Raw genomic sequence first — 56614 nt, 5'->3', positions numbered from 1 at the left:
TGTCCAACCGGCATATCGACTATGTGCAGGAGGTGCTGGCGGATGTGCAGCTGGAAGCGCAGCGCCTGGCGCGGGCACAGCGGCGGGTGGGGGCGGCGGCCAAGCCTTAGGCGAGTTACGTGGGGGCGCCCCGCGAACCCCTGCGGGCGTTCAGCTGCGCGTGGCGCACCCTACGGAGAGTTACTCGTCCTTGCCCTTGGTGCGCATGGCGCGCTGCACTTCGCGGTCGGCGTCACGCTCTTTCTCGGTGTGGCGCTTGTCGAAGTCCTTCTTGCCCTTGGCCAGGGCGATCTCGCACTTGACCAGGTGCTGCTTCCAGTACAGCGACAGGGCCACGCAGGTGTAGCCCTTCTGCTGCACCGAGCCGAACAGCTTGTCCAGCTCGCGCTTGTTCAGCAGCAGCTTGCGCGTGCGGATCGGGTCGGCGATGACGTGGGTGCTGGCGGTCTTCAGCGGGGTGATGTGACAGCCCATCAGCCAGGCTTCGTCGTCCTTGAGCAGCACGTAGCTGTCGACCAGCTGCGCCTTGCCGGCGCGCAGGCTCTTCACTTCCCAGCCGGACAGGACCAGGCCGGCCTCGAACTTGTGTTCGATGAAATAGTCGTGCAGCGCTTTCTTGTTCTGCGCGATGGTGCCTGTGGGGTGTTTCTTTTGCTTAGCCATAGGCGCGGCATTATAGGGAGTCGGCGCGCGGCTGGCGACAGCCTGTGCTTGAGGGGGGCGGGTGAATTACGCACAATGCGCGCTTCTTGGCGCTCGCGCGGGCGGTTTGGCCCGGGTGGCCGCAATGCAGTCCTGGAAGTGAGAGCCGATGAGCACGCGAATCCTACGCTCGGCGCTGCTGCCGTATCCGGCACAGGCCTTGTACGATCTGGTCAATGATGTGGCGAGCTATCCGCAGTTCCTGCCCTGGTGCTCGGCCTCCGAGGTGCTGGCGGTCAGCGAGGTGGAAATGCGCGCCAGCCTGACGGTGGCCAAGGGCTCGCTGAGCCAGCGCTTCATGACCCGCAACCGCCTGGTGCCGGGCCAGTCCATCGAGATGCAGCTGGAGGAGGGGCCCTTCTCGCAGCTGCAGGGCGTCTGGGAGTTCAAGGCGCTGGGCGACAAGGCCTGCAAGATCAGCCTGGACCTGACCTTCGATTACGCCGGGCCGCTGGTCAAGGCGACCCTCGGGCCGCTGTTCAACCAGGCGGCCAACACCCTGGTCGATGCCTTTTGCCAGAGGGCCAAGCAGCTCCATGGATAAGCCGAACATCTTCGTCGAGGTGGTGTACGCCCTGGCCGACAAGCAGAAGCTGCTGCGTCTGAGCGTGCCAGCGGGCAGCAGCGTGCGCGACGTGGCCCTGCGCTCGGGGCTGGAGGCGCACTTTCCCGGCCTGGATCTGGCGAACAGCCCGCTGGGCATCTTCGGCAAGGCGGTGGCCAGGCCCGAGGAGCGGATCATCGAGGAGGGCGAGCGGGTGGAAATCTACCGGCCGCTGATCGCCGACCCGAAAGAGGTGCGCAAGCAGCGCGCGGCCAAGGCGGCACTGGCGCGGGCCGGCGAGCAGGGCGAGCAGGGCGAGTAGCTTTCGCCCAGGCACAAAAAAGCCCGGTGAAAACCGGGCTTTTTGCTTTGCGCCGCTTACTGCGGGGTGGCTTCCAGCGGCTCCGGAATCGGTACGGCGACCGGTTCGGCGGCGTCCACTTCGCGCTGGATCTGCTCCAGCAGCGAGCCCGGCTTGGTCGGTTCTTCGGTGGTTTGCTGCGGCTGGCTGACCACACTGCTCTGGCCGTCTTCGCCGAGGATTTCCTGGTCGCGGCTGACGCCCGGCATGAAGTCGCCGGCCAGGCCGATCAGTTGGTCGTCGCTGCCGAACATCAGGCTGACTCGTTCCTGGTAGCGCTGCCGGCCACCCGGCTGGATGCTGTACAGGTAGTCCCAGCGGCTGGCATGGAAGGTGTCGGTGATCAGCGGGTTGCCCATGATAAACCGCACTTGTCGGCGGGTCATTCCAGGCTTCAACTGGTCTATCATGTCCTGCGTTACGACATTGCCCTGCTGGATGTCGATTTTATAAACCCCGGGAAATGAACAACCGGCGAGTGCGAGCAGACCCACGAGCGTGAGGCTGGACAGCAGGAGCTTGGTGTTTTGCATCGGTGGGTGACTTCCACTATCTTGGCTGGGCAAAGTAAACCCCGATCATACCCGCATAAACGGAAGCTGCGAAGCAGCAACCTAGAGAAAGCCGACCATGGTTGAAAATAGCGAACTGCGCAAAGCTGGCCTGAAAGTAACCCTGCCGCGCGTGAAGATCCTGCAGATGCTCGACTCGGCCACTTCCGGCCAGCGCCACATGAGTGCGGAAGATGTGTACAAGGCGCTGATGGAGGCGGGCGAGGACGTCGGTCTGGCCACCGTGTACCGGGTACTGACCCAGTTCGAAGCGGCCGGCCTGGTCGAGCGCCACAACTTCGATGGCGGCCATGCCGTGTTCGAGCTGGCCGACGGCGGGCACCACGACCACATGGTCTGTGTCGACAGCGGCGAAGTCATCGAGTTCTTCGATCCGGATATCGAGAAACTGCAGAAAGAGATCGTCAAGAAACACGGCTTCGAGCTGGTCGATCACAACCTGGTGTTGTACGTGCGCAAGAAGAAATAAGTGCGACGAGTCGAATGAAAAAGGCGCCCCGCGGGGCGCCTTTTTCATGTCTGCACCTTAGTGCTGGGCGCTGCTGACCATCTTGCGCGCGTGCTGCAGGGATTCCTCGGTGAGGTCGACCCCGCCGAGCATGCGCGCCACTTCCTCGACCCGCTGCGCGGTATCCAGGCTGGCCACGGCGGTGCGGGTCTCCTCGCTGCCGCGCTGCTTGTGCACGAACAGGTGGTTGTGGCCCTGGGCGGCGACTTGCGGCAGGTGGGTGACGGTAAGGACCTGGCCGCGCTCGCCGAGGCGCCGTAGCAGCTGGCCGACCACTTCGGCGGTGGGGCCGCCGATGCCGACGTCGACTTCGTCGAACACCAGGGTCGGTACCCGCGACGTCTGTGCGGTGATCACCTGGATCGCCAGGCTGATGCGCGACAGCTCGCCGCCGGAGGCGACCTTGGCCAGGGATTTCAGCGGCAGGCCGGGGTTGGTGCTGACCAGGAATTCGACCTGCTCCAGGCCATGAGGCTGCGGCTCCTCGGCGCTGCCGGCCTGCAGCTGGATGCTAAAGCGCCCACCGGGCATGCCCAGGCCCTGCATCTCGATCTGCACTGCATCGGCCAGGCGCTCGGCGGCCTGCTGGCGCAGCTGGCTCAGTTCGGCCGCTTTTTCCTGGTAATGACGGGCATAGGCCGCCAGTTCCTCGGCCAGGCGTTCGCTGGCCTGGTCATCGGCGTTCAGGTCTTCCAGTTCTTCCAGCAGGCGCTGCTGCAGTTCGCCCAGTTCGGTGGGCTGGATGCGGTGCTTGCGCGCCAGGGTATAGATGGTGTCCAGGCGTTCTTCGAGCAGTTGCTGGCGCTGCGGGTCGGCATCGAAGTGGTCGATGAAGCGGTTCAGCTCGCCGACCGCTTCCTCGACTTGGATCTGCGCGCTGGCCAGCAGGTTGCTGGCTTCGCCGAGGGCGCCGGGCTGACTGCTGAACGCACCCAGGCGGTTGAGGCTGGCGGTCAGGGCCGACAGCACGTTGCCGGCATCGCTCTCGCTGCACAGGTCGAGCACCTGGCGACAGGCGCCGAGCAGCTGTTCGGCATTGCTCAGGCTCTTGTGTTCCTGCTCCAGCTGCTCCAGCTCGTTGTCGCCGAGGGCGAGGTTTTCCAGTTCCTCCAGCTGGTAGCTGAGCAGCTGGTGGCGGGCGCGCTGCTCGTCGCTGGTCGAGGTCAGGCGCTGCAGCTCCTGGCGGGTCTGGCGCCAGCGCTGGGCGGCCAGCTGCACCTGGCGGGCCAGTTCCTGGCTGCCGGCATACTCGTCGAGCAGGCGGCGGTGGGTGTCGGGCTTGAGCAGCGACTGGTGCTCGTGCTGGCTGTGGATATCGATCAGCAGTTCGCCGAGCGCCTTGAGGTCGCCCAGTGGGCAGGGGCTGCCGTTGATGTAGCCGCGCGAGCGGCCTTCGCTGGTGATCACCCGGCGCAGGATGCACGGGCCGTCGTGGTCCAGGTCGCGCTCGCTGAGCCAGGCGCGGGCTTCGGGGATGTCGTCCAAGTCGAAGCTGGCGAGGATGTCCGCCTTGTCCGCGCCGGGGCGCACCACGCCGCTGTCGGCGCGGTCGCCGAGGGCCAGGCCGAGGGCGTCGAGCATGATCGACTTGCCGGCGCCGGTCTCGCCGGTGATCACCGACATGCCGCGGGCCAGCTCCAGATCCAGGTGTTCGACGATGGCGTAGTTGTGAACGGACAGGTGCACCAGCATGGAATGCGCTCCCGAAAAATTAGGCTGTGTATTTATACAGTGTTTTGTTTTGTCCTGACAATAACCCTTGAAACCTTGTGATCGGGCCCCATATAGGCGACAGAAGCAGCAGGCCTTGACCTGCCCACGCATTGAACAGGAGGACCTAATGGCTGACGAACAGACCCTGGATACGCAGAACCCGCAGGACGCCCAGAACGCCGAGGCGGGGTCTGGCGAGGATCTGGCGGCACGTGTGCACGCCCTCGAAGAGCAGCTGGCGCAGGCGCAGGATAATGCCCTGCGGGTTGCCGCCGATCTGCAGAACGTGCGCCGCCGCGCCGAGCAGGATGTCGAGAAGGCGCACAAGTTCGCCCTGGAGAAGTTTGCCAATGACCTGCTGCCGGTGGTCGACAGCCTGGAGCGCGGCCTGGAGCTGTCCGACCCGAACGACGAGTCGATCCGCCCGGTGCGCGAAGGCATGGAGCTGACCCTCAAGCTGTTCCACGACACCCTCAAGCGTTACCAGCTGGAAGCGGTCGACCCGCATGGCGCACCGTTCAATCCGGAGCACCATCAGGCGATGGCCCTGGAAGAAAGCACCCATGTCGAGCCGAACTCGGTGCTCAAGGTGTTCCAGAAGGGCTACCTGCTCAGTGGTCGCCTGCTGCGCCCGGCCATGGTCGTGGTGAGCAAGGCGCCGAGCGTCGCGCCGCCGTCGATCGACGAGCAGGCTTGAAATCGGCGAGTCCGACCCCATCTGTTAGAACAAGCGATTTAGTGCTGGTGCGGCCAATTCATTCAACGGGCCGCGCAACCAAGGTTAAAGATCAAGTTTCGGGAGAGTGAATATGGGCAAGATTATCGGTATCGACCTGGGGACCACCAACTCCTGCGTCGCCATTCTGGAAAACGGTAACGTCAAGGTCATCGAGAACGCCGAAGGCGCGCGCACCACGCCTTCCATCATCGCCTACACCAACGACGGCGAGATCCTGGTCGGCCAGTCCGCCAAGCGTCAGGCGGTGACCAACCCGCACAACACCCTGTACGCGGTGAAGCGTCTGATCGGTCGTCGCTTCGAAGAAGAAGTGGTACAGAAAGACATCAAGATGGTTCCCTACAAGATCGCCAAGGCCGACAACGGTGATGCCTGGGTCGACGTGAAGGGCCAGAAGATGGCGCCGCCGCAGATTTCCGCGGAAGTGCTGAAGAAGATGAAGAAGACCGCCGAAGACTACCTCGGCGAAGCCGTGACCGAGGCGGTGATCACCGTCCCGGCCTACTTCAACGACAGCCAGCGCCAGGCCACCAAGGATGCCGGTCGCATCGCCGGCCTGGACGTCAAGCGCATCATCAACGAGCCGACCGCGGCCGCGCTGGCCTACGGCATGGACAAGGGCAAAGGCGACCACACCGTGATCGTCTATGACCTGGGTGGCGGTACCTTCGACGTGTCGGTGATCGAGATCGCCGAAGTCGACGGCGAGCACCAGTTCGAGGTGCTGGCCACCAACGGCGACACCTTCCTCGGTGGCGAGGACTTCGACATCCGCCTGATCGACTACCTCGTCGACGAGTTCAAGAAAGAGTCCGGCATCGACCTGAAGGGCGATCCGCTGGCCATGCAGCGCCTGAAGGAATCCGCCGAGAAGGCCAAGATCGAGCTGTCGTCCGCGCAGCAGACCGACGTCAACCTGCCGTACATCACCGCAGACGCCACCGGTCCGAAGCACCTCAACGTGAAGATTTCCCGCGCCAAGCTGGAAGCCCTGGTCGAAGACCTGGTCACCCGTACCATCGAGCCGTGCCGCATCGCCCTGAAAGACTCCGGTCTGGACGTCGGCAGCATCGACGAAGTGATCCTGGTCGGTGGTCAGACCCGCATGCCGCTGGTGCAGCAGAAGGTTGCCGAGTTCTTCGGCAAGGAAGCACGCAAGGACGTCAACCCGGACGAAGCCGTGGCCATCGGTGCCGCCATCCAGGGCGCGGTGCTGGCCGGCGACGTCAAGGACGTGCTGCTGCTCGACGTCTCCCCGCTGACCCTGGGTATCGAGACCATGGGCGGCGTGATGACCGCGCTGATCGAGAAGAACACCACCATCCCGACCAAGAAATCGCAGGTGTTCTCCACTGCCGACGACAACCAGGGCGCGGTGACCATCCACGTGCTGCAGGGCGAGCGCAAGCAGGCCTCGCAGAACAAGTCGCTGGGCAAGTTCGACCTAGCCGAGATCCCGCCGGCGCCGCGTGGCGTGCCGCAGATCGAAGTGACCTTCGACATCGACGCCAACGGCATCCTGCACGTCGGCGCCAAAGACAAGGCCACCGGCAAGCAGCAGTCCATCGTGATCAAGGCCAACTCCGGCCTGTCCGAGGAAGAGATCGAGCAGATGGTGCGTGACGCCGAGGCCAACGCCGAGGAAGACCGCAAGTTCGAGGAGCTGGTTACCGCGCGCAACCAGGGTGACGGTCTGGTGCATGCGACCCGCAAGATGGTCACCGAGGCGGGCGACAAGGCCACTGCCGACGAGAAGGCTGCCATCGAGAAGGCCCTGGGCGAGCTGGAAGTCGCGGTGAAGGGCGACGACAAGGCGGCCATCGAAGCCAAGATGAATGCCCTGTCCGAAGTCACCACGCCGCTGGCGCAGAAGATGTACGCCGAGCAGCCGCAGCCGGGCGCTGCCGGCCAGGGGGCTGACGAAGCCAAGGACGCGGCCGACGACGTGGTCGACGCCGAGTTCGAAGAAGTCAAGGACAACAAGTAAGCCACGGCTTACCTCAGTTCCCGCCCGCCGAAGCCTGGCTTCGGCAGGTGCGATCCGCCGCGCGGGAGCTTGCTCCCGCGTTGGCGTGTCTGGGGCAGACGAATTTAAAGGTGTTGATGTATGTCCAAGCGTGACTATTACGAAGTGCTCGGTGTCGAGCGCGGCGCCAGCGAAGCCGAGCTGAAAAAGGCTTACCGGCGCCTGGCGATGAAGCACCACCCGGACCGCAATCCGGACGACAAGGCTTCGGAAGAGAAATTCAAGGAGGCCAACGAGGCCTACGAAGTGCTGTCCGATGCGGGCAAGCGTTCGGCCTACGACCAGTACGGCCATGCCGGCGTCGACCCGCAGATGGGTGGCGGCGGCTTCGGCGGTGGCGGGGCGAACTTCTCCGACATCTTCGGCGACGTGTTCAGCGATTTCTTCGGTGGCGGCCGCGGCGGTTCGCGCGGCGGCGCCCAGCGTGGCAGCGACCTGCGCTACACCCTGGAGCTGGATCTGGAAGAGGCCGTGCGCGGCACCACCGTGACCATTCGCGTGCCGACCCTGGTCAACTGCAAGCCGTGCGATGGCAGCGGGGCGAAGAAGGGCACCAGTCCGGTGACCTGCACCACCTGCGGCGGCATCGGTCAGGTGCGCATGCAACAGGGCTTCTTCTCGGTGCAGCAGACCTGCCCGCGCTGCCATGGCAGCGGCAAGATGATCACCGACCCCTGTGGCTCCTGCCATGGCCAGGGCCGGGTGGAAGAGAGCAAGACCCTGTCGGTCAAGGTGCCGCCGGGCGTCGACACCGGCGATCGCATCCGTCTGTCCGGCGAGGGCGAGGCGGGCAGCATGGGTGGCCCGGCGGGCGACCTGTACGTGGTGGTCAATGTGCGCGAGCATGCGATCTTCCAGCGCGACGGCAAGCACCTGTACTGCGAAGTACCGATCAGCTTCGCCGACGCGGCGCTGGGCGGCGAGCTGGAAGTGCCGACCCTGGATGGCCGGGTCAAGCTGAAGATCCCGGAGGGCACCCAGACCGGCAAGCTGTTCCGTCTGCGCGGCAAGGGCGTGGCCCCGGTGCGTGGCGGCGGTGCCGGCGACCTGCTGTGCAAGGTGGCGGTGGAGACCCCGGTGCATCTGGACAAGCGCCAGCGCGAGCTGCTGGAAGAGTTCCGCAAGTCGCTGGAAGGCGACAGCTCCCATTCGCCCAAGGCCAGTGGCTGGTTCGAAGGCGTGAAGCGCTTCTTCGGCGATCTCTAAGGAATCGACTATGCGACGTATTGCAGTGATGGGCGCCGCCGGGCGCATGGGCAAGATCCTCATCGAGGCGGTCGGCCAGGCCGAAGGCGCCAGGCTGACCGCGGCCGTGGATCGCCCGGACAGCAGTCTGATCGGCGCCGATGCCGGCGAGCTGGCGGCGCTGGGCAAGATCGGCGTGGTCCTGGCGGGTGACCTGAATGCGGTGCTCGATCAGTTCGATGTGCTGATCGACTTCACGCACCCCTCGGTGACCCTGAAGAACCTGGAAGTCTGCCGTAAGGCCGGCAAGGCCATGGTCATCGGTACCACCGGTTTCAGTGTGGAAGAGAAGCAGTTGCTGGCCGATGCCGCCAAGCAGATTCCGATCGTCTTCGCCGCCAACTACAGCGTCGGCGTCAACCTGTGCCTTAAGCTGCTGGATACCGCTGCCCGGGTGCTGGGTGACGAAGTCGATATAGAAATCATCGAGGCGCACCACCGGCACAAGGTCGATGCGCCGTCCGGTACCGCGCTGCGCATGGGCGAAGTGGTGGCCAATGCCCTGGGGCGCGATCTGCAGAAGGTCGCGGTGTACGGGCGCGAAGGCCAGACCGGCGCGCGCGAGCGCGAAACCATAGGTTTCGCCACCGTGCGGGCCGGCGACGTGGTCGGCGACCATACCGTGCTGTTCGCCGCCGACGGCGAGCGGGTGGAGATCACCCACAAGGCCTCCAGTCGGATGACCTTCGCCAAGGGGGCGGTGCGTGCGGCGCTGTGGCTGCAAAGCCAGCCGGCCGGGCTGTATGACATGCAGGATGTGCTGGGGCTGAGCTGACATAGCGTTTCGGTCCACTCAGATGGTGGACCGAAAAGGCACTTTCCTGTAAGCTTTCTGCTTTAGTGTGTCCACTAAAAGTAACGCAGAATGAATCAGATAAAAAAGCGGGGTGACGGTCAATACGTCATCCCGCTTTTTTACAACCTGCGTTTGTGTAAGTTTCAGATCTAAGGGAGGTCTTCTTGACTAAGCCAGCCATACTCGCCCTTGCCGACGGCAGCATTTTCCGCGGTGAAGCAATCGGGGCCGACGGCCATACCATCGGTGAAGTGGTGTTCAACACCGCCATGACCGGCTATCAGGAAATCCTTACCGATCCTTCCTATGCCCAGCAAATCGTCACGCTGACCTACCCGCACATCGGCAACACCGGTACCACGCCGGAAGATGCCGAATCCAACCGGGTGTGGGCGGCCGGCCTGATCATTCGCGACCTGCCGCTGATCTCCAGCAACTGGCGCAACAAGCAGCCGCTGGACGAGTACCTCAAGGAAAACGGTACCGTCGCCATTGCCGGCATCGATACCCGTCGCCTGACCCGCATCCTGCGCGAGAAAGGCTCGCAGAATGGCTGCATCCTGGCGGGTGAAGACGCCACCGAGGAAAAAGCCCTGGAACTGGCGCGCAGCTTCCCTGGCCTGAAAGGCATGGACCTGGCCAAAGTGGTCAGCTGCACCGAGCGCTACGAATGGCGCTCCAGCGTGTGGAACCTGAAGAGCGACAGCCACCCGGAAATCGCTGCCAGCGAGCTGCCTTACCACGTCGTTGCCTATGACTACGGGGTCAAGGTCAACATCCTGCGCATGCTGGTCGAGCGCGGTTGCCGCCTCACCGTGGTGCCGGCCCAGACCCCGGCCAGCGACGTGCTGGCGCTGAACCCGGATGGCGTGTTCCTCTCCAACGGCCCTGGCGACCCCGAGCCGTGCGACTACGCCATCCAGGCGATCAAGGACGTGCTGCAGACCGAGATCCCGGTCTTCGGCATCTGTCTCGGTCACCAGCTGCTGGCCCTGGCCTCCGGTGCCAAGACCCTGAAGATGGGCCACGGTCACCACGGCGCCAACCACCCGGTGCAGGACCTCGACAGCGGCGTGGTGATGATCACCAGCCAGAACCACGGCTTCGCCGTGGACGAGACCAGCCTGCCGGCCAACCTGCGCGCCACCCACAAGTCGCTGTTCGACGGCACCCTGCAGGGCATCGAGCGCACCGACAAGGTGGCTTTCAGCTTCCAGGGCCACCCGGAAGCCAGCCCGGGCCCGCATGACGTGGCCCCGCTGTTCGACCGCTTCATCGAAGCCATGGCCAAGCGCCGTTAAGCCAGCCGACTGACCCAAGGATTCGAGTAAGAAACATGCCAAAACGTACAGACATCAAAAGCATCCTGATCCTCGGCGCCGGCCCCATCGTCATCGGCCAGGCCTGCGAGTTCGACTATTCCGGCGCCCAGGCCTGCAAGGCCCTGAAGGAAGAGGGCTACCGCGTCATCCTGGTGAACTCCAACCCGGCCACCATCATGACCGACCCGGCCATGGCCGATGCCACCTACATCGAGCCGATCAAGTGGTCCACCGTGGCCAAGATCATCGAGAAGGAGCGCCCGGACGCCCTGCTGCCGACCATGGGTGGCCAGACCGCGCTGAACTGCGCCCTGGACCTGGAAAAGCACGGCATCCTGGAAAAGTTCGGCGTGGAAATGATCGGTGCCAACGCCGACACCATCGACAAGGCCGAAGACCGTTCGCGCTTCGACAAGGCGATGAAGGACATCGGCCTGGCCTGCCCGGTTTCCGGCATCGCGCACAACATGGAAGAAGCCTACGGCGTGCTGGAGAAGGTCGGCTTCCCGTGCATCATCCGTCCGTCCTTCACCATGGGCGGCACCGGCGGCGGTATCGCCTACAACCGTGAAGAGTTCGAAGAAATCTGCGCCCGTGGCCTGGATCTGTCGCCGACCAGCGAGCTGCTGATCGACGAATCGCTGATCGGCTGGAAGGAATACGAGATGGAGGTGGTCCGCGACAAGAAGGACAACTGCATCATCGTCTGCGCCATCGAGAACTTCGACCCGATGGGCGTGCACACCGGTGACTCGATCACCGTGGCCCCGGCTCAGACTCTGACCGACAAGGAATACCAGATCCTGCGTAACGCCTCTCTGGCGGTGCTGCGCGAGATCGGCGTGGAAACCGGCGGCTCCAACGTGCAGTTCGGCATCTGCCCGAACACCGGGCGCATGGTGGTGATCGAGATGAACCCGCGCGTGTCGCGTTCCTCGGCACTGGCCTCCAAGGCCACCGGCTTCCCGATCGCCAAGATCGCCGCCAAGCTGGCCGTGGGTTACACCCTCGACGAGCTGAGCAACGACATCACCGGCGGCCGCACTCCAGCCTCGTTCGAGCCGGCCATCGACTACGTCGTCACCAAGATCCCGCGTTTCGCCTTCGAGAAGTTCCCCAAGGCCGACGCGCGCCTGACCACCCAGATGAAATCCGTGGGTGAGGTCATGGCCATCGGTCGGACCTTCCAGGAATCCCTGCAGAAGGCCCTGCGCGGTCTGGAAGTGGGGGTCTCCGGTTTCGATCCGAAGCTCGACCTGAACGACCCGGAAGCCGAGAGCACCTTGCGCCGCGAGCTGACCGTGCCGAGTGCCGATCGCATCTGGTACGTGGCCGATGCCTTCCGCGCCGGCAAGAGCGTCGCGGAAATCTTCGAGCTGACCAACATTGACGAATGGTTCCTGGTGCAGATCGAGGACCTGATCAAGGACGAGGAGCGGGTCAAGACCCTCGGCCTGTCCAGTATCGATCGCGACGCCATGTACAAGCTCAAGCGCAAGGGCTTCTCCGATGCGCGCCTGGCCAAGCTGCTCGGCGTCACCGAGAAGAACCTGCGCAGCCACCGCCACAAGCTGAAAGTGCTGCCGGTGTACAAGCGCGTCGACACCTGCGCCGCCGAGTTCGCTACCGACACCGCCTACATGTACTCGACCTACGAGGAAGAGTGCGAGGCCAATCCGTCGAGCCGCGACAAGATCATGATCCTCGGTGGCGGCCCCAACCGCATCGGCCAGGGCATCGAGTTCGACTATTGCTGCGTACACGCGGCGCTGGCCATGCGTGAAGACGGTTACGAGACCATCATGGTCAACTGCAACCCGGAAACCGTTTCCACCGACTACGACACCTCCGATCGCCTGTACTTCGAGCCGGTGACCCTGGAAGACGTGCTGGAGATCGTTCGCGTCGAGCAGCCCAAGGGCGTGATCGTGCAGTACGGCGGCCAGACCCCGCTGAAGATCTGCCGCGCCCTGGAAGAGGCCGGGGTACCGATCATCGGTACCTCGCCGGACGCCATCGACCGTGCCGAAGACCGTGAGCGCTTCCAGCAGATGGTCCAGCGCCTGGGTCTGCGCCAGCCGGCCAACGCCACCGCGCGCAGTGAAGACGAGGCCCTGGCTCATTCCAAGGTCATCGGCTACCCGCTGGTGGTGCGCCCGTCCTATGTGCTGGGCGGCCGCGCCATGGAGATCGTCTACCAGGAAGACGAGCTCAAGCGTTACATGCGCGAAGCGGTGAAGGTCTCCAACGACAGCCCGGTGCTGCTCGACCACTTCCTCAACTGCGCCATCGAAGTCGATATCGATGCGGTCTGCGACGGCGAGAGCGTGGTGATCGGCGCGATCATGCAGCACATCGAGCAGGCCGGCGTGCACTCCGGCGACTCGGCCTGTTCGCTGCCGCCTTACTCGCTGCCGATGCACATCCAGGACGAGATTCGCGAGCAGGTCAAGAAGATGGCTCTGGAGCTCGGCGTGGTCGGTCTGATGAACGTGCAGATGGCCGTGCAGGGCGAGGATATCTTCGTCATCGAAGTGAACCCGCGCGCCTCGCGTACCGTGCCGTTCGTCTCCAAGTGCGTCGGTGTTTCGCTGGCCAAGGTGGCTGCCCGCGTCATGGCTGGCAAGTCGCTGGCTGATGCCGGCTACACCAAGGAAATCATCCCGCCGTACTTCAGCGTCAAGGAGGCGGTGTTCCCGTTCGCCAAGTTCCCAGGCGTCGACCCGATCCTCGGCCCAGAGATGAAGTCCACCGGTGAAGTGATGGGCGTTGGCAATACCTTCGGTGAGGCCTTCGCCAAGGCCCAGCTGGGTGCCAGCGAGATTCTGCCGAACTCCGGCTGCGCCTTCATCAGTGTGCGCGAAGACGACAAGCCGTTCGTCGAGCAGGTCGCTCGCGATCTTATCGCTCTCGGTTTCGAAGTGGTCGCCACCGCGGGTACCGCCCGCGTGATCGAGGCCGCCGGCCTGCCGGTACGCCGGGTGAACAAGGTGACCGAAGGCCGCCCGCACGTGGTCGACATGATCAAGAACGACGAAGTCACCTTGATCATCAACACCACTGAAGGCCGTCAGTCGATTGCTGACTCCTACTCCATTCGTCGTAACGCTCTGCAGCACAAGATCTACTGCACCACCACTATCGCGGCGGGGCAGGCGATCTGCGAGGCGCTCAAATTCGGTCCCGAGAAGACCGTGCGCCGGCTGCAGGATCTGCATGCAGGAATCAAGGCATGACCAAATACCCCATGACCGTCCAGGGCGCTCGCGCCCTGGAAGAAGAACTGGCGCATCTGACCAAGGTGGTGCGGCCCAAGCTCAGTCAGGATATCGGCACTGCGCGCGAGCTGGGTGACCTCAAGGAAAACGCCGAATACCACGCCGCGCGCGAGCAGCAGGGCATGGTCGAGGCGCGCATCCGCGATATCGAGGGTCGCCTGCAGAATGCGGTGATCATCGATGTCACTACCATCGCCCACACCGGCAAGGTGATCTTCGGCACCACCGTCGAGATCGCCAACTGCGAGACCGACGAAAGCGTGACCTATCAGATCGTCGGTGAGGACGAGGCCGATATCAAACTGAGCAAGATCTCGGTCGGCTCGCCCATCGCCCGCGCTCTGGTCGGCAAGGAAGAAGGCGACGTGGTCACGGTGAAGACGCCGAGCGGTCTGGTCGAGTACGAGATTGTCGAAGTCCGCCATCTTTAAGCGTCAACCGCTGCGGGCGGGAGTGATCAGCTGGCAGCTGGCCCAGACCTTCTGGGTCGGCGGCCTGTGGTTGCTGTACTTCGTCATGTTGCCGGCGCTGGAGAAGATCGGCCTGGCGCCACTGCTGATCGAGACGGTCAGTGCGACGCTGACGCCGCTGCTGGTCGGCTTCGCTGCATTCTGTGCGCTGTTGCAGATGCTGGTGTTGCTGCTGGCCGAAGGCGGGCGCAGTCTCTGGCGCGACATGCGCGGTCAGCTGCTGCTGAGTGTGCTGGGGATGGCGCTGGCGTACTTTGCCGTGCGCGAGTGGCAGCCGGATGCAGCGCGCTGGCTGCTGTTCAACTACCAGGTGTTGGCGTTGTGCGGTTTGCTGCTGGTGTTGCAGCCGCTGCCGGGGCAGCGGGGCGAGGGCTGACTGCCGCTATCAGGCCTGATAACGGTGGATGTTGGAGAGGTTCTTGTTGGCCTTGGGGTTCTTGCGGTAGACCAGCGCCATTTTGCCGATGATCTGTACCACTTCGCAGCGGCTGACCTTGCTCAGTTCGTCGATCAGGGCGCGGCGATCATCGCGTTCGGTGATGCGGAACTGCACCTTGATCAATTCGTGATCATTCAGGGCGCGCTCCAGTTCGGCCTGTACGCCTTCGGTCAGGCCGTTCTCGGCGACGATCAATACCGGCTTCAAGTGGTGGCCGATAGATTTGAAGTGTTTCTTCTGCTCGTTGGTAAGCGCCATAATCTGATCCTGCGACGGGGAAACTGCCGGAAATGGAATGCGCTTGCGCTGCTTTGGCGAAAGCTGGAGGGCCGCATCACGCAGTTTCTCCAAGCCTTTTTGCCAAGTCTGGCTACGCGTGCCGTGGTTCCGGACGGCTTCTGAACTGTAAAAACGGCGTAGTTTACCCGAGCGTGCTGGGGCGCGCCCAGCTAATCACTATCCGTTGCAGATGAGTTGCCTTATGGCTGGCTCCAGGGCTGCTTAGCTTCGGCTGAAGGAGCACTTCGTTGGTCTTCGCGTCAAGATGGCGCAAAAGAACGGTTAACGTTCGCGGGCCAGTTGCAAACTGCTGGGTATCCAGGGGGCGGTCGCATCCCAGATGTAGTCTGCTTCACCGAGGATGAAGTGTTTGCACGGCTTCTCGAGGTCGTCCGCGGGCGTCCGCTAGACCTTGTGATTTCCGAGATGGCCCCAATATGGGCAATGTGAGGCTGGCCGATCAGGCCTTGGTTGAGTGCCTGTGTGAATTGGTGCTGGACCTGGTGGGGCGGGTGCTATGTCTCGGTGGCGACTGCCTGGTCAAGATCATTCGGGGCGAGGATTTCGATGCGCACCGCAATCTGGTGCGTGGGCGGGGCGACAGGGTGCGGGTGCGCAAGCCCCCTCTCGTCGCGCGACCGCTCCCGCGTGCAATACCTGCTCGCACGGGTTTTTCGTGGGGGCTAGACTGGGCGTCAACTGCCGGCATGGTGCGCTGCGCCACGCCACAGTGCTCATAAAGGGTTACAGACGACGCCTGCCATGGGCAGGGTTGTGTAGTAAGTTAGGCGGGTATATCTCAAGCCGTTATGCGGAGCGCGTTTCAGGACGGGGCTCGCTTCAGAGGGTAGCTAATTGAACGACATGGCAAAGAACCTGATCCTGTGGCTGATCATCGCGGCCGTTCTGGTCACTGTGATGAACAACTTCTCCAGCCCCAGTGAGTCCGGCAAGCTGAACTACTCCGAGTTCATCCAGCAGGTGCAGGAAGGTCGGGTCAAGCAGGTCACCGTGGATGGTTACATCATCAGCGGCAAGAACGCCGATGGCACCACCTTCGAGACCGTGCGTCCGGCCATCGAAGACCGCGGGTTGATCAAGGATCTGATCGACAACAACGTCGAGATCGTCGGCAAGCAGCCGGAGCGCCAGAGCATCTGGACCCAGCTGCTGGTGGCCAGCTTCCCGATCCTGGTGATCATCGCCGTGTTCATGTTCTTCATGCGCCAGATGCAGGGTGGTGGCGGTGGCAAGGGTGGGCCGATGAGCTTCGGCAAGTCCAAGGCGCGCCTGCTCTCGGAAGACCAGGTGAAAACCACCCTGGCTGACGTCGCCGGTTGCGACGAGGCCAAGGAAGAGGTTGGCGAGCTGGTCGAGTTTCTCCGTGATCCGGGCAAGTTCCAGCGCCTGGGTGGGCGTATCCCGCGTGGCGTGCTGATGGTCGGTCCGCCCGGTACCGGCAAGACCTTGTTGGCCAAAGCCATTGCCGGCGAGGCCAAGGTGCCGTTCTTCACCATTTCCGGTTCCGACTTCGTCGAAATGTTCGTCGGCGTCGGCGCCAGCCGCGTACGCGACATGTTCGAACAAGCCAAGAAGCACGCGCCCTGCATCATCTTCATTGACGAGATCGATGCCGTCGGTCGTCACCGCGGTGCCGGTCTCGGTGGTGGCCACGACGAGCGCGAGCAAACCCTCAACCAGTTGCTGGTGGAGATGGATGGTTTCGAGATGAACGATGGCATCATCGTCATCGCCGCCACCAACCGTCCGGATGTGCTGGACCCTGCGTTGCTGCGTCCGGGCCGCTTCGACCGCCAGGTGGTGGTCGGTCTGCCGGATATCCGCGGTCGCGAGCAGATCCTCAAGGTGCACATGCGCAAGGTGCCGATCGGCGACAACGTCGAGCCGGCGGTGATCGCCCGAGGCACTCCGGGCTTCTCCGGCGCCGACCTGGCCAATCTGGTCAACGAGGCTTCGCTGTTTGCCGCACGTGCGGGCAAGCGGGTGGTGGAGATGAAGGAATTCGAACTGGCCAAGGACAAGATCATGATGGGCGCCGAGCGCAAATCCATGGTCATGTCCGAGAAGGAGAAGCTCAACACGGCCTTCCATGAAGCCGGCCATGCCATAGTCGGGCGCCTGGTGCCCGAGCACGACCCGGTCTACAAGGTGTCGATCATTCCCCGTGGCCGCGCCCTGGGCGTGACCATGTTCCTGCCGGAAGAGGATCGCTACAGCCTGTCCAAGCGCGCGCTGACCAGTCAAATCTGCTCGCTGTTTGGTGGTCGTATTGCCGAGGAAATGACCCTGGGCTTCGATGGCGTGACCACGGGTGCATCCAACGACATCATGCGTGCCACGCGTCTGGCGCGGAATATGGTGACCAAGTGGGGCTTGTCCGAGAAGCTGGGGCCGCTGATGTACGCCGAAGAAGAGGGTGAAGTCTTCCTCGGGCGCAGCGCCGGCAGCCAGCATGCCAATGTTTCCGGGGAGACCGCCAAGCTCATCGATGATGAGGTGCGTAGCCTGATCGATGGCTGCTACGCCACCGCCAAGCGTCTGCTGGAGGAGAATCGCGACAAGCTGGATGCCATGGCCGATGCGCTGATGAAGTACGAAACCATCGATGCCGACCAGATCGACGACATCATGGCTGGCCGTACACCACGCGAGCCGCGCGATTGGCAGGATGGCTCGGGTACTCCGAGCGCTCCCAAGGAGCAGGCTAATCGCCCGGAAACCCCGATCGGCGGCCCGGCCGGCGAGCACTAAGGCGACCCATGACTGCTGCGCAATACCCAACCCGACTGCCTTGCGGCAGTCGGGTCCTTGATTTGGCCCATCCGCAAGTGATGGGGATTCTCAATGTCACCCCCGATTCCTTTTCCGATGGCGGTCGTTTTGCAGCGCGCGACGCGGCATTGCGCCATGCAGCCGAGATGGTTGCGGCTGGAGCGACGCTGATCGATGTCGGCGGTGAGTCGACCCGTCCGGGCGCGCGTCCGGTCTCGCCGCTGGAGGAGCTGGAGCGGGTGGCGCCGGTGGTCGAGGCCATCGCTGCCGAGCTGGATGTGATCATCTCCCTGGATACCTCGACGCCGGAGGTCATGCGCGAGGGGGCTCGTCTGGGGGCGGGACTGATCAATGACGTGCGCTCGCTGCGTCGTGATGGCGCGCTGGAGGCGGCTGCCGATACCGGTCTGCCGGTTTGCCTGATGCATATGCTGGGCGAGCCCGGCAGCATGCAGCAGAATCCGCAGTACCGTGACGTGCTCGCCGAGGTGGCCGATTTTCTCGCGCAGCGCATGGTCGCCTGTGATACGGCCGGAATCCCGCGTGAACGAATCGTGCTGGACCCAGGCTTCGGCTTCGCCAAGACACTGTCGCACAATCTGAGCCTGTTCAGACATATGGAAGGGCTGCATGTCTTGGGGCGGCCCCTGCTGGTCGGGGTGTCGCGTAAAAGCATGATCGGTCAGGCGCTGGGGCGCGAAGTCGGCGAGCGCCTGTACGGCGGTCTGGCCTTGGCTGCATTGGCGGTCAGCAAGGGTGCATGCATTCTGCGTGTGCACGATGTCGCTGAGACGGTCGACGTGGTGCGCATGGTCGCGGCCGTGCAGATGGCGGAATAAGAACAAGCGGAGTGAATATGAGCAGAAAGTATTTCGGCACCGACGGTATTCGTGGTCATGTCGGGCAATTCCCCATTACGCCTGACTTCATGCTCAAGCTTGGCTGGGCGGCCGGCATGGCCTTTCGCAAGCAGGGCAAGTGCCGCATTCTGATCGGCAAGGACACACGCATTTCCGGCTATATGTTCGAGTCGGCGTTGGAGGCCGGGCTGTCCGCGGCGGGGGCCGATGTCATGCTGCTCGGTCCCATGCCGACGCCGGCCATTGCCTACCTGACCCGTACCTTCCAGGCAGAAGCGGGCATCGTCATCAGTGCCTCGCACAATCCGCATTACGACAACGGCATCAAGTTCTTCTCGGGTAGTGGTACCAAGCTGCCGGACGAGGTCGAGCTGATGATCGAGGAGTTGCTCGATCAGCCGATGACCGTGGTCGAGTCGGCGCAGCTGGGCAAGGTGTCGCGGATCAATGATGCGGCCGGACGCTATATCGAGTTCTGCAAGAGCAGTGTGCCGACCAGCACCAGTTTTGCCGGGCTCAAGCTGGTCATCGATTGCGCCCATGGTGCGACCTACAAGGTGGCGCCGAGCGTGTTCCGCGAGCTCGGGGCGCAGGTTTCAACCCTGGCCGTTCAGCCCAATGGTCTCAATATCAATGACAATTGCGGCTCGACCCATGTCGAGGCGCTGCAGGCGGAGGTGCTGGCACAGCAGGCCGACCTGGGAATCGCCTTCGATGGTGATGGCGATCGCGTATTGATGGTCGATCATGCCGGTGTGGTGGTCGATGGCGATGAGCTGCTGTTCATCATCGCGCGCGATCTGCAGGCGCGCGGCAAGCTGCAGGGTGGGGTGGTCGGTACGCTGATGAGTAACCTGGGCCTGGAGCTGGCATTGGCCGAGCTGGGCATCCCGTTCTCCCGGGCCAAGGTAGGTGATCGCTATGTGATGGCCGATCTGCAGGAGCGTGACTGGCAGCTGGGTGGCGAGAACTCCGGGCATGTCGTGTGTTTCCAGCACACCACCACCGGCGATGCCATCATTGCCGCGTTGCAGGTGCTGCTGGCGCTGCGGCGCAATGGTCAGAGCCTGGCCGAGGCGCGTCAGGCCTTGCGCAAGTGCCCGCAGGTGCTGATCAATGTGCGCTTTGCCGGTGGTGCAGACCCTCTCGAGCATCCGGCGGTCAAGGACGCCTGCGCGCGGGTGACCGAGCGGATGGCGGGGCGCGGTCGCGTGCTGCTGCGCAAGTCCGGTACCGAGCCGCTGGTGCGGGTGATGGTGGAGGGCGAGGATGAGGCTCAGGTGCGCGGCTATGCCGAGGAATTGGCGAAAGTCGTCACGGAAGTCTGCACCTGATTGGCTTGCCAGTGCGGAAGCTCTTGGGTAACATCTGCGCCCACTTTGATCGACGAGGTATGGCATGCGTCGCCCCCTGGTAGCTGGTAACTGGAAAATGCACGGTACCCGCGCCAGCGTCGCAGAGCTGATCAAGGGCCTTCGTCAGTTGGCCCTGCCTACCGGTGTAGAAGTGGCGGTACTGCCGCCCTGTCTCTACATCAGTCAGGTGATTGCCGGGTTGGAGGGTAAGTCGATCGCCGTCGGTGCGCAGAATTGCGCGGTTGAGCCGATGCAGGGTGCGCTTACGGGTGAGGTGGCGCCGAGTCAGTTGGCGGATGCTGGATGCTCGCTGGTATTGGTTGGGCACTCGGAGCGTCGTCAGATCCTGGGTGAGCGCGACGATGTCCTCAGTCGCAAGTTTGCTGCGGCGCAGTCCTGTGGTTTGGTGCCGGTGCTGTGTGTGGGCGAGACGCTGGAGCAGCGGCAGGCGGGCAGGACCCTTGAGGTGGTTGCCGCTCAGCTGGGCAGCGTGATTGAAGAATTGGGTGTGGGTGCATTTGCCCGTGCCGTTGTGGCGTATGAGCCGGTCTGGGCCATTGGTACCGGGCTGACGGCTTCGCCGCAGCAGGCGCAGGAAGTGCACGCAGCCATACGTGCGCAGCTGGAGGCTGAAAATGCCGAGGTGGCGCGCGGGGTGCGGATTATTTACGGCGGCAGCGTGAAAGCGGTCAATGCAGCTGAACTGTTCGGCATGCCGGATATCGATGGGGGGCTCGTTGGTGGGGCCTCTCTGAACGCGGACGAGTTTGGCGCGATCTGTCGCGCGGCAGGAAACTGAAAAATGCTGGAAACAGTCGTAATTGTTGTGCATCTGCTGGTTGCCATTGGCGTGGTTGCGCTGGTTCTGCTGCAGCAGGGCAAGGGTGCCGACGCTGGTGCATCCTTTGGTGCGGGGGCTTCGGCAACCGTATTCGGCAGTCAGGGTTCGGCTACCTTTCTGAGTCGCTTTACTGGTATACTCGCTGCAACTTTTTTCATTACCAGCTTGGGTTTAGCGTTTTTTGCTAAAGAAAAGTCTGATATGCTGACGCAAGCAGGTTTGCCGGATCCGGCAGTGCTTGAAGTGCAACAGGAAAAGCCGGCCGTCGAAGACGTTCCGGTGCTCGAAGGCAAGGCTCCGGCAGTTGAAGCAACTGACGTGCCGAAAACTGAAGAGCAGAAGTAATACCCGTTTTTGCCGAGGTGGTGGAATTGGTAGACACGCTACCTTGAGGTGGTAGTGGCCATAGGCTGTAGGGGTTCGAGTCCCCTCCTCGGTACCAAATCAAGAAGGCCCGCTATATGCGGGCCTTCTTGTTGCTGGGAGTTCGGTTGACCCTGGAGGGGGAACAGCCGTATACTTCCGCCCCAGCTTTGGCGCGGGGTGGAGCAGTCTGGTAGCTCGTCGGGCTCATAACCCGAAGGTCGTTGGTTCAAATCCAGCCCCCGCAACCAGTATTCGAGAAGCCCCTTTTCAGGGGCTTTTTGCTAGCTGGACAGTCCGCCGCCAGTGTTTCTGAGTGGCTTGATGATGGGCGTTTCGCCCATTTTTTATTTGTACGACATGCACGGAGGGGTTCAGGTGTCGAGCAAGCTAGAGCAGTTGCAGGCCTTGTTGGCCCCGGTAGTGGAGTCGCTTGGCTACGAGTGCTGGGGTGTCGAGTTCCTGTCTCAGGGTCGGCATTCTCTGCTTCGGGTCTATATCGATCAGCCCGATGGTGTGCTGGTCGAGGATTGCGAAAAGGTCAGTCGACAGATCAGTGGTGTGCTGGATGTGGAAGACCCGATCGCCAGTGAATACACCCTCGAGGTTTCATCGCCCGGCATGGACCGGCCGCTGTTTACCCTCGAGCAGTTCGCCAAGCACGTTGGCGAGCAGGTGAAAATCAAGTTGCGTTCGCCATTCGATGGTCGGCGCAACTTCCAAGGCCTTCTCCGCGGTGTGGAAGAGCAGGACGTGGTGGTGCTGGTGGATGACCACGAATACCTGTTGCCGATCGACCTGATCGACAAGGCCAACATTATCCCCCGTTTTGACTGAGGCGCGGATCCCGCGGAGTACGCGGATTGCGTGGATCCAATGGATTGCGAAAGGCGAGGCGTACGATGAGTAAAGAAGTACTGCTGGTTGTAGAGTCGGTATCCAACGAAAAAGGCGTACCGGCCAGTGTGATTTTCGAAGCGCTGGAGCTGGCTCTGGCGACGGCGACCAAGAAGCGTTTTGACGACGAGGTCGAGCTGCGTGTGGAGATCAATCGCCACACCGGTAATTATGAAACCTTCCGCTGCTGGAATGTGGTCGAAGAAGACGATCTGGAAAATCCGGCAGCCGAGCTGACTGTCGAACAGGCCCAAGAGCAGAAGCCGGGCGCCAAGGTCGGCGACATCGTTGAAGAGCCGGTCGAGTCGATCGAGTTCGGCCGTATCGCCGCGCAAACCGCCAAGCAGGTCATCGTGCAGAAAGTGCGCGAGGCCGAGCGTGCCCAGGTGGTGGATGCGTACCGCGAGCGCGTGGGCGAAATCATCTCTGGGACCGTGAAGAAGGTCACCCGCGACAGCGTGATCGTCGACCTGGGCAACAATGCCGAGGCGCTGCTGGCCCGCGAAGACATCATCCCGCGCGAAACCTTCCGCGTCGGCGCGCGTCTGCGTGCCCTGCTCAAGGAAATCCGCACCGAGAACCGCGGCCCGCAACTGATCCTGTCGCGCACCGCGCCGCAGATGCTGATCGAGCTGTTCCGCATCGAAGTGCCGGAGATCGCCGAAGAGCTGATCGAGGTGATGGCAGCCTCCCGTGACCCGGGTTCGCGCGCCAAGATCGCCGTGCGCTCCAAGGACAAGCGCATCGACCCGCAAGGCGCCTGTATCGGCATGCGCGGTTCGCGCGTGCAGGCCGTTTCCGGCGAGCTGGGTGGTGAGCGTGTGGACATCGTGCTGTGGGACGAGAACGTCGCCCAGTTCGTGATCAACGCCATGGCTCCGGCCGAAGTGGCGGCGATCATCGTCGACGAAGATGCCCATGCCATGGACATCGCCGTCGGCGAAGACAACCTCGCTCAGGCCATCGGTCGTGGCGGTCAGAACGTGCGCCTGGCCAGTCAGTTGACCGGCTGGACCCTCAACGTGATGACCGAAGCGGACATCCAGGCCAAGCAGCAGGCCGAGACCGGCGACATCCTGCAGGACTTCATCAACGAGCTGGAAGTCGATGAGGAACTGGCTCAGGTGCTGGTCGAGGAAGGCTTCACCAGCCTGGAAGAAATCGCCTACGTACCGATGGAAGAGATGCTCAGCATCGATGGCTTCGACGAGGACATCGTCAACGAGCTGCGCGCTCGCGCCAAAGATCGCCTGCTGACCAAGGCCATCGCCAACGAAGAGAAGTTGGCCGACGCCCAGCCTGCCGAGGACCTGCTGTCCCTGGAGGGCATGGACAAGGGCCTGGCGCAAGAACTGGCAGTACGTGGCGTAGTTACCCGCGAAGACCTGGCCGAGCAGTCGATCGACGACTTGCTCGACATCGACGGCATCGACGAAGAGCGTGCCGGCAAGCTGATCATGGCCGCCCGAGCCCATTGGTTCGAGTAAGTTTTACGGCCTGAGGAGAGAAGTGCATGACGCAAGTCACGGTGAAAGAACTGGCCCAAGTGGTCGACACACCGGTAGAGCGCCTGCTGCTGCAGATGCGTGAGGCGGGTCTGCCGCACACCAGTGCCGAGCAAGTTGTGACCGACAACGAGAAGCAAGCCCTGCTTGCCCATCTCAAGAGCAGCCACGGCGAGAAACTGGAAGAGCCGCGCAAGATTACTTTGCAGCGCAAGACCACCACTACCCTGAAGGTTGCCGGTAGCAAGACCATCAGTGTGGAAGTGCGCAAGAAGAAAACCTACGTCAAGCGCAGCCCTGACGAGATCGAGGCGGAGAAGCAGCGCGAGCTGGCAGAGCAGCGCGCGGCCGAAGAGGCTGCCCGCCTGAAGGCCGAGCAGGAAGCCGCTCGTCGCGCCGAAGAAGAGGCGCGCAAGCAGCCGAGCGCCAGCGCCAAGCCGGCCGAAGCCGCCAGCGAAGCTGCTGTCGCGTCGGTTGCCGCTCCGCTTGACGTGGCGCCGGTGCTGGATGCCGCCGCTGCCGAGCGCAAGAAAGAAGAACAGCGTCGCCCGGAAAAGGCGCGCAGCGACGATGCCGAGCGTCGTGGTGGTGACCGCAAGACCACCCAGCACCGCCCTTCCGTCAAGGAAAAGGCTCCTGCCCCGCGTGTTGCACCGCGCACCGTCGACGAGGAAACCGATGGCTTCCGTCGTGGCGGTCGTGGCAAGGGCAAGCTGAAGAAGCGTAATCAGCACGGGTTCCAGAGCCCGACAGGACCGGTAGTGCGCGAAGTATCGATTGGCGAGACCATCACGGTGGGCGAACTGTCCCAGCAGATGTCGGTCAAGGCTGCCGAAGTCATCAAGTTCATGTTCAAGATGGGCACTCCGGTGACCATCAACCAGGTGCTGGATCAGGAAACTGCCCAGCTGATCGCCGAAGAGCTGGGCCACAAGGTCAAGCTGGTCAGCGACAACGCCCTGGAAGATCAGCTGGCCGAATCGCTGCGCTTCGAAGGTGAGTCCTTCCACCGCGCACCGGTAGTGACCGTCATGGGTCACGTCGACCACGGCAAGACCTCGCTGCTCGACTACATTCGTCGCGCCAAGGTCGCCGCTGGCGAAGCCGGTGGCATCACCCAGCACATCGGCGCCTATCACGTGGAAACCGACCGCGGCATGGTTACTTTCCTCGACACCCCCGGTCACGCCGCGTTTACCCAGATGCGTGCCCGTGGTGCCAAGGCGACCGACATCGTCATCCTGGTGGTGGCGGCGGACGACGGCGTGATGCCGCAGACCCAGGAAGCCGTGCAGCATGCGAAAGCTGCTGGCGTGCCGATCGTGGTCGCGGTGAACAAGATCGACAAGCCCGATGCCAACCCGGACAACATCAAGAACGGCCTGGCCGCGCTGGACGTGATTCCGGAAGAGTGGGGCGGTGATGCGCCGTTCGTGCATGTCTCGGCGAAAATGGGTACCGGTGTCGACGAGTTGCTCGAAGCCGTACTGCTGCAGGCCGAAGTTCTCGAACTGAAAGCCACCCCGTCGGCCCCGGGCCGCGGTGTGGTGGTCGAGTCCCGTCTGGACAAGGGCCGTGGCCCGGTGGCGACCGTGCTGGTCCAGGACGGTACCCTGCGCCAGGGCGACATGGTCCTGGTCGGCGTCAACTATGGCCGCGTGCGCGCCATGCTCGACGAGAACGGCAAGTCGATCAAGGAAGCCGGTCCGTCGATTCCGGTCGAGATTCTCGGCCTGGATGGCACGCCGGATGCCGGTGACGAGATGATGGTGGTGGCCGACGAGAAGAAGGCCCGCGAAGTCGCCCTGTTCCGCCAAGGCAAGTTCCGCGAGGTCAAACTGGCTCGCGCGCATGCCGGCAAGCTGGAAAACATCTTCGAGAACATGGGCCAGGAAGAGAAGAAGACGCTCAACATCGTCCTCAAGTCCGACGTCCGTGGCTCGCTGGAAGCGCTGCAGGGTTCGCTCAGCAGCCTGGGCAACGACGAAGTGCAAGTGCGTGTGGTCGGTGGCGGCGTCGGTGGTATCACCGAGTCCGATGCCAACCTGGCGCTGGCATCGAATGCGGTGATTTTCGGCTTCAACGTGCGTGCCGATGCCGGCGCGCGCAAGATCGTCGAGGCCGAAGGCCTGGATATGCGTTACTACAACGTGATCTACGACATCATTGATGACGTCAAGAAGGCCCTGACCGGCATGCTCGGCAGCGATGTTCGCGAGAACATCCTGGGTATCGCCGAAGTGCGTGACGTGTTCCGTTCGCCGAAGTTCGGCGCGGTCGCCGGTTGCATGGTGGTCGAGGGTGTCGTGCACCGTAACCGTCCGATCCGCGTACTGCGTGAAGACGTGGTGATCTTCGAAGGTGAGCTGGAATCCCTGCGCCGCTTCAAGGACGACATGTCCGAAGTGCGGGCCGGCATGGAGTGCGGTATCGCGGTGAAGAGCTACAACGACGTCAAGGTCGGCGACAAGATCGAAGTGTTCGAGAAGGTCCAGGTGGCTCGTACGCTGTAACGCAGCGAGCTGCAACACGCAACGCCCGGCCCCGCATTGACGCGGCCGGGCGTTTGCCGCTTTTGTACCCGCTGGCGCTGCCTGCGGGAGAGGTAAGGTAAATGGCAAAGATATACAGCCGTACCCAACGTATCGGCGACCAGATCCAGCGCGAGCTGGCGCAGATGATCCCGCGCGAGGTCAAGGACCCGCGCCTGGGCTTCGTCACCGTTACTGCCGTGGACGTCAGCCGCGATGTCGGTCACGCCAAGATATTCATCACCGTGATGGGCGAGAACGACGCCGACAAGATCAAGCAGAACGTGCGCGTACTGAATGACGCCGCCGGCTACCTGCGCATGCTGCTGGGCAAGGCGATGAAGCTGCGCAGCGTGCCGCAGCTGCATTTCCACTATGACGAAAGCATCTCTCGCGGTGTGCACCTGTCCACGTTGATCGAACGTGCCGTCGCCGAAGACAGCAAGCATCAGGACGATTGAGCGTGGCCCAGGTCAAACGTATTCGCCGCAAGGTTGACGGCATCATCCTGCTCGACAAGCCCTATGGCTTCAGCTCCAACGCCGCGCTGCAGAAAGTGCGCTGGCTGCTCAATGCCGAAAAGGCCGGGCACACCGGCAGCCTCGATCCGCTGGCCACCGGCGTGCTGCCGCTGTGCTTTGGCGAGGCGACCAAGTTCTCCCAGTATCTGCTGGATGCCGACAAGGGCTATGAGACCCTGGCCCAACTGGGCGTGACCACCACCACCGGCGATGCCGAGGGTGAGGTGCTCGAACGTCGTGAAGTGACCGTTGGTCGGGATGATGTCGAGGCCCTGCTGCCGCGTTTCCGCGGGGAAATCAGCCAGGTGCCGCCGATGTACTCGGCCCTGAAGAAAGATGGGCAGCCCTTGTACAAGCTGGCGCGGGCCGGTGAAGTAGTGGAGCGCGAGGCGCGTTCTGTTACTATTGCGCGCCTGGAACTGCTCAGCCTCGAAGAGTCGAAGCTGAGACTGAGCGTGGCCTGCAGCAAGGGTACCTATATCCGTACCCTGGTCGAGGACCTCGGCCAGCTGCTCGGTTGTGGCGCCCATGTCGCCGAATTGCGCCGGACCCAGGCCGGGCCGTTCAATCTGGCGCAGACGGTCACCCTGGAAGAGCTGGAAGCAGCCCATGCCGAAGGCGGCAACGAGGCGCTGGATCGCTTCCTGCTTCCGGCGGACAGCGGGTTGCAGCATTGGCCGCTGGTGCATTTTTCCGAGCACAGCGCCTATTACTGGCTACATGGCCAGCCGGTACGCGCGCCGGATGCACCGAAGTTCGGCATGGTGCGGGTGCAAGATCACAATGGTCGCTTCATCGGCATCGGTGAAGTGAGCGAAGACGGGCGCATCGCGCCGCGTCGACTGATTCGGTCGGAGTGACCGAAATCGCTGGCGGATTAGTTCGCTGGCGGTGAAACACAGGCGGATTTATCCGCATGCAAGCGTTAGCGGGTTTGTTGCCCGCTGGCGTACGAGGATGGCTGTCAACAGGCATGGTCACCCCTCACTTTATTAATACAGGGAATAGTCCCTGGCCTGTTCACTCTAGGAGCCCATTACCATGGCACTGAGCGTTGAAGAAAAAGCCCAAATCGTAACCGACTACAAGCAAGCTGAAGGCGATACCGGTAGCCCGGAAGTGCAGGTTGCCCTGCTGACCGCCAACATCAACAAGCTGCAAGGCCACTTCAAGGCCAACGGCAAAGACCACCACTCCCGTCGTGGCCTGATCCGTATGGTTAACCAGCGTCGCAAGCTGCTGGACTACCTGAAGGGTAAAGACGTATCGCGTTACAGCGCCCTGATCGGTCGCCTGGGTCTGCGTCGTTAAGACGTACCCCTGAAGTGAGAAGCTGGAAGTCAAAAGTCGCAGTCGGTTCAACCGACCGGGGCTTGGGGCTTCCAGCTTCTGGCTTTCTGCAGGCGGGTATTTAAAGCCCGTTCACAAACCGGTTCCGCCGAGCCGAGTTGCGAACAGACTTTCAGAGGGGTAAGCCCTCGCTCCACAGTTTCCCCAAGGCAACAATAGAGAAGGAAAACACCGTGAACCCGGTAATCAAGAAGTTCCAGTTCGGTCAGTCGACCGTTACCCTCGAGACTGGCCGTATCGCCCGTCAGGCCTCCGGCGCCGTGCTGGTCACCGTTGACGATGACGTCACCGTACTGGTCGCCGTAACCGGCGCCAAGACCGCCGACCCGAGCAAAGGCTTCTTCCCGCTGTCCGTGCACTACCAGGAAAAAACCTACGCCGCGGGCAAGATCCCCGGTGGTTTCTTCAAGCGTGAAGCGCGTCCTTCGGAAAAAGAAACCCTGACCTCGCGCCTGATCGACCGTCCGATCCGTCCGCTGTTCCCGGAAGGCTTCCAGAACGAAGTGCAGGTCATCTGCACCGTGGTTTCCACCAGCAAGAAGACCGATCCGGACATCGCCGCGATGATCGGTACCTCGGCTGCCCTGGCCATCTCCGGTATCCCGTTCAATGGCCCGATCGGTGCCGCGCGCGTCGCCTTCCACCCGGAAACCGGCTACCTGCTGAACCCGACCTACGAGCAGCTCAAGGCTTCCAGCCTGGACATGGTCGTGGCCGGTACCAAGGACGCCGTGCTGATGGTTGAATCGGAAGCCAAAGAGCTGACCGAAGACCAGATGCTGGGTGCCGTGCTGTTCGCCCACGACGAATTCCAGGCCGTGATCCAGGCCGTTACCGAGCTGGCCGCCGAAGCCGCCAAGCCGACCTGGGACTGGCAGCCGAAAGCCGAAAACACCGCCCTGCTCAATGCCATCCGCAGCGAGTTCGGTGAAGCGATCTCCCAGGCCTACACCATCATCATCAAGCAGGACCGCTACGCGCGTCTGGGCGAGCTGAAAGATCAGGTGGTGGCCAAGTTCTCCGGCGCCGAAGGTCAGCCGACCGCTGGCGAAGTCAAAGACGCCTTCGGCGAAATCGAATACCGCACCGTGCGCGAGAACATCGTCAACGGCAAACCGCGTATCGATGGTCGTGACACCCGTACCGTGCGTGGCCTGAACATCGAAGTCGGCGTTCTGGACAAGACCCACGGTTCGGCCCTGTTCACCCGTGGTGAAACCCAGGCCCTGGTGGTTGCCACCCTCGGTACCGCGCGCGACGCGCAGCTGCTCGACACCCTGGAAGGCGAGAAGAAAGACCCCTTCATGCTGCACTACAACTTCCCGCCGTACTCGGTCGGTGAGTGTGGTCGCATGGGCGCCACCGGCCGCCGCGAAATCGGTCACGGTCGTCTGGCCCGTCGTTCGGTGCAGGCCATGCTGCCGGCCGCCGACGCCTTCCCGTACACCATCCGCGTAGTCTCGGAAATCACCGAGTCCAACGGTTCGTCCTCGATGGCTTCCGTCTGCGGCGCTTCCCTGGCCCTGATGGACGCCGGTGTACCGATGAAGGCACCGGTTGCCGGTATCGCCATGGGTCTGGTCAAGGAAGGCGAGAAATTCGCCGTTCTGACCGACATCCTCGGTGACGAAGACCACCTGGGCGACATGGACTTCAAGGTTGCCGGTACCGCCAATGGCGTCACCGCACTGCAGATGGACATCAAGATTCAGGGCATCACCGAAGAGATCATGGAAATCGCTCTGGGCCAGGCCCTGGAAGCGCGCCTGAACATCCTCGGCCAGATGAACCAGGTCATTGCCCAGTCGCGCAGCGAGCTGTCGGCCAACGCGCCGACCATGATCGCCATGAAGATCGACCAGGACAAGATCCGCGACGTCATCGGCAAGGGCGGCGCGACCATCCGTGGTATCTGCGAAGAGACCAAGGCCTCGATCGACATCGAAGACGACGGCTCGATCAAGATCTTCGGCGAGACCAAGGAAGCGGCCGAGGCCGCGCGTCAGCGCGTACTGGGCATCACCGCGGAAGCCGAGATCGGCAAGATCTACGTCGGCAAGGTCGAGCGCATCGTCGACTTCGGCGCCTTCGTCAACATCCTGCCGGGCAAGGATGGCCTGGTGCACATCTCCATGCTCAGCGATGCGCGTGTCGAGAAGGTCACCGACATTCTGAAGGAAGGTCAGGAAGTTGAAGTACTGGTACTGGACGTGGACAACCGCGGCCGTATCAAGCTGTCGATCAAGGACGTCGCGGCAGCCAAGGCTTCTGGCGTTTAAGTCCGCAGCGCCTGCAGTAAAGAGGAGGGCCCGCTTGCGGGCCCTCTTTTTTTGCCTGCGATTTGCCGGGACAATAGTGCCTCGCGTAGTACCCACAAGGATGTTTGGCGATGGATATCACCTACTGCCGCTACCACCCCGCGCAGCCGGCCACCTGGCAATGCGTGCCGTGCCAACGGGATTTCGGCGACTGCTGCATCCCGCTGAATGCCGAGGCTCCCGATCAGCAACCGGTCTGCCCGCTGTGCCGCGGCAAGCTGGCCTTTCTCGGTGCGGCGAATACCGCCCAGCCTTTCTGGGAGCGTATCCCGCAATTCTTCCTCTACGGCTTCCAGGCGGGGCCGTTGCTGTTCGCCGCGGCGCTGGCCCTGGCCAGCCTGTTCATGCCGGGCTGGAAGCTGCTCTGGCTGGCACTGTTCTGCGTGGCCTGCAAATACCTGCAGAGCGTGATCGAGAGCGCCAGCCAGGGTGGCCGCGAGGCGCCCGCGTTGCGCAGCGCGTTCGATATCGAGGGCTTCGGCCTGTTCTGGCGCCTGCTGGTGATCTTCTTCATCGCCTTCGCCGCCCAGTGGCTGGCCGCCGATTTCGACAGCGAGGCGCTGTTCTGGGCAGTCAGCCTGGGCGTGCAGCTGCTGATCCCGGCCTGCATCATCCGTCTGGCGCTGGACAAGACCCTGGGCGCGGCGCTCAGTCCGGACGAGGTCGGCCAGGTGATCAAGGCCATGGGCTGGCGTTACCTGATCCTCTGGGTGTTCCTGTTCATCCTCTGGCAGTCGCCGGACTGGGTCACCTACATGCTTTCGAACGGCCTGCCGAGGGTGGTGCTGCTGCCGATCGCGACCCTGCTGTTCGGTTATTTCAGCGTGGTGATGTGCGCCATGATGGGTTATGCGGTGTTCCAGTATCAGGGCGCGCTGGGCTTTGCCGTGGCCGAGGAGGGCGCCAGTGCTGGCTTGCCGGCCGAGGAGTACCAGAGGCGGCGGGCCCTGGCCGAGGCCGAGGTGCGGCTCAAGGAGGGGCAGAGCGGGCCGGCCCTGGAGGTGCTGACCCAGGCGCTGGAGCGCATGCCCGATGACCTCAAGCTCAACGAGCGCTTCCATCAGCTGCTCTATGGCCTGAATGCCGGTGAGCGCTGCCTGCGCCATCTGGCCCATTACCTGCCGTTGGCCGCCGGGTCGAACCCGGCCCAGGCCGCCACGGCGCTGCTCAATGCCCGCCGGCTGCAGGCGGATTATCTGCCGGGCGATGCCCAGACCTGCGAGCGGCTGGCCCAGGCGCTGATCGAGCGGCACAAGGTTCGCGAGGGCCTGAGCCTGCTGCGCAACCTGCACCAGCGCTTCCCCGACTACCCGTTCATGGCCCGCGCCTACCTGCTGGCGGCGCGAGGCTTTGCCGAGGGGCTGGGGCAACTGGAGCCGGCGCAGAAGCTGCTGGCCTACATCCGGGCACGTTACCCGCAGTCGCCATTGCTGGGCGAGGTGGCCGTGCTGGATGCGACCATCGCCCGGCTGGCCGAGCGCGGCTGAGCGCCGGCCTGCGATCTGTTCTGTGGCAGTCATGCCGCGCTATAAGCAGGCTCGCCTGTGTTGCCTGGTCGGCAGCTTGTGGGGAGTTCTGAAGACCTGCCCACGAGGGTTTTTCCGCCACTGCATGCGGGGGCGGAGCCACTGATTTAAGGGCTGGCTGCTCTTGCGTAGGGTGCGCCGTGCGCACCAGAGAACTGTGCGTGGCTTGTGGTGCGCACGGCGCACCCTACGTGAATCCGCCGCTCGGACTGTCTTCGGGCTAGGCTCAGCGCGCCAGATGCTGCTGATAGATCGCCAGCTGGCGGGTCTGCTCGGCTTCCGGGAAGGACTGGTGCAGGAAGCGGCTCAGCTCGCCGACCCCGCGCAGGTCCTGGCGCTGGCCGAGCTGGCGAGCCAGCTGCAGGGTCAGCACCGGGAACTGCGGCGGCAGTTGCGCGCTGCGGCTCAGGCGGCGCCAGGTGCCCAGGGCACGCGGGCCTTCGCCGGCGCGGATCAGCGGGGCGAGCAGGTGCAGTTGCACGGCCGGGTGCTGCAGCAGGTGCTGCCCGGCCTCGCCGCTGTCGTCGGCGATGCGGCGCAACAGGGGCAGACTGTCGCCGTGCTCGGCCAGGGCGAACAGCTGCTTGAGCACGCTGCCGAGCAGGGCCTTGTCCTGGCGCCCGCGGGCCACCGTATACAGGCGCTCCAGTAGCGCGCGTCGGCCGGGATAGCGGGCCAGCAGGTCCGGGCCGCGGGCGGCGGCCTGGTCCAGGGCGAACTGGCCGATCAGCTGATCGAGGGCGGCCAACTCGCGCTTGAACGGCGCGTCCGGGTCTTCCTTGTGCAGGTAGGCCTCGTCGACCTTGAGCCGGCCGCCCAGGCGCGGCAGCCACACGGCGAGGAAGCCGGCCGCGAGGCCGCCGAGGTGGGCGTAGTAGTTGGTGTTACCCTCGGCCAGCAGCAGGCCGTACAGCTCCTTGCCCATCCACACCGGCAGAATCCACAGCGCCGGCGCCTTGAAGTAGCCGAACAGCGGGCCGAGCCAGTAGAAGAAGTTGATCTTGCGCAGGCCGTAGACGCCCAGGTACATGCCCATCAGCCCGGAGATCGCCCCGGAAGCGCCGACTCCGCTGACCCAGACCGGATCCAGCGCCCACCACAGCAGGTGCGCGGCGACGCCGCTGAGCAGGTACAGACCCAGATAGACGGCGCGGCCCAGGGCGATCTCCAGGGCGAAACCGAAGATGAACAGGAACAGCATGTTGCCCAGCAGGTGCTCGAAGCTGCCATGCAGGAACATGGCGCCGAACAGCCCCTGCACGCTGAACTGGGCGGGAATGAAGCCGAAGCGGATGCTGCTGAGCTGGTTGCGCGCGGCTTCGGCGCGCTGGCGTGCCGCTTGCCAGGTGCTGTCGGCCAGATACGCCGCGCGCTGATGCAGGCCGTGCTCGAACTCCAGGTCATGCAGGATCAGCGCGGCCAGGTCCTGGCGGCGCATGCCGTCGAGATACTCGCGGTTGTCCTGGTCCAGTTCGCGGCGGGCGCTGAAATCCTCGACGAACAGCGCCCGTTCGCGGTTGAGCAGGCCGCCGTCGAGGTAGGTGCGCACCGCCGTTTCCTCGCGCGCCTGATCGCCGCCCTGGTAGGCGAAGTAGATCAGGGTGTTGAGCAGGATCAGCAGCAGGGTGATGACCGGTGGGCGTTTCCAGTCCAGGGGGTGTTCGGCGGGAATGATGAGCATCGCGTACTTCCGTGTCGCGGGGTGGGTCAGTTCTTGCGCTTGCTGTCGATCTTGATCAGGCGGTTGCCTTCCAGGCGCAGGAAGTAATACATGCCGTTCTTCGGTCCGTAGGTCCACTCCTCGACCGGCACTTCGCTGGCGAAACCGTAGTAGTCGACCACCTCGCGGTAGCCGAGGAAGTCGCGGCTGACCGGTTCGCCGCACTTGCTCAGCACTTCGCTGGCGAGGTCGTTGGTGCTGATCAGCTGGCTGCCGCAGCGCAGGGTCGAACCGGCCTGGGCGCTGGCGCAGCACAGCGAGAGCAGCAGGGTGGTGGCGAGGGGCTTGAGCATCGACGGGGTCGCAACGCGGGGTATGGGCGGCAGCCTACACCGCCGCTGGGCGGCTGTCAGCGGCTGCGCCGGGTTTCGATGCGGATCAGCCGGTTGCCCTCGAAGGTGAGGATGCTGAGCATGCCGTTGGTGGGCCCGTAGACCCACTCCTCGATCTTGAATTCGCGCCGGTCATAGCCGCTCAGGGTGTAGCCGACCAGGTCGCGGTGCGCCGGCTCGCCACATTTCTGCTCGACCTCGAAGGCGCGGTCGCCTTCGCTGACCAGCTGCGTGCCGCAGCGCATGGTGGTTGCTGCCTGCGCCGGGCTGCTCAGCAGCAGCGCCAGGGCCAGGCAGGCGGCGTAGCGCTGCATCACTGGCTCCCCAGGTGCAGGGCGGTGCTGACCTTGCCGTCGGCCAGGGCCTGGCTGCTGGCGACGTCGAGCAGGTAGACCCGCTGGTCCTCCAGGCCGCCGCGTTCGACCAGGTAGTCCTTGATGCTGGCGGCGCGGGCCTGGGCCAGCTGGCGCAGGAGCAGGTCGCTCTGCGCCCAGGATTGCAGCACCGCCTGCTGCAGCTTCAGGGTGCGTTCTTCGTCCGGCAGTTCTTTCCATTCGGCCGGGGGCTGCTGCTTCAGGCGCGCGCGGTAGATGCCTTCGAGCAGCACGGCCTGGTCGTCCTCGGCCACCACCAGTTCGCTGGGGTCGGCCGGTACCTTGTCGCCGCGGCGCTGGAGGATCTTGTACCAGGTGTTCTGGTATTCGCGTTCCAGGCGCTGGGCGGCGAGCGGCGGGCCGTCGCTGCTCTGGGCGCTCATGCCTTCGACTTCCAGGCGCAGCACCGGGCGTTGCTTGAGGGCCGCGGCCAGGGTATCCAGCGACTTCTGCGCGGCGCCGTCCAGCTCGCTGCTGCCGGCGGCGAACTGCACCTGGCTGAGGTCGCTGTCGCTGCCGCCGACCAGCCCGGCGATGAAGTTGAACGGTGCCTGTGCGGCGCGCAGCACCAGGTTGCGCAGGGTCTGCCAGACGATCGGCATGACGCTGAACTGCGGGTTGTTGAGGTCGCCCTGCACCGGCAGCTGGATGTCGATATTGCCCTGGGTGTCCTTGAGCAGGGCCACGGCCAGGCGGATCGGCAGATCCACGGCATCCTTGCTGTCGACCTGCTCGCCGAGCTGCAGGTCTTCCAGCAGCAGCTTGTTGTCGGCATTCAGCAGGCCCTTCTCGATCTGGTAGTGCAGGTCGAGGTTGAGACGGCCCTTGCGGATGCGGTAGCCGGCGAACTTGCCGGAGTAGGGGGTGAGGGTGGTCAGCTCGACATTCTTGAAGCTGGTGGCGATATCCAGGCTGTTCATCGGGTCGAAGGGGGTCAGCTTGCCCTTGATGCTGACCGGCGCGTACTTGTCGACCTTGCCCTCGATGTTCACGTTGGCGGCTTTCGGGCTCTGGTTGTCGAGGGTGCCGATCTTGCCGTTGAGCTGCTGGATGGCGGTGGCGAAGTTGGGCATCAGGCTGAAGTCGGCGAAGTTGGCCGAACCGTCCTCGATGTCGATGCCGCCGATGCGGATCGGCAGCGGCTTGGCGGCGGGCTCGGCTGCGGCGGCCTTGGCGCCGCTCGGCTCGGCCTGCGCAATCAGCAGGTCGTTGACGTTGGTGGTGCGGTCTTCGTTGATGATGAAGCGGGCATAGGGCTGCTGCAGGTTGATCTGCTGGATGCCCAGGCCTTCGCCGTGGCGGTAGTCGAGGCCTTCCACCTGCAGCAGCTGCCATTTGAGGAAGTCGCGCTCCTTGAGGGTATCCAGGGTGTGCAGCTGGTTGACCTCGGCCCGGCCGCCGATTGAGAAGGCCAGCGGTTCGAGGCTTTTCAGGTCGAGCGCCAGGTCGCTGCCGAGCCGGCCGCTGCGCAGCTCCAGGTGGATGAAGGGGCTGATATAGGCCTGCGCCAGGCGCAGGTCGATATCCCGGGTGGTCAGTTGCAGCTGGGCGCTGAGCGGCGTCAGCTGGACCTTGCCGGCTGCCGTCAGCTGGCCGTTCTGGTTCAGGCCGGTGCCCAGCTTGAGGGCGAAGGGCGAGGTGCCCTGGCTGTCGAAGTCGCTCAGGTCGAGGTTGAGCGGGCCGAGGTCGAGCTTGACCTCCTGCGACGGCGCGCGGTCGGCCAGGTGGATCTGGTAGTCGCGCAGCTGCAGGTCGCGCAGGCTCACCTGCCAGGGTTTGCCCGGTTCGCTGGTGGCCGCTGGGGCAGGCGCCGCGGGTGCTGCGGGTGCGCCTTGCGGCGCCGGAGCCGGCTCGCCGGCCGCCACGGCAGGGGTTGCGCTAGCGTCTGGAGTCGTCGGCATGGCTCCGGCGCCTCCCTCGTTCGGTGCCGGAGCCACGGCAGGTGTCGTCTTGGCGGGCTGGCTGGCCAGCAGCTTCTGCCAGTCGAGCTGGCCATCCTGCTCGCGGGCGGCCCAGGTCTCCAGCTTCTGGCTGCGCACCTTGCCGATCACCACCTGCTGCTTGGCGAGGTCCAGCGAGGTCTCGCTCACTTCCAGGCTGGCCAGGCGCAGCAGCGGCTTGTCCTGCGGGTTCTTGATGGCGAAGTTGTTGAGGCTGAGCGTGGTGTTGCTGAGCAGCAGATCGGTGCCCTTGGCCAGGCTCAGGCGGTAGTCGGTACTCAGGTTGACCACGCCGTCTTCCAGTACCAGCGGGACGACATCGCGTACATAGGGCCAGATGCCCCTGAGCTTGCCGTCGCGCAGTTGCAGCTGGCCGCTGGAGGTGAGCGGGGTCAGGCTGATCTGACCGTGCCAGTCGATGCGGCCGCCGGCCGGTCCGACAGCCACCAGGCTCATCTCGGCGTTGTCGCCTTGCAGGGTGCTGAGGTTCTTCAGCTCCAGGTTGAGCGAGTCATAGACGAACTCCACCGGCTCGCTGGGGCGCAGGTCGCGGAAGTGCAGGCCGTTCTCGATCAGTTCGACCCGCTCGATGCGCAGCGGGAAGGGTTCGCTCGGCGCCTCTTCGGCGGGTTTCTCCGGGCTGGGCGGCAGCTTGAACAGCTGGTTCAGGTTGAGTGTGCCATCCCGGGCGAACAGCACCTCGCTGCGCACCTTCTCCAACTCGACATCGGCCAGGTGCAGGGCGCCGCTCCACAGGCTGTCCAGCTGCAGGTTGGCGTGCAGGCGCTCGAAGGCGATCTGTTCCTGGCCCGTTTCGCCGATATGCAGGCCCCAGAGGTTCAGCTCCAGGCTGAAGGGGTTGAGCTCGATGCGCTCCAGGCGGGCCGGCACCGTGGCGTACTGGGCCAGTTGCTGGTTGGCGATGCGCAGGCCGATGCCGGGCAGGATCAGGAAACCGAGCAGGCTGTAGAGGGCGATGGCGATCAGCAGTGCGCTTGCGGCGCGTTTCAATCCTTTGGGCATGGGACGACTTCAACTTCCAGGCTGAGATGCCCGGAAGTATGGCATGGCTATTTTGGAAATGGGGCCATCGGCGTGCTGGCAAGCCGTCTCAGAAGTGCAGGATCAGGGTCTTCAGCGGCGGCTGGCCATCGTGCGAGGGGAAGTCCGCCGCAGGAGGCAGCACTTGCCATTCGCGCACCGGGCGGCCGAGCTTTTCCGCGCAGCGCAGCACCTGCTCGCGCCACTCGGGCAGCGCCACCTTGGCCAGGTTGTTGCAGCAGATCAGCGTGCCATTGGCCGCCGTGGCGAGGAGCGCCGGCTTGAGCAGGCTCTGGTAGTCGCGCTGTAGGTCGACGGTGCCGAAGGCGCTCTTGGCCCAGGCCGGTGGATCGAGCAGCACCAGGTCGAACTGGCGTGGCTGCAGGCGCGGATAGTGCGGCAGCTTGTGCCCGCGCCGTGCGGTGATGGGCAGGCCGGCCAGCTGGCGGATGGCCGGGAAGTAGTCGGACTGGATGAACTGCATGACCGGCAGCTGCGGGTTGAGCAGGCCGTTCTCGCGGCCGACCGCCAGGTTGCCCTCGGCGAAGTCGAGGTTGACCACCTCGCTGGCACCTCCCGCGGCGGCGCACAGGCCGACGCCGCAGGTGTAGGCGAACAGGTTGAGTACCGACTTGCTGGCACTGTGCGCCTTGACCCAGCCGCGGGCGTTGCGCAGGTCGAGGAACAGCAGCGGGTCCTGCCCCGGGTGGCGGCCGCGCACCCGGTAGTTCAGCCCCCACTCGTGGCCGATCTGGTCTTCCAGGGCGGCGGGTTCGGCCTGGTATATGGGATCGCTGCGGTCGATGCGCGAGTTGCCCTGGGAGCGGTCGTTGTAGACCAGCTGCAGGTCGCGGCCGAGACGTTGCTGGACGGTCGCTTGCAGGTCGAGCAGGGCGTCGCGTTCGAGGCTCTGGTGGAAGCTTTGCACCAGCAGCTGTGGGCCGTAGCGGTCGGCGGTGAGGCCGGGGGCGCCTTCCTGGCTGCCGTGGAACAGACGGTAGCAGTCGGTGCCCTGATCGTGCAGTTCGCCGAGCAGGCCCTGGCGGGCGTCGAGAGCGGCGCGCAGCGCCTGAGTGAGAGCGGGCATGCGCGGTATCTCGGAAGAGGAGGGCGCGCAGTTTACCAGCCCTGCCGTCGTGCCGGCAGGGCTGGGTTTTCGTCAGCGGTTGAGGCGCTTGTCGATCAGCCCGTCGACCACGCTGGGGTCGGCCAGGGTCGAGGTGTCGCCCATGTTGTCCAGCTCGTTGCAGGCGATCTTGCGCAGGATGCGGCGCATGATCTTGCCCGAGCGGGTCTTCGGCAGGCCCGGCGCCCACTGGATCAGCTCCGGCTTGGCGAAGCTGCCGATTTCCTTGCCGACCAGCGCCAGCAGCTCGGCCTTGAGCGCGTCGTTGAGCTCCACGCCGAGTACCGGGGTGACGAAGGCATAGATGCCCTGGCCCTTGATGTCGTGCGGGTAACCGACCACGGCGGCCTCGGCCACCGCATCGTGCAGGACCAGGGCGCTCTCCACCTCGGCGGTGCCGATGCGGTGGCCGGAGACGTTGATCACGTCATCGACGCGGCCGGTGATCCAGTAGTAGCCGTCTTCGTCGCGGCGCGCGCCGTCGCCGGTGAAGTAGTAGCCGGGGTAGGGCTTGAAGTAGGTGTCGATCATCCGCTGGTGATCGCCATAGACGCTGCGAATCTGGCTCGGCCAGCTGGCCTTGATCGCCAGCACGCCAGAGCCTGCGCCCTCGATCTCATGGCCCTGGTCGTCGAGCAGCACCGGCTGCACGCCGAAGAACGGCCGGGTCGCCGAGCCGGGCTTGAGGTCGGTGGCGCCGGGCAGAGGGGTGATCAGGATGCTGCCGGTCTCGGTCTGCCACCAGGTATCGACGATCGGGCAGCGCATCTCGCCGACCACGTGGTAGTACCACTCCCAGGCTTCCGGGTTGATCGGCTCGCCGACCGAGCCGAGCAGACGCAGGCTGCTGCGCGAGGTCTTCTGCACCGGGCCTTCGCCTTCGCGCATCAGCGCGCGCAGGGCGGTGGGCGCCGTATAGAAGATGTTGACCTGGTGCTTGTCGATCACCTGCCAGAAGCGCGAGGCGTCCGGGTAGTTCGGCACGCCCTCGAACATCAGGGTGGTGGCGCCGTTGGCCAGCGGGCCGTAGACGATGTAGCTGTGCCCGGTGACCCAGCCGACATCGGCGGTGCACCAGTAGATGTCGCCCTCGTGGTAGTCGAACACGTACTTGTGGGTCATCGCCGCGCTGAGCAGGTAGCCGCCGGTGCTGTGCAGCACGCCCTTGGGTTTGCCGGTGGAGCCGGAGGTATAGAGGATGAACAGCGGGTCCTCTGCGTCCATCGGCTCGGCCGGGCAGTCGCCGGAGGCTTCGCGCAGGGCCTCGTGGTACCAGAGGTCGCGACCGGGGGTCCAGTCGATCACGCCCTGGGTGCGTTCGACCACCACCACGGTGCTGACCAGCGGGCAGCTCTGCAGGGCCTGGTCGACATTGCGCTTGAGCGCCACGTACTTGCCGCCGCGCACGCCCTCGTCGGCCGTGATCACGGTGCGACAGTCGGCATTGAGGATGCGGTCGCGCAGGGCATCCGGGGAGAAGCCACCGAACACCACCGAGTGCACCGCGCCGATGCGCGTGCAGGCGAGCATGGCGTAGGCCGCTTCGGGGATCATCGGCATGTAGATGCACACCCGGTCGCCCTTCTTCACCCCGCGCTGCTTGAGCACATTGGCCAGGCGGCAGACGTGGCTGTGCAGCTTGTTGTAGGTGATGTGCGCCGACTCGTTGGGGTTGTCGCCTTCCCAGATGATGGCGATCTGTTCGCCGCGGCTGGCCAGGTGGCGGTCGATGCAGTTGTGCGCCACGTTGAGCCGGCCGCCCTTGAACCATTCGGCCTGGCCCAGGCGCATATCGCAGTGCTGCACCCGGTCCCAGGGCTTGAACCAGTCGAGGAACTGCTTGGCCTGCTCGGCCCAGAAGGCGTCGGGTTGCTCGATGGACTGGCGATACAGGCGCAGGTAGGCGTCGTTGTCCAGGTGGGCGTGCTGGCGCACGGCATTCGTGACGGGATGGCGAGTGATCTCGAACATGGCGGGCTCCTTGTTATTGTTGATCCGCTGTGTCGATCAGGGTGGGCCAGGCGGTTGCCTGGTTCAAGTGGCGGGGTACCTGAGCGGCGCAAATTCTTCGAGTGCTCGGCGCTTTCCTGCCCCGGATAACGGAAAAGCCCGGCGCAGGGCCGGGCTTGTTGGGGTCAACCGCGGTGACGGCCGCGGAAGAAGTCGATCAGGCCCTGGGTCGAGGCATCCTCGGCGGCGGGCTGGTCCCAGCCGGTGAGGCGCTGGTAGACACCCTTGCCGAGGTCCTTGCCCAGCTCCACGCCCCACTGGTCAAAGGCGTTGATGCCCCAGATCACGCTCTGCACGAACACCTTGTGCTCGTACATGGCCACCAGGGCGCCCAGGCGCCGTGGGCTGACCCGTTCCAGGACCAGGGTGTTGCTCGGCCGGTTGCCGGGGATCACCTTGTGCGGCGCCAGGCGCTGCACTTCGCTTTCCGCCAGGCCCTGGGCGCGTAGCTCGGCTTCCGCCTCGTTACGACACTTGCCGAGCATCAGGGCCTGGCTCTGCGACAGGCAATTGGCGTACAGCCACTGGTGGTGGTCGGCGACCGGGTTGTAGCTGACCACCGGCACGATGAAGTCGGCCGGAATCAGCTGGGTGCCCTGGTGCAGTAGTTGGTGGTAGGCATGCTGGCCGTTGCAGCCGACGCCGCCCCAGATCACCGGCCCGGTATCGGTGCTCACCGGGCTGCCGTCTTGGCGCACGCTCTTGCCGTTGGACTCCATGTCCAGCTGCTGCAGGTGCTTGGTGATGTTGCGCAGGTAGTGGTCGTACGGCAGGATCGCGTGGCTCTGCGCGCCCCAGAAGTTGCCGTACCAGACGCCGAGCAGGGCCAGCAGCACCGGCATGTTCTTCTCGAACGGGGCGGTGCGAAAGTGCGTGTCCATGCTGTAGGCGCCGGACAGCAGCTCCTTGAAGTTGGACATGCCGACGGCCAGGGCGATCGGCAGGCCGATCGCCGACCACAGCGAGTAGCGCCCGCCGACCCAGTCCCACATCGGGAAGATGTTCTTCTCGCGGATGCCGAAGGCGACGGCCGCCTCCCGGTTGCTGGTGACCGCGATGAAGTGGCGGTACAGCTTCTCCTCGGTGCCGCCGCGGGCCAGGTACCAGCTGCGCGCGGCCTGGGCGTTCTTCAGGGTTTCCAGGGTGCCGAAGGACTTGCTGGAGACGATGAACAGGGTGGTTTCCGCGTTGAGCTTGGCCGTCAGTTCGTGGAACTCGCTGCCGTCGATATTGGCCAGGTAGTGGCAGCGCACGCCGTGCTGGGTGAACGGCAGCAGCGCCTCGGAGACCAGCTGCGGGCCGAGGAAGGAGCCGCCGATGCCGATGTTGACCACGTCGGTGATGCTCTTCTCGCTGTAGCCGCGCCACATGTTGCTGTGGATGCGCCCGACTATGTCGGTCATCTGGTGCAGCACGCGGTGCACCTCGGGCATCACGTTGCTCCCGTCGACCTTGACGCAGTCGCCGATCGGCCGGCGCAGGGCGGTGTGCAGGGCCGGACGGCCTTCCGAGGCATTCAGCTGCTCGCCGTTGAACAGCGCTTCGATGGCCGGCTGCAGGCCGGCGTCCCGGGCCAGCTGGACCAGCAGGTCGCGGGTCTGCGGGCTGATCAGGTTCTTCGAGTAGTCGAGGAACAGGCCGCTGGTGCTCATGGAGAAACGCTCGAAACGCTTGCTGTCGCTGGCGAAGGCCTCGCGCATGCTGAACGTTCGCATGTCCTCGCGGTGCTGGCGCAGGGCCTGCCAGGCGGGCAGGGTGGTGACATCGAGCGGGTGTTGGTAATACGCCATGGGCTGCAAGTTCCTTGTTATGCGGCAACCGGTATGCTGTCGGGCATTAAAAAGCCCGGAAGATTCCGGGCTTGGAGTGTAGCGGCACAGGCCTGGATCAGGCGACCTGCACGGGAATCGCGTTGCTGGTGTGGCTCAGCTCGCCATCGGCGCCCATGTACAGCACGCGCGGCTGGAAGTTGGCCAGCTCGGCCTCGCTGTAGTGGGCGTAGGCGCAGATGATCAGGCGGTGACCGACGCCGGCCTTGTGCGCGGCGGCGCCGTTGACCGAGATGATCTTCGAGCCTTCCTCGCCGCGGATGGCGTAGGTGGTGAAGCGTTCGCCGTTGTCCACGTTGTACAGCTGGATCTGTTCGTATTCGCGGATGCCGGAGAGGTCCAGCCATTCGCCGTCGATGGCGCAGGAACCTTCGTAGTCGAGCACCGCGTGGGTGACGATGGCACGGTGCAGTTTGGCCTTGAGCATGATGGCGTGCATGGCGGTTTCCTCGTCAGTACCTCGGGCGGCGGCAGAGTTTGCCCGAACCCCGAACAGTGTTCAAGGTCACAGGGCGGCTGGGCTCAGAGCTCGAACGCCAGGTTGTCGATCAGGCGGGTGCTGCCCAGATAGGCGGCGCCGAGAATGACCAGCCGGCTGTCCGTGGCGCTGGCCGGGCGCAGGCTGCCCGCTTCGCGGATTTCCAAGTAGTCGGGGCGGAAACCGGCTTGCTCCAGCGCGGCCTTGCCCTCGGCCTCGAGCTGGGCGAAGTCGCGGCGGCCGTCGCGGATGGCGGCGGCCAGCTGCTGCAGGGTGCGGTACAGGGCCGGGGCGCTGGCGCGCTGTGCCTCGTCGAGGTAGCCGTTGCGCGAGGACAGGGCCAGGCCGTCGGCCGCGCGCACGGTCGGCTCGCCCATGATCTGGATCGGCATGTTGAGGTCGTGCACCAGGGTGCGGACCACCGCCAGTTGCTGGAAGTCCTTCTCGCCGAACACGGCGAGGTCCGGCTGGACCATGTTGAACAGCTTGGTCACGACGGTGGCCACGCCGTCGAAGTGGCCGGGACGGCTGCCGCCGCACAGGCCCTCGGACACGCCGCTGACGCGCACCAGGGTCTGCCCGCTCATGCCGTGCGGATACATTTCCTCGACATCCGGGGCGAACAGCAGCTGACAGCCGGCGGCGACCAGTTTGTCCTGGTCGGCCGCCAGGGTGCGCGGGTAGCTCGCCAGGTCTTCCTTGGGGCCGAACTGCAACGGGTTGACGAAGATGCTGGCGACCACGAAGTCGGCCCGCTGGCCGGCCTTCTCCACCAGGGCGACATGGCCCTCGTGCAGGTTGCCCATGGTCGGCACGAAGGCGATGCGTTTGCCTTCGCCGCGCGCGCGCGCCACGGCGGCGCGCAGTTCGAGTACGGTCTTGACGGTGTTCATGCGGAGAATCCGTGTTCCTCGGCGGGGAAGCTGACGTCCTTCACCGCCTTGACGTAGGCGCCCAGGGCGGCCTGGATGGTCGGTTGGCCGGCCATGAAGTTCTTCACGAACTTCGGCGTGCGCCCGGTCAGCGACAGGCCGAGCATGTCGTGCAGCACCAGCACCTGACCGTCGGTGGCGCTGCCGGCGCCGATGCCGATCACCGGCACCTTGACCGACAGGCTGATCTCGGCGGCCAGCGCGCTGGGCACGCACTCCAGCAGGATCATCGCCACCCCGGCCTGCTCCAGGGCCATGGCGTCGGCACGCAGCTGGCGCGCGGCGGCATCGCCACGGCCCTGCACCTTGTAGCCGCCGAACACGTTGACCGCCTGCGGGGTCAGGCCCAGGTGGGCGCACACCGGCACGCCGCGCTCGGCCAGCTGGCGTACCGGCTCGGTCAGCCAGGCCGCGCCTTCCAGCTTGACCATGTGGGCGCCGGCCTGCATCAGCGTGGCGCAGCTGGCGAAGGTCTGCTCCAGGGTGGCGTAGGCCATGAAGGGCAGGTCGCTGAGGATCAGCGCGCCCTGGTTGCCGCGCTTCACCGCGGCGGTGTGGTAGGCCATGTCGGCCAGCGAGACCGGCAATGTGCTGTCATGGCCCTGCAGGACCATGCCCAGGGAATCGCCGACCAGCAGCACTTCCACGCCGGCCTGGCAGGCAGCCTGGGCGAACGTGGCATCGTAGGCGGTCAGCATGGCGATCTTCTCGCCTTTCTGCTTGAGCCCCAGCAGGGTGCTTACGGTTATCTCTGGCATGAAAACATCCTCATCAGCGCGCGGTTCTTGCACCGCCGCGGGGCAACGGGACGCCTATAGTCCCGATGGGGGTGCACGAAGTCAATCGCAGGTGTTACCGACGTGTTACTGCGTTACCTGCGCCAAGGCCGGCTCGGCCAGGCGTTCCAGGCCGACGTAGGGGCAGGCGGCCAGCAGGCTGTGCAGGGTGCGGCCGTCGGGCAGTAGCAGGTCGGCGGCGATTTCCGCCAGCGGGTAGAGCACGAAGGCGCGGGCATGCATGTGGTAGTGCGGCACGCTCAGGCGTGGCTCGTCGAGGGTGCGCTGGCCGAACAGCAGGATGTCCAGGTCCAGGGTGCGCGGGCCCCAGCGTTGCTCCTTGCGCACGCGGCCCTGCTCCAGTTCGATGGCTTGCAGGGCATCGAGCAGTTGCAGGGGCGTGAGGGCGGTGTCCAGAGCGGCCACGGCATTCACGTAGCGCGGCTGATCGGGCGGGCCCAGCGGGTCGCTGGCGTAGAGCGAGGACACCGCCGTCAGTCGGCTGTCGGGCAGGGCGGCCAGCGCGGCGAGGGACGCGCGTAGTTGCTGGCGGGGCTCGGCCAGATTGCTGCCGAGGCCGATGTAGACGCGTTCCATCTTATTCGCTGGCGGGGCTGTCGGTGCGCGGCCCGCGGCGCTTGTTACGGCCACCGCGGCGGCGCTTGCGGGCCGGGCCGTCGCCTTCTTCCTGGCGGGCGCTGAGGTCACGGATCATGCTGCGGCGCTCGCTGTCGGTGGCGTCCTGGTAGTCGGTCCACCAGTCGCCCAGGCCGCCGGTTTCTTCGCCGGCGTCTTCGCGCAGCAGCAGGAAATCGTAGCCGGCGCGGAAGCGCGGGTTTTCCAGAAGCAGGTCGGCACGCTTGCCGCTGCGCCGTGGCAGGCGCTCCTGCATGTCCCAGATCTCGCGGATCGGCAGGGTGAAGCGCTTGGGTACGGCGATGCGCTGGCACTGCTCGGCGATCAGGTCGTGGGCCGCTTCCTGCATCGCCGGGATCGGCGGCATGCCGCGTTCCTGCAGGTGCAGCACGCGGGCGGGCAGGGCCGGCCAGAGCAGGGCGGCGAACAGGAACGCGGGGGTCACCGGCTTGCCCAGGGCGATGCGCTCGTCGGTATTGGCCAGGGCCTGGCGGATCAGCGTGCCGGTGTAGTCCGGGTTGCGCTTGAGGGCGGCGGCGCTGGCCGGGAACAGCGGGGCGAACAGGTCGTACTCGACCAGCAGCTCGAAGGTGCGCTCGGCATAGCCGGCGAGGAACAGCTTGAGCACCTCGTCGAACAGGCGGGCCGAGGGGATGTCGCGCAGCTTCGAGGCCAGCTGGCGGATCGGCGCGGCACTGTGCTTCTCAATGTCGAAGTCCAGTTTGGCGGCGAAACGCACGGCGCGCAGCATGCGCACCGGGTCTTCCAGGTAGCGCTGCTCGGGGTCGCCGATCAGGCGGATCAGGCGGTTGCGGATGTCGTGCACGCCGTGGGCGTAGTCGAGGATGCGCTCGCCGGTGACATCGAAATACAGCGCGTTGATGGTGAAGTCGCGGCGCTGGGCGTCGTCTTCCAGGCTGCCGTAGACGTTGTCACGCAGGATGCGTCCGCTCTCGTTGCGCGAGGACAGGTGGCTGTCTTCTTCGTCGTCGCCCAGCGGGTGATTGGCGCGGAAGGTGGCGACCTCGATGATCTCGCGGCCGAAGTGGACGTGGGCCAGCTTGAAGCGGCGGCCGATCACCCGGGCGTTGCGGAACTCGGCGCGCACCTGCTCCGGGGTGGCGCTGGTGGCCACGTCGTAGTCCTTGGGCTGCATGCCGAGCAGCATGTCGCGCACGCAACCGCCGACCAGGTAGGCCTGGTAGCCGGCGTGCTGCAGGCGCTCGACCACATTGACCGCATTGCGGCTGAACTGTCCCCGCTGCAGCGAGTGCTGGCGGTTGCCGAGGATCTCGGGGGTGCTGCGGGGATGGGCGTTGCGCTTGAGGGGCAAACGGAAAGACTTGAACAGCTTTTTCAGCATGGGGAGCACTGTGTGTTTGAGAAAACGGCCGTTTCAGGGCGTCGTAGAGTCGCTGGGTAAGATGATGCGACGTGGCACGACGGGCTGAAAAATGCATTAGACCGCACGGATGGCGCGGATTCTAGCATTGGGGCGGGGGATGGTGAATTAAATGGCAGGCTGGGGATGCGGAAGCTACTGGGGGAGCCGAGGCTCCCCCCCAAGTAGGTGCGTGCTTTGTTTTTGTTATTATTGCGGGCCTGTTGTTTTTGTTGGTTGGCCCGTTTTTGGTAGCCCAATCTGGGTACCAGGAGCAAACGGATTACTTTGAATGCTGATGTTGCCATGATCAATCCGTGATCCAACCAGTTCAGGCACTGTCTTGAGACAGTCTTATTGTTCTCGGCCTGGCTGTGGGGCGAACCCCAAGGGCAAATCCTCTCCAAAATGATCAGTTAGCTGCGCCTCCGCCTTGTTGTTTTTATTGTGCTGGAGTCGTTTCGTCTTATTTTTATTGTGGTGTTTCTGGTTTGTTATTGTTGTTGTGCCAGAGATAAAGCAGAAGCCGTGCCAGTTTTTTAAAACCCTTGTATTTCAATGGCTTGCTGTTTTTCGTGGTGTGCGAGGAGCCCGAAAAAGCTGCGTTCTCGTTACCGTTGAACCCGGCGCCTGTTACGTCTGGGGCGTTGCGGTAACAGCTCGGGGGAACCTTTGTGCAGTCGGCCGGTCGCCCGGGTAACGTCGGTGCGCACCAGCTAGCCCGGTACGTGGGAGGCTCGGCGCTGTGCCCTTGGCGCAAAGCATGAGGGCGCCTTGCGGCGCCCTCATGGGTACTCGTCGGATCCAGCCCGGACTCAGGAGTCGGTGGCCGCCCCGGACTTGCGCCGCGGGATGCCCAGGCGCTGGCGGCGTTCCCACAGGCACTTGCGGCTGATACCGAGTTTGCGCGCCAGTTCGGTCTCGGTCATGTGGTCCTGGTGCTCGAGGACGAAGTGCTGGAAGTAGTCTTCCAGGGACAAGTCCTCGGTCGGCTCATGGTTGTTGCCGGAACTGGTCGGGAGGCTGGCGCTGTCGAAGTCGTCGTCCAGGTCATCCAGCTCGATATCAATGCCCAGCAGCTCGGCGGAGATCTCCGAGCCCTCGCAGAGGATCACCGCCCGCTCGATGGCGTTTTCCAGTTCGCGCACGTTGCCCGGCCAGGGGTAGTGGCGGATCGCCTGTTCGGCGTCGTGGGCGAAGCGCAGGTCGTCGCGGCCCATGCGCGTGCACTGGCGCACGAGGAAGGCCTTGGCGATCTCGTTGACGTCGGCGCCGCGCTCGCGCAGCGGCGGCAGCTTGAGGGCGATGACGTGCAGGCGGTAATAGAGGTCTTCGCGGAACTGGCCGATCTTGGCCAGGGTCTTCAGGTCGCGGTGGGTGGCGGCGATCAGGCGCACGTCGACCTTCTGCGACTGCACCGAGCCGACCCGGCGGATCTCGCCTTCCTGCAGCACGCGCAGCAGGCGGGCCTGGGCTTCCAGGGGCAGCTCGCCGATTTCGTCGAGGAACAGGGTGCCGCCGTCGGCGGCCTCGACCAGGCCTGCGCGTCCGGCGCTGGCGCCGGTGAAGGCACCTTTCTCGTGGCCGAACAGTTCCGACTCGATCAGGGTTTCCGGGATTGCCGCGCAGTTGACCGAAATCAGCGGCGCCTTGGCGCGCCTGGACAGGTTGTGCAGGGCGCGGGCGACCAGCTCCTTGCCGGTGCCGGACTCGCCCTGGATCAGCACGTTGGAGTCGGTCGGGGCGACCTTGCGGATCTTGCCGTAGAGATCCTGCATGACGGCGCAGGAGCCAATGATGCCGATCTCGCCTTCGCTGCTCGCCGGCGCCTTGCCGGCACTCTTGCTGGCGCCTTCCGGTGCCTTGCTGCGGGCGTTCTGGTGGTCGCTGAGGATGCGCGCCACGGCCTGCAGCATCTCGTCGTGGTCGAAGGGCTTGGCGATGTAGTCGACCGCGCCCATCTTCATCGAGTCCACGGCCGAGCGCAGGCTGGCATAGCTGGTCATGATCAGCACCGGGGTGCCTTCGGCCAGCTTGATCAGTTCGGTGCCGGGCGCGCCGGGCAGGCGCAGGTCGCTGACGATCAGGTCGAAACCGGGAATGCCGTAGCGCTCCTGGGCCTCCTGTACCGAACCGGCTTCGCTGACCTGGTACTGGTTGCGTTCCAGCAGGCGACGCAGTGCCGAGCGGATGATGGTTTCGTCTTCGACGATGAGGATATGCGGCATTGAGTCTCTCTCGACGGTCTCGAATCTGTTCAAGGGCGCTGCGCTTGTGGCGCTACTCGCGAGCCCTTGAGCAGGCTCATAGTTCACTGCTTAGGTCGCTACGGACGTCGCTTCGGTATAGCGCGGCAGCGTCACGCGGAAACGGGTTCCGAGTTGGCGTTCGGGGTCGGCCGGGCTGTCGATGGTGATTTGCCCATAATGCTCTTCCACGATGGAATAGACCAGTGCGAGCCCCAAACCGGTGCCCTTGCCCGGGTCCTTGGTGGTGAAGAAGGGTTCGTACAGGCGGTCCATGATAGCCGGCGGAATGCCGCTGCCTTCGTCCTCGACGATCAGTTCGACGCTCTGCTCCGTGGCCTCGCTGCGGACGCGGATGGCGCCGCCGACCGGCGAGGCGTCGCGGGCATTGGACAGCAGGTTGATCAGCACCTGGGCCAGGCGCTGTGGGTCGCCCTTGGCCAGGTGTTCGGGGTCGCACAGGTTGAAGAAGTGCACCGCGGTGCTGTTGCGGTTGAGCGACAGCAGGCCGATGGCATCCTGCGCCACCTCGGCCAGGCTCACCGGGTATTCGGCGCGCATCTGCTGGCCGGCATGGGCGAAGTTCATCAGAGACTGGACGATGCGCGAGATGCGCTTGGTCTGGTCGAGGATCTGGCTGCTGATCTCGTTGAGCTCCTCGTCGTCCTCGCGCTCCTCGCGCAGGTTCTGCGCCAGGCAGGCGATGCCGGTGACCGGGTTGCCGATCTCGTGGGCCACTCCGGCGGCCAGGCGGCCGATGCTGGCCAGGCGCTCGGAGTGCACCAGCTGGTCCTCCAGCACGCGGGTCTCGGTGACGTCCTCGACCAGCAGCACCAGGCCGCTGTTGCCCGGCGCCAGCGGCTCGTCGATGGCCGCCTTGTGCAGGTTGAGCCAGCGCTCCTCGCCATCCAGGCGCAGCTGCTGCTTGTGCAGGTGTTCGTCGTCCTGGTGGATGAAGCCGATCAGCAGGCCGCGCCAGGGTTGGTCGAGGGCGCTGAGGCGCGAGCCGACCACGCGCTCGGCCGGGATCTCGGTGAGGTCCTCCATGGCGCGGTTCCACATGAGGATTTCCTGGTCCTTGGCCAGCGAGCAGACGCCCATCGGCAGCTCCTGCAGGGTCTGCCGGTGGAAGCGGCGCAGGGCGTCCAGTTCGGCGGCCAGGCCGGTGAGGCGCGACTGGTAGTCCTCCAGGCGGCTCTCGATGAAGTGGATGTCCTCGCTGACATAGCTCTCGCTGCCGCTCTTGTAGGGCAGGAAGGTCTCGACTATGTCCTGGGCCACGCTGGGGCCCATCAGGCCGGAGAGGTTGGCCTCGATGCGGTCGCGCAGGCGGCGCAGGGCGTAGGGGCGGCGCTCGTCGAAGGGCAGGTGCAGGTCGCGCAGGGCCTGTTCGACTTCCTTCTGCGCGGTCTTGGCGCCCAGCGGCTTGGCCAGCTGGGTGGCAAATTCCTGCGGCGAGTTGGCCAGCAGCTCGCGCCGTTGCGGGCGGCGCACGTTGTCCACGGTGCAGGCCTCGGCGGCGCTCTTTTCTTCCGGGCTGGCCTCGGTGAACAGCGAGATCAGGGTGAACACCAGCACGTTGGCCGCCAGCGAGCCGATTGCCGCCAGGTGCCAGCTGTTGTTGTCGAGGGTGTAGACCACGTCGAGCAGCGGCAGGTGCAGGCCCTGCAGGTTGCTCACCAGCGGCAGCAGCATGCTCACCGCCCAGACCAGGATGCCGGTCAGCAGGCCGGCGATGAAGCCGCGGCGGTTGGCGGTCGGCCAGTACAGCACCGACAGGGTGGCGGGGAGGAACTGCAGGGTGGCGACGAAGGCGACGATGCCCAGGTTGGCCAGGTCCTGCTCGGCGCCGAGCAGCAGGTAGAAGCCGTAGGCGGCCATGATGATGGCGATGATCAGCGCGCGCCGCGTCCACTTCAGCCAGCGGTAGATATTGCCCTCGGCCGGCGGCTGATACAGCGGCAGCACCAGGTGGTTGAGGGCCATGCCGGACAGCGCCAGGGTGGTGACGATGATCAGCCCGCTGGAGGCCGACAGCCCGCCGACGTAGGCGACCAGCGCCAGCGCCGGGCTGTTCACCGCGATGCCCAGGCCGAGGGTGAAGTATTCCGGGTTGGTGGTGGCGCCCAGCTTGAGGCCGGCCCAGAGGATCAGCGGCACCGACAGGCTCATCAGCAGGAGGAACAGCGGCAGGCCCCAGCTGGCGCTGACGATGGCGCGCGGGTTGAGGTTCTCGGTGAAAGTCATGTGGTACATGTGCGGCATGACGATGGCCGAGGCGAAGAACACCAGCAGCAGGGTGCGCCACGGGCCTTCCTGCAGCGGCGTGTGCAGGGCGGTGAGCGAGGCCTGGTTCTGCAGCAGCCACAGTTCCAGCTCGCCGGGGCCGCCGAACACCCCGTACAGCGCGTACAGGCCGATGCCGCCGAGGGCCAGCAGCTTGACCACCGACTCGAAGGCGATGGCGAACACCAGGCCCTCGTGCTTCTCGCGGGTGGCGATGTGGCGGGCGCCGAAGAGGATGGTGAACAGCGTGATCAGGGCGCAGAAGCCGAAGGCGAAGCGGTTCTGCAGCGGCTCGCGGGTGAGGATGCCGATCGAGTCGGCCACCGCCTGGATCTGCAACGCCAGCAGCGGCAGCACGCCGATCAGCATGAACAGGGTGGTCAGCGCGCCGGCCCAGCTGCTGCGGAAGCGGAAGGCGAACAGGTCGGCCAGCGAGGACAGCTGGTAGGTACGGGTGATGCGCAGGATCGGGTAGAGCAGCACCGGGGCGAGCAGGAAGGCGCCGGTGATGCCCAGGTAGCTGGCGAGGAAGCCGAAGCCGTACTGGTAGGCCAGGCCGACCGTGCCGTAGAAGGCCCAGGCGCTGGCGTATACGCCCAGCGACAGGGTGTAGGTCAGCGGATGGCGGATGATCCAGCGGGGGATCAGGCCCTTCTCGCTGACCCAGGCCACGCCGAACAGCAGCAGCAGGTAGGTGGCGCTGATCAGGATCAGCTGACTCAGCTCAAAGCTTGTCAGCATCTGGTTGGCTCAGCGAGTGAAGATAAAGGGCGGTCACCGGGATTGCTCCGATACGGCTCAGTGTTCATCGGCATCACGCGGACTCTGCGAGTGAAGATAAAAGGCGGTCACCGGGGTTGCGCCCCAATGCGGCTCAGAGTTCATCGGCATCACGCTGGCTCTGCGAGTGAATATAAAGGGCAGTCACCGTGATCTCTCCGATACGGCTCAGAGTTCATCGGCATCACGCTGACTCTGCAGGATAAAGGTCACCACGATCAGGATCAGCCACAGCAGGTAGGGCCGGTACCAGGCGCCATTGGGGTCGATCCACCAGTCCATGATGGCCGGGGAAAACAGGTAGATCCCCACTACCAGGAGCAGGACCAGTCGGTAGATGTACATGCCGATTCTCGTGGCGTCAGTGCGCCGATGGTAACGGATTAGGCCGACAGGCGGCAGTCGCCTGCCGCACCGGGTGCTGCGTTCAGCGTAGCCGGGCTTCGGCCAGGGTCCGCCGGCGCGGGATGCGCGCGGCGTCCCAGTGGCTCGTGCCCCAGGCCAGCAGCTCTGCGGCGCTGGCGCCGGCCAGTTCCTCCGGCGCCGGCTGGCCGAGGGCGCGCAGTGCACGCAGCAGTAGCGTCGGGGCCTGGTCGGCGGGCAGCGGCGGTGAGCGGTAGCTCTTGCCCAGCTTGTGGCCGTCCGGCTGGATGATCAGCGGCACGTGCAGGTAGCGCGGCTGGCGCAGGCCGAGCAGTTCCTGCAGGTACAGCTGGCGCGGGGTGGAGTCGAGCAGATCGGCGCCGCGCACCACGTCGGTGATGCCCTGCCAGGCATCGTCCAGCACCACCGCCAGCTGATAGGCGTACAGGCCGTCGCGGCGGCGGATGACGAAGTCGCCGACTTCGCGCCCCAGGTGCTGGCGGAACTCGCCCTGCACGCGGTCGGTGAAGCGGTATTCCAGCTCCGGCACGCGCAGGCGAATGGCGGCGTCGTGGGCCGGGTGGCCGGCATTGCGGCAGAAGCCCGGGTAGATGCCGCCGTGGCCCTCCAGCTGCTTGCGCGAGCAGGTGCAGGCGTAGGCCAGGCCCTGGTTGAACAGTTGCTCGAGAACCGCGGCATAGGCCGGCAGGCGTTCGCTCTGGCGCAGCAGCGGGCCGTCCCACTGGAAGCCGTAGCTTTCCAGGGTGCGCAGGATGGCATCCTGGGCGCCGGGCACTTCGCGCGGCGGGTCGAGGTCTTCCATGCGCAGCAGCCACTGGCCGCCGACATGGCGGGCGTCCAGATAGGAGGCGAGGGCGGCGACCAGCGAACCGAAGTGCAGGTAGCCGCTGGGCGTGGGGGCGAAGCGCCCGATATAGGAGGTGTTCATGGGCGGCATGATGGCTGTGCGGGCATCGTCAGGCCAGCCCGCTGATCAGGGGGCAGAAATGCAACGGGGCGCCTGAGCGCCCCGTCCGGAATCAGGAACCGATCTGCTTTTCCTTGATTTCCGCCAGCGTCTTGCAGTCGATGCACAGGGTCGCGGTCGGGCGGGCTTCGAGGCGGCGGATGCCGATTTCGACGCCGCAGGAGTCGCACCAGCCGTACTCGTTGTCTTCGATCAGCTGCAGGGTTTCGTCGATCTTCTTGATCAGCTTGCGCTCGCGATCACGGGCACGCAGCTCCAGGCTGAACTCTTCTTCCTGGCTGGCGCGGTCGGCCGGATCCGGGAAGTTGGCCGCCTCGTCCTGCATGTGGTGCACGGTACGATCCACTTCCTGCATCAGCTCCAGCTTCCACTTGTTGAGGATGCTGGTGAAGTGAGCTCGCATTGGCTCGCCCATGTACTCCTCGCCCTTTTTCTCTTTATAGGGCTCGAAACCGCGGGCCAGCTGGCTACTACTTGGTTTTGCTTTGATGGGCATGGATGGCCGCCTCTCACTCTCTCTGATCCACTAGCGCAGGATCTGTTCCTTTACCGGCAGGGCCGGGCCTGCGGCTGCAAGCGGGCGAACTTACCAGATCAATTCGGGCGATGCTACTCCCGGTTGTCCATGTTGCTACAGCCTGGTCGAGCAGTTAGTTAGAATCCACCCTTTGCCCAGATAAAGGAAGGCCAATGGCCCAGCCCTTCAGTGCGCGCAGTCGCGCCATCGAACCGTTCCACGTCATGGCCCTGCTGGCCCGCGCCAACGAGTTGCAGGCCGCCGGCCATGATGTGATCCACCTGGAAATCGGCGAGCCGGACTTCACCACCGCCGAACCGATCATCCGTGCCGGTCAGGCGGCCCTGGCCGCGGGGCATACCCGCTACACCGCGGCGCGCGGTATTCCGGCGCTGCGCGAGGCGATCGCCGGCTTCTACGCCAGCCGCTACGGCCTGAGCATCGACCCCGGGCGCATCCTGATCACCCCCGGCGGCTCCGGCGCCCTGCTGCTGGCCACCAGCCTGCTGGTCGACCCGGGCAAGCACTGGCTGCTGGCCGACCCCGGCTACCCGTGCAATCGCCACTTCCTGCGCCTGGTCGAAGGCGCCGCGCAGCTGGTGCCGGTCGGTCCGGACAGCCGCTACCAGCTGACCCCGCAGCTGGTCGAGCGCTACTGGGACCACGACAGCGTCGGCGCCCTGGTCGCCTCGCCGGCCAACCCGACCGGCACCCTGCTGCACCGGGACGAGCTGGCCGCGCTGTCGACTTCGCTCAAGGCGCGCGGCGGCCACCTGGTGGTCGACGAGATCTACCACGGCCTGACCTATGGCTGCGAGGCGGCCAGCGTGCTGCAGGTGGATGACGACGCCTTCGTCCTCAACAGTTTCTCCAAGTACTTCGGCATGACCGGCTGGCGCCTGGGCTGGCTGGTGGCGCCGAGCAATGCGGTGAGCGAACTGGAGAAGCTGGCACAGAACCTCTACATCAGCGCCCCGAGTATGGCCCAGTACGCCGCGCTGGCCTGCTTCGAGCCGGCCACCCTGGCCATCCTCGAAGAGCGCCGCCACGCGTTCCAGCGCCGCCGCGACTACCTGCTGCCGGCCCTGCGCGAGCTGGGCTTCAGGATCGCCGTGGAGCCGGAGGGCGCCTTCTATCTATATGCCGACATCTCCGCGTTCGGCGGCGAGGCCTTTGCCTTCTGCCGGCATTTCCTCGAGACCGAGCACGTCGCCTTCACCCCGGGGCTGGACTTCGGCCGGCACCTGGCCGGACACCATGTGCGCTTCGCCTACACGCAGAACATCGAACGCCTGCAGCAGGCGGTCGAGCGCATCGCCCGCGGCCTGCAGACCTGGCGGCCCGATGCGGTTTGAGCCGCCTCTGGAGGAGGGGCGCCTGCTGCGCCGCTACAAGCGCTTTCTCGCTGATATCGAGACCGCCGGCGGCGAGCAGTTGACCATCCACTGCCCCAACACCGGCTCCATGCTCAACTGCATGAGCGAGGGCTGCCGGGTCTGGTTCAGTCGCTCCAGCGACCCCAGGCGCAAGCTGCCGGGCACCTGGGAGCTGGGCGAGACGCCGCAGGGCCGGCTGGCCTGCATCAATACCGCACGGGCCAATGGCCTGGTCGAGGAGGCGCTGCGGGCCGGGGTGATCAGCGAGCTGAGCGGCTTCACCGCGCTCAGGCGCGAGGTGCGTTTCGGCGCGGAAAACAGTCGGGCGGATTTTCGCCTGGATTACCCCGCAGGACCGGCCTGGGTCGAAGTGAAGAGCGTCACCCTGGGCTTTCCGGATACGGCCGTCGCGGCCTTTCCCGATGCCCGCACCGAGCGCGGCGCCAAGCACCTGCGCGAACTGGCGGGCCTGGCGCGCCAGGGCGTGCGCGCGGTGCAGCTGTATTGCGTGAACCTGAGCGGGATCGAGGCGGTGCGCGTGGCCGCGGAAATCGACCCGGCCTATGCCGCAGGCCTGCGCGAGGCCAGGGCGGCGGGTGTCGAGGTGCTGGCCTATGGCGCCGAGATCACGCCGCAGGCCATGCGCCTGGTGCGCCGGCTGGATGTGCTTTTGTAGGGGGCGCCGTGCGCACCGAGGGCCGCTCGCAAGTGCCTGGTGCGCACTGCGCACCCTACGGCTCGATCCAGATACCGTCGCGGTCTTCGCGGCACGCCACCGCCTGCAGCGATTGGCCCGCGCAGGGCCCGGTCAGGCATTCGCCACTTTCTATAAGGAACAGTGCGCCGTGGTGGGCGCACTGCAGCAGGCTGCCGCTGGCGTCGAGAAAGTCGTCCGCGCGCCATTCCAGGCTCAGGCCGCGGTGCGGGCAGCGATTGCGGTAGACATAGGGGCGGCCGTCGCGGCGTACCGCCACCAGCTGCTGGTCCTGCACGACAAAGCCCCGGCTCTGGCCTTCGGCCAGCTCATGCGGGGCGCATAGAAGCTTCATGGGGATCTCCACGCCAAGGCCGCGATTATCCCGCATGGGCGTGGCGATGGGCTAGGACGCTGGGGATATGCGCTGGCGGTGCGGGCGGCAGCCTTTTATCCTTGCGCGCACCCTGGCTGCCGATACCCGCCCATGACCGCCATTGTTCGACCCCGCCCGCTGCTGATCGCCCTGGGCCTGTTGTTGCTGCTGGCGCTGTGGCTGTCCCTGGCCCTGGGGCCGGTCAGCCTGCCGCTGGCCGATACCCTGCTGGCCGGCCTGCGCCTGCTCGGCCTGCCGCTGGAGGGCAAGGGCTTGCAGCAGGCCGAGCTGATCCTCGGCCAGATCCGCCTGCCGCGCAGCCTGCTCGGCCTGGCCGTGGGCGCCGTGCTGGCGCTGTGCGGGGTGGCCATGCAGGGGCTGTTCCGCAACCCGCTGGCCGATCCCGGCCTGGTCGGGGTGTCCGGCGGTGCGGCGCTGGGCGCGGCCATCGCCATCGTCGGTGGCAGCTACCTGGGCGGCCTGCCGCCGGCGCTGGAGCCTTATCTGCTGTCGCTCTGCGCCTTCGCCGGCGGCCTGGCGGTGACCGCGCTGGTCTACC

Annotated in this window: 50 protein-coding genes, 2 tRNA genes and 1 pseudogene (2 of these 53 running past the window's edge); 31 read left to right on the top strand and 22 right to left on the bottom strand. The window is 64.9% G+C overall.

Features of this window, described 5'->3' with window-relative positions; all coding sequences use genetic code 11:
* Window positions 1–110, top strand: partial view of an FCD domain-containing protein gene (locus tag F3I62_RS06295; protein WP_160488808.1) — the 3' portion only. It extends 670 nt beyond the left edge of the window; the window shows 110 of its 780 coding nt (coding positions 671–780); its start codon lies beyond the left edge, outside the window; the stop codon is at window positions 108–110.
* A 70-nt stretch (window positions 111–180) separates the two neighbouring features.
* Here the strand turns inward: F3I62_RS06295 and smpB are convergent, their stop codons facing one another.
* Window positions 181–663, bottom strand: coding sequence for an SsrA-binding protein SmpB (smpB, locus tag F3I62_RS06290; RefSeq protein WP_160488807.1), 483 nt, complete (start codon window positions 661–663; stop codon window positions 181–183).
* Window positions 664–811: 148 nt separating this feature from the next.
* Between smpB and F3I62_RS06285 the strand changes: the two genes are divergently transcribed.
* Both F3I62_RS06285 and F3I62_RS06280 read left to right on the top strand, forming a co-directional pair.
* Entirely contained in the window at window positions 812–1246 is a 435-nt protein-coding gene (locus tag F3I62_RS06285; RefSeq protein ID WP_160488806.1) for a type II toxin-antitoxin system RatA family toxin, read from the top strand.
* The gene (locus F3I62_RS06280; RefSeq protein ID WP_160488805.1) at window positions 1239–1568 is read left to right on the top strand and encodes an RnfH family protein; all 330 of its coding nucleotides are present in this window, start codon (window positions 1239–1241) and stop codon (window positions 1566–1568) included. Before F3I62_RS06285 ends, F3I62_RS06280 begins: the two co-directional genes overlap by 8 nt.
* A 56-nt stretch (window positions 1569–1624) precedes the next feature.
* Here F3I62_RS06280 and F3I62_RS06275 read toward each other — a convergent pair whose 3' ends face one another.
* The gene (locus F3I62_RS06275) at window positions 1625–2140 is read right to left on the bottom strand and encodes an outer membrane protein assembly factor BamE (RefSeq protein ID WP_160488804.1); all 516 of its coding nucleotides are present in this window, start codon (window positions 2138–2140) and stop codon (window positions 1625–1627) included.
* 97 nt (window positions 2141–2237) lie between these two features.
* Here F3I62_RS06275 and fur point away from each other — a divergent pair, with 97 nt between their 5' ends.
* Complete coding sequence (gene fur, locus F3I62_RS06270) at window positions 2238–2648, top strand: ferric iron uptake transcriptional regulator (protein WP_160082539.1); 411 nt, start codon at window positions 2238–2240, stop codon at window positions 2646–2648.
* Window positions 2649–2705: 57 nt separating this feature from the next.
* Here the strand turns inward: fur and recN are convergent, their stop codons facing one another.
* A complete protein-coding gene (recN, locus tag F3I62_RS06265) occupies window positions 2706–4379 on the bottom strand; it encodes a DNA repair protein RecN (RefSeq protein WP_160488803.1) in 1674 nt (557 codons plus the stop codon).
* A gap of 148 nt (window positions 4380–4527) precedes the next feature.
* Between recN and grpE the strand changes: the two genes are divergently transcribed.
* The 8 genes from grpE to F3I62_RS06225 all read left to right on the top strand — a co-directional run bounded on the left by grpE (window position 4528) and on the right by F3I62_RS06225 (window position 14652).
* Window positions 4528–5097, top strand: a complete 570-nt coding sequence (gene grpE / locus F3I62_RS06260; RefSeq protein ID WP_160488802.1) for a nucleotide exchange factor GrpE — start codon at window positions 4528–4530, stop codon at window positions 5095–5097.
* Window positions 5098–5209: 112 nt separating this feature from the next.
* The gene (dnaK, locus tag F3I62_RS06255) at window positions 5210–7126 is read left to right on the top strand and encodes a molecular chaperone DnaK (protein ID WP_160082533.1); all 1917 of its coding nucleotides are present in this window, start codon (window positions 5210–5212) and stop codon (window positions 7124–7126) included.
* A gap of 120 nt (window positions 7127–7246) precedes the next feature.
* Window positions 7247–8371, top strand: a complete 1125-nt coding sequence (gene dnaJ / locus F3I62_RS06250; RefSeq protein ID WP_160488801.1) for a molecular chaperone DnaJ — start codon at window positions 7247–7249, stop codon at window positions 8369–8371.
* Window positions 8372–8381: 10 nt separating this feature from the next.
* The gene (gene dapB / locus F3I62_RS06245; protein WP_160488800.1) at window positions 8382–9185 is read left to right on the top strand and encodes a 4-hydroxy-tetrahydrodipicolinate reductase; all 804 of its coding nucleotides are present in this window, start codon (window positions 8382–8384) and stop codon (window positions 9183–9185) included.
* A gap of 185 nt (window positions 9186–9370) precedes the next feature.
* The gene (gene carA, locus F3I62_RS06240; protein ID WP_160488799.1) at window positions 9371–10507 is read left to right on the top strand and encodes a glutamine-hydrolyzing carbamoyl-phosphate synthase small subunit; all 1137 of its coding nucleotides are present in this window, start codon (window positions 9371–9373) and stop codon (window positions 10505–10507) included.
* 35 nt (window positions 10508–10542) lie between these two features.
* Entirely contained in the window at window positions 10543–13764 is a 3222-nt protein-coding gene (gene carB, locus F3I62_RS06235) for a carbamoyl-phosphate synthase large subunit (RefSeq protein WP_160488798.1), read from the top strand.
* Entirely contained in the window at window positions 13761–14237 is a 477-nt protein-coding gene (gene greA, locus F3I62_RS06230) for a transcription elongation factor GreA (protein ID WP_160488797.1), read from the top strand. The genes carB and greA overlap by 4 nt, the downstream gene beginning before the upstream one ends.
* A 10-nt stretch (window positions 14238–14247) precedes the next feature.
* On the top strand, window positions 14248–14652 hold the full coding sequence (locus tag F3I62_RS06225) for a DUF4149 domain-containing protein (RefSeq protein WP_160489038.1): 405 nt from the start codon (window positions 14248–14250) through the stop codon (window positions 14650–14652).
* A gap of 9 nt (window positions 14653–14661) precedes the next feature.
* Here F3I62_RS06225 and yhbY read toward each other — a convergent pair whose 3' ends face one another.
* Window positions 14662–14973 (bottom strand): ribosome assembly RNA-binding protein YhbY, encoded by a 312-nt coding sequence (gene yhbY, locus F3I62_RS06220; protein WP_160488796.1) that lies wholly within the window; start codon window positions 14971–14973, stop codon window positions 14662–14664.
* A gap of 354 nt (window positions 14974–15327) precedes the next feature.
* Here yhbY and F3I62_RS20280 point away from each other — a divergent pair.
* The 16 genes and pseudogenes from F3I62_RS20280 to F3I62_RS06145 all read left to right on the top strand — a co-directional run.
* Window positions 15328–15681 (top strand): annotated as a pseudogene (locus F3I62_RS20280) (SAM-dependent methyltransferase); the annotation flags it as partial.
* Between the two features lie 177 nt (window positions 15682–15858).
* Window positions 15859–17766 carry an ATP-dependent zinc metalloprotease FtsH gene (ftsH, locus tag F3I62_RS06215; protein WP_160488795.1) on the top strand — a complete coding sequence of 636 codons (1908 nt, stop codon included), beginning with the start codon at window positions 15859–15861 and terminating at the stop codon, window positions 17764–17766.
* An 8-nt stretch (window positions 17767–17774) separates the two neighbouring features.
* On the top strand, window positions 17775–18626 hold the full coding sequence (gene folP, locus F3I62_RS06210; protein ID WP_160488794.1) for a dihydropteroate synthase: 852 nt from the start codon (window positions 17775–17777) through the stop codon (window positions 18624–18626).
* Window positions 18627–18643: 17 nt separating this feature from the next.
* A complete protein-coding gene (glmM, locus tag F3I62_RS06205) occupies window positions 18644–19981 on the top strand; it encodes a phosphoglucosamine mutase (protein WP_160488793.1) in 1338 nt (445 codons plus the stop codon).
* A gap of 64 nt (window positions 19982–20045) precedes the next feature.
* Window positions 20046–20801 carry a triose-phosphate isomerase gene (gene tpiA, locus F3I62_RS06200; RefSeq protein WP_160488792.1) on the top strand — a complete coding sequence of 252 codons (756 nt, stop codon included), beginning with the start codon at window positions 20046–20048 and terminating at the stop codon, window positions 20799–20801.
* A gap of 3 nt (window positions 20802–20804) precedes the next feature.
* Window positions 20805–21188, top strand: a complete 384-nt coding sequence (gene secG, locus F3I62_RS06195; RefSeq protein WP_160488791.1) for a preprotein translocase subunit SecG — start codon at window positions 20805–20807, stop codon at window positions 21186–21188.
* Between the two features lie 11 nt (window positions 21189–21199).
* Window positions 21200–21285: transfer RNA gene (locus F3I62_RS06190), tRNA-Leu, on the top strand.
* A gap of 95 nt (window positions 21286–21380) precedes the next feature.
* Window positions 21381–21457: transfer RNA gene (locus F3I62_RS06185), tRNA-Met, on the top strand.
* A 127-nt stretch (window positions 21458–21584) separates the two neighbouring features.
* Window positions 21585–22043: a ribosome maturation factor RimP gene (rimP, locus tag F3I62_RS06180; protein WP_160489037.1), complete on the top strand. Its 459-nt coding sequence runs from the start codon at window positions 21585–21587 to the stop codon at window positions 22041–22043.
* 65 nt (window positions 22044–22108) lie between these two features.
* Window positions 22109–23590: a transcription termination factor NusA gene (nusA, locus tag F3I62_RS06175; RefSeq protein ID WP_160082499.1), complete on the top strand. Its 1482-nt coding sequence runs from the start codon at window positions 22109–22111 to the stop codon at window positions 23588–23590.
* A gap of 26 nt (window positions 23591–23616) precedes the next feature.
* Window positions 23617–26121 (top strand): translation initiation factor IF-2, encoded by a 2505-nt coding sequence (gene infB, locus F3I62_RS06170; RefSeq protein WP_160488790.1) that lies wholly within the window; start codon window positions 23617–23619, stop codon window positions 26119–26121.
* Window positions 26122–26222: 101 nt separating this feature from the next.
* Window positions 26223–26600 (top strand): 30S ribosome-binding factor RbfA, encoded by a 378-nt coding sequence (gene rbfA, locus F3I62_RS06165; RefSeq protein ID WP_160082495.1) that lies wholly within the window; start codon window positions 26223–26225, stop codon window positions 26598–26600.
* A 2-nt stretch (window positions 26601–26602) separates the two neighbouring features.
* Window positions 26603–27520, top strand: coding sequence for a tRNA pseudouridine(55) synthase TruB (truB, locus tag F3I62_RS06160; RefSeq protein WP_160488789.1), 918 nt, complete (start codon window positions 26603–26605; stop codon window positions 27518–27520).
* Between the two features lie 181 nt (window positions 27521–27701).
* On the top strand, window positions 27702–27971 hold the full coding sequence (gene rpsO, locus F3I62_RS06155; RefSeq protein WP_160082491.1) for a 30S ribosomal protein S15: 270 nt from the start codon (window positions 27702–27704) through the stop codon (window positions 27969–27971).
* 212 nt (window positions 27972–28183) lie between these two features.
* Window positions 28184–30289 carry a polyribonucleotide nucleotidyltransferase gene (gene pnp / locus F3I62_RS06150; RefSeq protein WP_160488788.1) on the top strand — a complete coding sequence of 702 codons (2106 nt, stop codon included), beginning with the start codon at window positions 28184–28186 and terminating at the stop codon, window positions 30287–30289.
* Between the two features lie 110 nt (window positions 30290–30399).
* Complete coding sequence (locus F3I62_RS06145; RefSeq protein ID WP_160488787.1) at window positions 30400–31815, top strand: hypothetical protein; 1416 nt, start codon at window positions 30400–30402, stop codon at window positions 31813–31815.
* Window positions 31816–32080: 265 nt separating this feature from the next.
* On the opposite strand, the gene F3I62_RS06140 is transcribed toward F3I62_RS06145, so the two are convergent.
* The 17 genes from F3I62_RS06140 to dksA all read right to left on the bottom strand — a co-directional run bounded on the left by F3I62_RS06140 (window position 32081) and on the right by dksA (window position 53588).
* The gene (locus F3I62_RS06140) at window positions 32081–33535 is read right to left on the bottom strand and encodes a rhomboid family intramembrane serine protease (RefSeq protein WP_160488786.1); all 1455 of its coding nucleotides are present in this window, start codon (window positions 33533–33535) and stop codon (window positions 32081–32083) included.
* Window positions 33536–33561: 26 nt separating this feature from the next.
* The gene (locus F3I62_RS06135) at window positions 33562–33867 is read right to left on the bottom strand and encodes a DUF2845 domain-containing protein (protein ID WP_160488785.1); all 306 of its coding nucleotides are present in this window, start codon (window positions 33865–33867) and stop codon (window positions 33562–33564) included.
* Window positions 33868–33923: 56 nt separating this feature from the next.
* Window positions 33924–34220: a DUF2845 domain-containing protein gene (locus F3I62_RS06130; RefSeq protein ID WP_160488784.1), complete on the bottom strand. Its 297-nt coding sequence runs from the start codon at window positions 34218–34220 to the stop codon at window positions 33924–33926.
* A complete protein-coding gene (locus tag F3I62_RS06125; protein WP_160488783.1) occupies window positions 34220–37243 on the bottom strand; it encodes a DUF748 domain-containing protein in 3024 nt (1007 codons plus the stop codon). The genes F3I62_RS06130 and F3I62_RS06125 overlap by 1 nt, the downstream gene beginning before the upstream one ends.
* Window positions 37244–37331: 88 nt before the next feature.
* Window positions 37332–38348, bottom strand: coding sequence for a class I SAM-dependent rRNA methyltransferase (locus F3I62_RS06120; RefSeq protein ID WP_160488782.1), 1017 nt, complete (start codon window positions 38346–38348; stop codon window positions 37332–37334).
* A gap of 72 nt (window positions 38349–38420) precedes the next feature.
* Window positions 38421–40358, bottom strand: coding sequence for an acetate--CoA ligase (gene acs / locus F3I62_RS06115; protein ID WP_160488781.1), 1938 nt, complete (start codon window positions 40356–40358; stop codon window positions 38421–38423).
* A 164-nt stretch (window positions 40359–40522) separates the two neighbouring features.
* Window positions 40523–42187: a glucose-6-phosphate isomerase gene (pgi, locus tag F3I62_RS06110; RefSeq protein WP_160488780.1), complete on the bottom strand. Its 1665-nt coding sequence runs from the start codon at window positions 42185–42187 to the stop codon at window positions 40523–40525.
* Between the two features lie 97 nt (window positions 42188–42284).
* A complete protein-coding gene (gene panD, locus F3I62_RS06105; protein ID WP_160082471.1) occupies window positions 42285–42665 on the bottom strand; it encodes an aspartate 1-decarboxylase in 381 nt (126 codons plus the stop codon).
* 83 nt (window positions 42666–42748) lie between these two features.
* Window positions 42749–43597, bottom strand: coding sequence for a pantoate--beta-alanine ligase (panC, locus tag F3I62_RS06100; RefSeq protein ID WP_160488779.1), 849 nt, complete (start codon window positions 43595–43597; stop codon window positions 42749–42751).
* Window positions 43594–44394: a 3-methyl-2-oxobutanoate hydroxymethyltransferase gene (gene panB, locus F3I62_RS06095; RefSeq protein WP_160488778.1), complete on the bottom strand. Its 801-nt coding sequence runs from the start codon at window positions 44392–44394 to the stop codon at window positions 43594–43596. The genes panC and panB overlap by 4 nt, the downstream gene beginning before the upstream one ends.
* Window positions 44395–44499: 105 nt before the next feature.
* Window positions 44500–45009 carry a 2-amino-4-hydroxy-6-hydroxymethyldihydropteridine diphosphokinase gene (folK, locus tag F3I62_RS06090; RefSeq protein WP_160488777.1) on the bottom strand — a complete coding sequence of 170 codons (510 nt, stop codon included), beginning with the start codon at window positions 45007–45009 and terminating at the stop codon, window positions 44500–44502.
* Between the two features lies 1 nt (window position 45010).
* On the bottom strand, window positions 45011–46411 hold the full coding sequence (locus F3I62_RS06085; protein ID WP_160488776.1) for a polynucleotide adenylyltransferase PcnB: 1401 nt from the start codon (window positions 46409–46411) through the stop codon (window positions 45011–45013).
* Window positions 46412–47244: 833 nt separating this feature from the next.
* Window positions 47245–48657 (bottom strand): sigma-54 dependent transcriptional regulator, encoded by a 1413-nt coding sequence (locus tag F3I62_RS06080; protein WP_160488775.1) that lies wholly within the window; start codon window positions 48655–48657, stop codon window positions 47245–47247.
* A 90-nt stretch (window positions 48658–48747) separates the two neighbouring features.
* On the bottom strand, window positions 48748–51702 hold the full coding sequence (locus F3I62_RS06075) for a sensor histidine kinase (protein ID WP_160488774.1): 2955 nt from the start codon (window positions 51700–51702) through the stop codon (window positions 48748–48750).
* Window positions 51703–51909: 207 nt separating this feature from the next.
* The gene (locus tag F3I62_RS06070; RefSeq protein ID WP_003095129.1) at window positions 51910–52086 is read right to left on the bottom strand and encodes a hypothetical protein; all 177 of its coding nucleotides are present in this window, start codon (window positions 52084–52086) and stop codon (window positions 51910–51912) included.
* Window positions 52087–52168: 82 nt separating this feature from the next.
* Complete coding sequence (gene gluQRS / locus F3I62_RS06065; RefSeq protein ID WP_160488773.1) at window positions 52169–53053, bottom strand: tRNA glutamyl-Q(34) synthetase GluQRS; 885 nt, start codon at window positions 53051–53053, stop codon at window positions 52169–52171.
* Window positions 53054–53144: 91 nt separating this feature from the next.
* On the bottom strand, window positions 53145–53588 hold the full coding sequence (dksA, locus tag F3I62_RS06060) for an RNA polymerase-binding protein DksA (protein WP_160488772.1): 444 nt from the start codon (window positions 53586–53588) through the stop codon (window positions 53145–53147).
* A 194-nt stretch (window positions 53589–53782) separates the two neighbouring features.
* Here dksA and F3I62_RS06055 point away from each other — a divergent pair, with 194 nt between their 5' ends.
* The gene (locus F3I62_RS06055; protein WP_160488771.1) at window positions 53783–54964 is read left to right on the top strand and encodes a pyridoxal phosphate-dependent aminotransferase; all 1182 of its coding nucleotides are present in this window, start codon (window positions 53783–53785) and stop codon (window positions 54962–54964) included.
* Complete coding sequence (gene sfsA, locus F3I62_RS06050) at window positions 54954–55661, top strand: DNA/RNA nuclease SfsA (RefSeq protein ID WP_160488770.1); 708 nt, start codon at window positions 54954–54956, stop codon at window positions 55659–55661. The genes F3I62_RS06055 and sfsA overlap by 11 nt, the downstream gene beginning before the upstream one ends.
* A gap of 55 nt (window positions 55662–55716) precedes the next feature.
* Here sfsA and F3I62_RS06045 read toward each other — a convergent pair whose 3' ends face one another.
* The gene (locus tag F3I62_RS06045; protein WP_160488769.1) at window positions 55717–56034 is read right to left on the bottom strand and encodes a Rieske (2Fe-2S) protein; all 318 of its coding nucleotides are present in this window, start codon (window positions 56032–56034) and stop codon (window positions 55717–55719) included.
* A gap of 186 nt (window positions 56035–56220) precedes the next feature.
* On the opposite strand from F3I62_RS06045, the gene F3I62_RS06040 reads away from it, so the two are divergent.
* A protein-coding gene (locus F3I62_RS06040; protein WP_160489036.1) for an iron ABC transporter permease crosses the window boundary here: on the top strand, window positions 56221–56614 show its 5' end (the start). The gene runs 590 nt beyond the window's last position; only the first 394 of its 984 coding nucleotides appear in the window; its start codon is at window positions 56221–56223; its stop codon lies beyond the right edge, outside the window.

It is taken from the genome of Pseudomonas sp. R-28-1W-6 (assembly GCF_009799925.1).
GTDB lineage: Bacteria > Pseudomonadota > Gammaproteobacteria > Pseudomonadales > Pseudomonadaceae > Aquipseudomonas.
Note: the sequence above shows the minus strand (reverse complement) of the source record. Positions and strands in the feature narration are given on the sequence as shown.

Coding starts and splice junctions, on each gene's coding strand:
- smpB (WP_160488807.1), bottom strand. CDS start 663: ATGGCTAAGCAAAAGAAACACCCCACAGGCACCATCGCGCAGAACAAG.
- F3I62_RS06285 (WP_160488806.1), top strand. CDS start 812: ATGAGCACGCGAATCCTACGCTCGGCGCTGCTGCCGTATCCGGCACAG.
- F3I62_RS06280 (WP_160488805.1), top strand. CDS start 1,239: ATGGATAAGCCGAACATCTTCGTCGAGGTGGTGTACGCCCTGGCCGAC.
- F3I62_RS06275 (WP_160488804.1), bottom strand. CDS start 2,140: ATGCAAAACACCAAGCTCCTGCTGTCCAGCCTCACGCTCGTGGGTCTG.
- fur (WP_160082539.1), top strand. CDS start 2,238: ATGGTTGAAAATAGCGAACTGCGCAAAGCTGGCCTGAAAGTAACCCTG.
- recN (WP_160488803.1), bottom strand. CDS start 4,379: ATGCTGGTGCACCTGTCCGTTCACAACTACGCCATCGTCGAACACCTG.
- grpE (WP_160488802.1), top strand. CDS start 4,528: ATGGCTGACGAACAGACCCTGGATACGCAGAACCCGCAGGACGCCCAG.
- dnaK (WP_160082533.1), top strand. CDS start 5,210: ATGGGCAAGATTATCGGTATCGACCTGGGGACCACCAACTCCTGCGTC.
- dnaJ (WP_160488801.1), top strand. CDS start 7,247: ATGTCCAAGCGTGACTATTACGAAGTGCTCGGTGTCGAGCGCGGCGCC.
- dapB (WP_160488800.1), top strand. CDS start 8,382: ATGCGACGTATTGCAGTGATGGGCGCCGCCGGGCGCATGGGCAAGATC.
- carB (WP_160488798.1), top strand. CDS start 10,543: ATGCCAAAACGTACAGACATCAAAAGCATCCTGATCCTCGGCGCCGGC.
- greA (WP_160488797.1), top strand. CDS start 13,761: ATGACCAAATACCCCATGACCGTCCAGGGCGCTCGCGCCCTGGAAGAA.
- yhbY (WP_160488796.1), bottom strand. CDS start 14,973: ATGGCGCTTACCAACGAGCAGAAGAAACACTTCAAATCTATCGGCCAC.
- ftsH (WP_160488795.1), top strand. CDS start 15,859: ATGGCAAAGAACCTGATCCTGTGGCTGATCATCGCGGCCGTTCTGGTC.
- folP (WP_160488794.1), top strand. CDS start 17,775: ATGACTGCTGCGCAATACCCAACCCGACTGCCTTGCGGCAGTCGGGTC.
- glmM (WP_160488793.1), top strand. CDS start 18,644: ATGAGCAGAAAGTATTTCGGCACCGACGGTATTCGTGGTCATGTCGGG.
- tpiA (WP_160488792.1), top strand. CDS start 20,046: ATGCGTCGCCCCCTGGTAGCTGGTAACTGGAAAATGCACGGTACCCGC.
- secG (WP_160488791.1), top strand. CDS start 20,805: ATGCTGGAAACAGTCGTAATTGTTGTGCATCTGCTGGTTGCCATTGGC.
- nusA (WP_160082499.1), top strand. CDS start 22,109: ATGAGTAAAGAAGTACTGCTGGTTGTAGAGTCGGTATCCAACGAAAAA.
- infB (WP_160488790.1), top strand. CDS start 23,617: ATGACGCAAGTCACGGTGAAAGAACTGGCCCAAGTGGTCGACACACCG.
- rbfA (WP_160082495.1), top strand. CDS start 26,223: ATGGCAAAGATATACAGCCGTACCCAACGTATCGGCGACCAGATCCAG.
- rpsO (WP_160082491.1), top strand. CDS start 27,702: ATGGCACTGAGCGTTGAAGAAAAAGCCCAAATCGTAACCGACTACAAG.
- F3I62_RS06145 (WP_160488787.1), top strand. CDS start 30,400: ATGGATATCACCTACTGCCGCTACCACCCCGCGCAGCCGGCCACCTGG.
- F3I62_RS06140 (WP_160488786.1), bottom strand. CDS start 33,535: ATGCTCATCATTCCCGCCGAACACCCCCTGGACTGGAAACGCCCACCG.
- F3I62_RS06135 (WP_160488785.1), bottom strand. CDS start 33,867: ATGCTCAAGCCCCTCGCCACCACCCTGCTGCTCTCGCTGTGCTGCGCC.
- F3I62_RS06130 (WP_160488784.1), bottom strand. CDS start 34,220: ATGCAGCGCTACGCCGCCTGCCTGGCCCTGGCGCTGCTGCTGAGCAGC.
- F3I62_RS06125 (WP_160488783.1), bottom strand. CDS start 37,243: ATGCCCAAAGGATTGAAACGCGCCGCAAGCGCACTGCTGATCGCCATC.
- F3I62_RS06120 (WP_160488782.1), bottom strand. CDS start 38,348: ATGCCCGCTCTCACTCAGGCGCTGCGCGCCGCTCTCGACGCCCGCCAG.
- acs (WP_160488781.1), bottom strand. CDS start 40,358: ATGTTCGAGATCACTCGCCATCCCGTCACGAATGCCGTGCGCCAGCAC.
- pgi (WP_160488780.1), bottom strand. CDS start 42,187: ATGGCGTATTACCAACACCCGCTCGATGTCACCACCCTGCCCGCCTGG.
- panD (WP_160082471.1), bottom strand. CDS start 42,665: ATGCACGCCATCATGCTCAAGGCCAAACTGCACCGTGCCATCGTCACC.
- panC (WP_160488779.1), bottom strand. CDS start 43,597: ATGAACACCGTCAAGACCGTACTCGAACTGCGCGCCGCCGTGGCGCGC.
- panB (WP_160488778.1), bottom strand. CDS start 44,394: ATGCCAGAGATAACCGTAAGCACCCTGCTGGGGCTCAAGCAGAAAGGC.
- folK (WP_160488777.1), bottom strand. CDS start 45,009: ATGGAACGCGTCTACATCGGCCTCGGCAGCAATCTGGCCGAGCCCCGC.
- F3I62_RS06085 (WP_160488776.1), bottom strand. CDS start 46,411: ATGCTGAAAAAGCTGTTCAAGTCTTTCCGTTTGCCCCTCAAGCGCAAC.
- F3I62_RS06080 (WP_160488775.1), bottom strand. CDS start 48,657: ATGCCGCATATCCTCATCGTCGAAGACGAAACCATCATCCGCTCGGCA.
- F3I62_RS06075 (WP_160488774.1), bottom strand. CDS start 51,702: ATGCTGACAAGCTTTGAGCTGAGTCAGCTGATCCTGATCAGCGCCACC.
- F3I62_RS06070 (WP_003095129.1), bottom strand. CDS start 52,086: ATGTACATCTACCGACTGGTCCTGCTCCTGGTAGTGGGGATCTACCTG.
- gluQRS (WP_160488773.1), bottom strand. CDS start 53,053: ATGAACACCTCCTATATCGGGCGCTTCGCCCCCACGCCCAGCGGCTAC.
- dksA (WP_160488772.1), bottom strand. CDS start 53,588: ATGCCCATCAAAGCAAAACCAAGTAGTAGCCAGCTGGCCCGCGGTTTC.
- F3I62_RS06055 (WP_160488771.1), top strand. CDS start 53,783: ATGGCCCAGCCCTTCAGTGCGCGCAGTCGCGCCATCGAACCGTTCCAC.
- sfsA (WP_160488770.1), top strand. CDS start 54,954: ATGCGGTTTGAGCCGCCTCTGGAGGAGGGGCGCCTGCTGCGCCGCTAC.
- F3I62_RS06045 (WP_160488769.1), bottom strand. CDS start 56,034: ATGAAGCTTCTATGCGCCCCGCATGAGCTGGCCGAAGGCCAGAGCCGG.